Source organism: Roseateles sp. P5_E8 (assembly GCF_054177665.1).
In genome coordinates this window covers 1-54,330 of the sequence record NZ_JBGCUM010000004.1, presented here as the reverse complement: position 1 = coordinate 54,330, position 54,330 = coordinate 1, and the positions used below count along the sequence as shown (strand labels likewise).

Below are 54,330 nucleotides of genomic sequence, written 5' to 3'. Positions count from 1 at the left end.
CCGACGCCCGGGCATCGCCGACCGATTTGTCAAGGCGCGACGTCCAATCGCCGATGGTCACTGATGAATAAGGGGAGTAGGCGGTGAGCTGCGAACTGAAGTTAAACCATGTCAAGGACGGTGCTACGCCACCATCGTCCGCAATTGGTATGACCGTCAACGAAGCCCAATTGACTTTGACGTCTGATGTGATCGAGGGCGCCGCCTGCGCTGGCGACCATCCTGTCATCAATACAGTGGCCAGTGCGACCCCAGCGAAGTTCATGCCCATTGCTTCTCCAGCGCCAGTGCTGCACACGCCTATGCCAGATCTTGCTCCGCTGCGTGTTTCACAGCAACGACCACCACAAGCCAACTTAGGGGTCACGAGTTCTTGGCGAAGTCGATCCCCATCTCCTGCAGGTGATGAACAGCATGAGCAAAACGCGACTTGAAGAGCTGACCGAACGCCTGAAGGCGCAGGGCGTCGTCGATGTGAAGCTCACGTGGAACGAGGCTGCGCTCGCCACCATGGCGCGAAGCGAGGTGAGCGCGTCCGTTGCAGACTTCATCGAAAGCTATCTCGAAGGCCGGGGCAAAGCCCTACCTGCCGCGCAGCCGGCCGGTGCGCAGACGGGGCAGGAGCTGACGGAGGCGGACATCAAGCGCATTCACGACGGCAATGCGTTCCTGCCAGACTTGGCGGGCCTCGTTGATCTTTGGCCCGGCATCTTGGCCTTCGCCCGCGGGGTCGTCGCAGCAAACCGTGCCCGTCCACGCGCCGTGTCGCCGCGCTGACTTTCCCATCCCTGAGAAGGTACGCTTAGATAAGCTTAGAGTCTGCCGCTGAAGAAGCTGTCGCTGAGTCGAATTCAGCGGCGGGAGCGAAGCCCCCAGCAACCAGCGCCGGCAAGCATAAGCAGGGCAACGGCTGGTTCGGGCACCGCCGATAAGGCAACCAAGTTGTCGACCGACGTGTTGCCGGCGGCAGGACCCGAGAAGGTGAAGCTGCCAATGCCGTTGCTCGAGGTGATGTGATAAGTGGTGTAGATACCGGGGTCGCTCTCCCAGCCCGACGTGCTCGAGACCGTCTTATCGAATATCAAGGCGCCATCCTTGTCCGTCGCAGTCAGCGAAGTGGGAAATGCTGTTGCCACATCAATACTGAAGGACACCAGGCTTGCGGCAAAGCCGCTTTCAAATCTCACGGTGACCGATCTGCGCGATCCAGACGTGCTAAAAATCCAAAGACCGTCCGGGTTATTGCCGCGATTCGAACAGCCCAGTTCCCCAGCGCAATTGAAGTTTCGTGCGTCACTCACTGTGCCGAACCAGCTGGTCTCCCAGGCCGGGAAGTCACCCTCAAAGCCTTCGGTGTACGTAGCGGCCTGGCCAGGGATGCAGACAAGCGCTCCGACGATGGCAAGTGCGAGATGGCCGAATCTATGCATTAGAGCTCCCGGATAGTCAGCCGCCGGAGCATGCGATTGCTTGCCAATTTGCGCACCCCCCTAATTCACGTGATGCCACTTGAAGCCGCCCCCCGCCGGTGGCAGGGCGTCATTCTTTCCTCTGCATGTGTCACGCACCTGCGCCGACCATGAGGCCCACCGCCTCGTCTTCTGCGTGCGGGCGCTGCCCGCAATCGTCCTAGCGGTGCTGTTGGCGGCGCGGATGAGGCCTGCGATCCAGCACAGGATGGGTCGAAAGCTACAACACCCCACCGAGGGTAGGGCGGCCCATGTCGTGGGCACGTCTTCGGTGGCGGACGGCAAGGGCCAGCATCATGCTGCCGGGCAGCAGCAGGGCCGAGCTTGGAGGCTCGGGCACGGGATCGGTAACCGAAAAGCCCAGGGAATACGACGCCATGGCGCCGGAGTTGCTCGATCCGATGGTGCTGACGGTCAATGCATAGAGCTCGCCGGAGTTCAGCCGCAGCGTATTGTCCGTGAGGCTTCCCCCTCCGAACGAGTCCGCCAAGAGATCCACCGAAAAGAGCGGCGGGCTTGACGGAGAGGCCGCGCGCAGCAGCAGATGCAACCCTTGTTCGCCGGAGCCGAGGCTCGGGAAGGTCCAGAAAGTGGTCCGGAACTGCCGCAACACATATCCTGCGCTGCCTGGATGGCCAATGTAGAAGTGGATCGTGTCGGACGTGTCGCCCTGCCAGTTGACGTAGCCGACCAAGTTGGTCGTGGGGTCATAGATGCCCGTGGAAACAATGTTGAAGCCTGTTGGCGCATCAGGCGAGTCGTAGTCCCAGAAGGGCTCACCTTCAATCACAGGCCCCCAGGTGGCAAGAGCGGGTGGGGCTGTGAAGATAAAGACCGCCGAGGCGGCTGCTCGGGAGAGGGTGCGACACAGGCTGGACATGAAGATCTCCGGAAAGCAGGCGGCTTCAGTCTGAGCTTTTGGGGCTCTTTGCACGACACCTAACGTGTGGGTGCTTGCATGATCAGAGCTTGATCTCCGCCAACGTGCATCCCTCGGATGTTTGTGCGCTTGTTTGTGCGCCACCAAGGGCGGCTCGGATCGGTTCTAACTACCTGACCTGAGCGGCGCATTGGACGGTGCAAAGAAAAAGCCCCATCCGCTTGCGCGAATGAGGCTTCTGATTTGGCTCCCCGACCTGGGCTCGAACCAGGGACCTACGGATTAACAGTCCGGCGCTCTACCGACTGAGCTATCGAGGAATTGTTCGGTCAACCCGCTTGCGCGGGTTTTTGATTTCAGGCCTGCCGTTCGGTTGCAGTGGGCTCTTTTTCTATGTCTGTTTGGCTCCCCGACCTGGGCTCGAACCAGGGACCTACGGATTAACAGTCCGGCGCTCTACCGACTGAGCTATCGAGGAACAGAGCCCGTGACTATAGCAGTCTTTTCAGGCGCCTCAGAGCCGGACCTCCAGGCTCGCGCGCAAAGTGCGTGGCGCGAGTGGGTAGAGGTAGCTGTGCTCGAACTGCCAGGGCGACTCGCGCCAGGCTCGGCGGTTGGCGAGGTTGTCGACGGCTGCGCGCCAGATCCAGGTCTGGTTGCCCACGCCTTGCGTGTAGCGCAGGCCGGCGTCAGCCACCGTCCAGGCGGGCACGGCGATGCCGTTGTCGGGCGTGGCGAAGCGGCTGCCCTCGTGGCGAAGGCCGAGCTGGGCTTGCAGGCCAGGCAGCAGGTCCTGGCGAAGGTGGGCCTTGATCGTCGTCTGCGGCACGTTGGCCGGGCGCAGGCCGTTGAGGCTGGCGTCGGCGCTGCCTTCGCGGCGTGCCTGCAGGCGCATGGCGCTGGCGAACAGGCCGCCACCGCTCCACTTCAGGTCGGCGCTGGCCTCGATGCCGCGATGGCGGGCGAAACCGTCGGCCACGCGCTCGCAGCTGTCGTTGGCACTGCACTCCGTGAAACCGGGCAGCACGATGTCGCGCCACGCGGGGCGGCGGATGTCGAAGGCGGTCAGCGAACCTTCGACGCGCTGGCTGCCGGTCTTCAGGCCGATCTCGGTTTGGCGGCTCTTCAGCGCGGGCAGGGCCTGGCCGCGGTTCTTGTAGCGCGCGCGGTTGGGGGCGACTTCGCTCTCTATGCCCTGGCCCCAACTGGCGTAGACCAGCCAGTCGCTTGCAATGGCATGGCTGAGGGCGAGCCAGGGTGTGGTGACGCTCTGCGAGTAGTCGGTCGGCCGTGAGCCATCGGTGCGCACGCTCTCGCGGTGCAGGCGGGTGTGGCGCAGGCCCAGCCAGGCGCTGGTGTCGGCGCTCAGCGCCACGCGGTCGCGCAGATAGAGCTCATTGCTGCGCTCATCGCGGTTGGTGTTCTCGTCGGTCAGGTCGGGCTGGGCAGTGGTGACGGCGCTGCCGTCCACGTTGCCGATGCCGGCCCAGTTGTAGGCCTGGCGCTGGAAGCGGCTCTTGAACTGGCTGCTCAGTCCACCGACGGTGACGTCATGGCGCAGGCCGGCCAGCTGCACGGGGCCGCTGGCGGAGACGTCCAGCGCCGTCGTGTCGCGGTGCTCGTTCTCGCTGCGGAAGTCGTAGAGGTCGTAGCTGCCGTCGGCACAGAAGCGCGAATAGTCGTCAACGGCGGAACAACCGAACGCGTAGGCCAGGCGGTCATCGGTGCGTAGCCGCTGGATGCCGAGGGCGGCCTGCACGCGCCAGTCGCCAGTCAGCTTGTGCTGCACGCGCAGCGAGGCGTGCGTGTTGTCGAAGACGACGGGCAGGCTCCAGGGCTGGTTGTTGAGGTTGAGCTTGGGGTCGACGCTGTTGGCGTCGGGCAGGCGGTTGCCCAGCAGGCTGAAGCCTTGCTGGCTGGGCTGGCTCTGGCGGTTGATCTCGACTTCGGCCTCGACGAGGGTGTCGGGGCTGACGCGCCAGTCGGTGGCCAGCGCGACCGTGTGCGACCGGCCCTTGCTGTTGCGCAACTGCGGGTTCAGCTGGGCCGCCGCGAGGTTGACGCGCAGGCCGAACTCGCGGCTGGCACCGAAGCGCTGCGAGTGGTCCAGGCTGGCCTGCACCGAGCCGCCCTGGACGGCTTCCAGCATCAGCGCCGTGGCATCGTCGGCCAGCGGGCGCTTGACGACGAAGTTGACGATGCCGGCCGGCGAGCTGGTGCCCGCCTGCATGCCGGAGCTGCCCTTCAGCACTTCGATGCCGGACTTGTTGACCAGCGGCAGCGCGGTCTCGCCGCTGATGGGCAGGCCGTCGCGGCGCAGGTTGAAGCGGTTGTCGAGGTCGAAGCCGCGAATCTTGAGCTGCGACCAGTAGCCGACGGCGTTGTAGGCGTCCGAGACGGAGGCATCGATCTTGGTGATGCCCGACAGCTGGCTGATGCCGAGGTCGTCCAGCCGTTCGGCGGACAGGCTCAGCGCCTGCATCGGCAGCTTGGCCGGCGGGTCGTTGAAGCCGGACAGGCTGGGCACGGCCTCGGTGGCCTTGCCGGTCACGCGGACCTGCGGCAAGGACTGGGCGGAGGCGATACCGGCGGCCAGCAGGGCGGCGGCGGTGGCGATGAGGGAAAGAGTGTGTCGTGCCATCGGAATGCAAAGCGATGGCAGGTCGGCAAACGACGGAGCCCAGGGGCGAGAGACGAAGATTCGGCCTGGGCTATCAGCGTGCTTCCCTGCGCGAGGATTACCTCAATCAGGTTCAAAGGGACTGTCTCAGTCGCGCACTGCCGTGGCCGGCGCAACACCCCTAGCGAAGACGCGTCACCGAAGCGACGCGCTGAGCCGAATTCTATGCCTGCCGAGCCCCTAACCCGCCAGGCTTGCGCAATGGTGTCGCAGCAAGGCGCAAAGGCGAAGACAGTAGCAACGCTACGGCAAGCCTTTGCAACGCCGCTGCGGCGCCATTTCGCAAGCCCCCTCCCAGTCAGTCGAAGACGGGGGAATCGACGCCTAATACCTTGTGCAGCTTGGGGCTGGTCGTCGTGTATTGCAGATGCACGCGCTTGTCGGGGAAGACATAGGGCGCCGCGCCAAATGCCGCCAGCGCGGTCTCGTGGAAGCCGCTCAAGATGAGCTTCTTCTTGCCCGGATAGGTGTTCACGTCACCCACGGCGAAGATGCCCGGTACGCTGGTCTCGAACTTCTCAGTGTCGACAACGATCTGCTTGCGCTCCAGCGCCAGGCCCCATTCGGCAATCGGGCCGAGCTTGGGGCTGAGCCCGAAGAAGGCCAGCACCTGGTCGCAAGGCACGACGCGCGTGATGCCGTCGTTGCCGGTGATCTTCAGGCCCGTGAGCGCGCCGTCCCGCTCGTCGATGCCGGTGGCCTGGCCGACGATGAACTGCATCTCGTGGGCGTCGCAGAGTTCGTGCATCTTCGCGACGCTGGCTGGCGCCGCTTTGAAGCCGTCCCGGCGGTGCACGAGGATGACGCTCTCGGCCTTGTGCGGGTTGCCGTCGGCATGCGCGGCGCAGAAGTTCAGCGCCCAGTCCAGCGCGGAGTCGCCGCCGCCGATGATGAGCAGGTTCTTGCCGGCGAACTGGGTGGGGCTCATGACGCGGTAGTGGACCTGCTCGCCCTCGTACTTCTCGACGCCCTCGACCTTCAGCGTGCGCGGCTGGAAGCTGCCGACGCCGCCGGCAATGAAGACCGTCTTGGTGACGAGCTGCGTGCCCTTGTTGGTCTCGACGATGAAGCGGCCATCGTCCAACTTCTGCACGACGGTGACTTCTTGCCCGAGGTGGAAGCTCGCGCCGAAGGGCTGGATCTGCCGGAGCAGGTTGTCCGTCAACTCCTTGCCGGTGCACACGGGCACGGCCGGGATGTCGTAGATGGGCTTGTCGGGGTAGAGCTCGATGCACTGGCCGCCGGGGTAGGCCAGGCTGTCGATGACGTGGGCCTTGATCTCCAGCAGGCCCAGTTCGAAGACCTGGAACAGGCCGACCGGGCCGGCGCCGACGATGACGGCGTCCGTCTCGATGGCGTCGTCGTCTTCGATTTCTTCCATAAAGACGTTTACTTCAATCGCCGTAGTTCAGCGGATCAGCTCGGGCAGCTTGCCCGTCTTGTCTTTCCAGTCGTCGGCATCGGGCAGCGGCGGCTTGCGCTTGGTGATGCTGGGCCAGCCCTTGGCCAGGTCGGCGTTGATCTTGATCATGTGGATCTGATCGCCGGGCACATCCTCCTCGGGCAGGATGGCGTTGACCGGGCACTCGGGGATGCAGACGGCGCAGTCGATGCATTCATCCGGGTCGATGGTCAGGAAGTTCGGGCCTTCGCGGAAGCAGTCGACCGGGCAGACGTCGACGCAGTCGGTGTATTTGCAGCGGATGCAGGCTTCGGTGACGACGTGGGTCATGAGGAGCTCTGGGAAGTAAGGGGCGCCTTTTCAGGCGAAACGACGATTTTAAAGGCGGGCGGCTGGCTGGCCTGGACCGGCGCCGCCCCCGTGCCCACGGTGACGACCGTGGGGCTGTTGCCGTGTAGTGGCGCGGCGTGGGCGAGATCGCCAATGCGGTGCTCGCTGGTGATGGCATCCGCGCAGCCCGCGCGGGACACGACCAGGGCCGGCGTGTCGGCCGGCCAGCCGGCGGCGACGAGCTTGGTGCCCAGCGTGGCGAGCTGGCGGCCGGCCATGTAGAAGACCTCGGTGTCGGCGCTGAGCGCGGCTCGCAACTCGCCGGTCTCGGTCATCGCCGTCGTCAGCGACACATTGCGACCGCGGCCACGGCGGGTCAGCGGGCGTTGCGTGTGTGCAGCGGCGGCCAGCGCGGCGGTCACGCCGGGGATGACTTCGCTGGCGATGCCGACCTCGGCCAGCGCCGCGAGCTCTTCTTCCAGGCGGCCGAAGATGCTGGCGTCGCCGCCCTTAAGGCGCACGACGACGGCGTGTTCGTGCGCGGCCTTCAGCAGCAGCGCGTTGATCTCGTTCTGCTTGGCCGAATGCTCGTAGCCGCGCTTGCCGACGAGCAGCCATTGCGCTTGCGGCGCGAGGTCGCGCAGGGCCGGGTCGGCCAGCGCATCGGCCAGCACGATGTCGGCGGTGCCCAGCGCGCGGGCACCGCGCACGGTGATCAGGTCGGCGGCGCCAGGGCCCGCGCTGACGAAGATCACCCTGCCGGCCATTACCAGGCCTCTTCCGTGGCAGCGGGCTGCACGTCCACCAGCAGCGCGCCGCTGGTTCGGTGGCTGGCGGGGTCGACGACGATCAGCGCGCCGCCGACGCGGTTGTCCGCGAAGGGCTCGACGGGCAGCTCGTGCTGCACTTCCATCTGCACGCGACCGATCGTGTTGACGGGTAGCTCATGCGCCTCGTGCGGCGTCAGCGTGTTGATGTCCAGCACCGAATCGATCGCCGAGATGCGCGCCTGCACCCAGCGGTTGCCGTGGCGCACCCAGTACTTGCGGCCGGGCTTGGCGGCTTCGGTGTCCAGCCAGGCCAGCGTCGCGGAGAAGTTCTTGGTGACCGCAGCGCTGCCGGGCGTGACGATCCAGTCGCCGCGGCTGACGTCGAGCTGGCGGTCCAGCACGAGGCCGGCCGAGTCTCCGGCTTCGGCGCTGGGCACGGTCTCGCCGGCCAGTCGCACTTCGGAGACGACGGCCGTCTGCCGGGACGGCAGCACCTCGATGGTGTCGCCAGCCTTCACCGCGCCGTGGGCGATGCGGCCCCACAGCACGCGCGGCTGGAAGCCGGTGCCAGCCGACTGGTAGGCGTCCTTCTGCACGTATTGCACGGGCAGGCTCAGCGGCGCGTCGGCGCGCTCGCTCAGCGTGGGCAGGCGCTCCAGCACTTGCAGCAGGGATTCGCCGTTCCACCAGGGCGCGTCCAGAGGCTGGGTGACGTTGTCGCCGCGCAGCGCGCTGACGGGCACGGTGGCCGCGACGTTCAAGCCGGCGGCAGCGGCGAACTTGTCCAGGGCCGTCTTGACCTTCTCGAAGCCCGCGCCCGCGTCCTCCAGCGCGTCGATCTTGTTGATGGCGAAGACGATGCTGGGCACGCGCAGCAGCTGGGCCAGCAGCGAGTGGCGGCGCGTCTGCGGCAGCAGCGTCACGTCGGCTTCGGTCAGGTCCAGCTTGGTGATGTCCACCAGCACGACGGCGGCATCGCTGCCGGCGGCGGCCGTGACCATGTTGCGCGTGTACTGCTCATGGCCGGGGGCGTCGGCAATGATGAACTTGCGCGTCTTGGTCGCGAAGTAGCGGTAGGCCACGTCGATGGTGATGCCTTGCTCGCGCTCGGCTTCCAGGCCGTCGGTCAGCAGGCTCAGGTCGATGGGGCGGCCGGCGGCGCGGCGCTCCAGCGTGTCGAGCTGGTCGGCCAGGATGGCCTGGCCGTCGAACAGCAGGCGGCCGATCAGCGTGGACTTGCCGTCGTCAACGGAACCCGCAGTTAGGAATCGCAGCGCCTTCATCAGAAATACCCTTCCTTCTTGCGCTTCTCCATCGAAGCTTCACTCGTGCGGTCGTCCATGCGCGTGGCGCCGCGCTCACTCACGGTCACAGTCAGCGTCTCGGCCACGACCTCGCTTGCGTTGGCGGCGGGGCTCTCGACCGGGCAGGTGCAAGTCATGTCGCCGACGGTGCGGAAGCGCACCAAGGCCGTCTCGACGGTCTCGCCTTCTTCCGGCGGCGTCACGTCGGTCAGCGGCACCAGCAGGCCCTTGCGGCGGATGACCTGGCGCTCATGCGCGAAGTACATCTGCGGCAGCGGGATGTTCTCGCGGGCGATGTAGAGCCACACGTCCAGCTCGGTCCAGTTGCTGATGGGGAAGCAGCGGAAATGCTCGCCCGGGCGGATGCGCGTGTTGAACAGCGTCCACAGCTCGGGGCGCTGCTCCTTGGGCTGCCATTGGCCGAAGCTGTCGCGGTGGCTGAAGATGCGCTCCTTGGCGCGCGCCTTCTCCTCGTCGCGGCGGGCGCCGCCGATCAGGCAGTCGAACTTGTGCTCCTCGATGGTCTCCAGCAGCGTCACCGTCTGATGGCCGTTGCGGCTTTCCAGCGGGTGGCTCAGGCGGATGGTGCCGCGGGCCATGGAATCTTCCAGATGGCCCACGATCAGGCGCTCGCCCATGTCCGCCACGCGCTGGTCACGGAAGGTGATGACCTCGGGGAAGTTGTGCCCCGTGTCGATGTGCACCAGCGGGAAGGGCAGGGCGCCCGAGTAGCCACTCGGATGCGCCGCGTTCTTCATCTTGAAGGCCTTCTCCGCCAGGCGCAGCACGACGCAGGAGTCCTTGCCGCCGGAGAACAGCAGGGCGGGGCGCTCGAAGCTCGCGGCCACCTCGCGCAGGATGAAGATGGCTTCCTCTTCCAGCGCATCCAAGTGGGCGTGGTCGACGTCGGCGATGAGTTGTTCGGGTTTCACAGCAGCATTCATGATTTGGCGTGCAGACCGCATTCCTTGGTGGAGTCTTCCCACCACCAGCGGCCGGCGCGGAAGTCCTCGCCGACGGCGATGGCGCGCGTGCAGGGCGCGCAGCCGATCGAGGGCATGAACTGGTCATGCAGCGGGTTGTAGGGGACGTCGTATTTCTCGACATAGGCCCAGACCTCGGCCCAGGTCCAGTCGGCGATGGGGCTGATCTTGCGGCGGCCATTGCCGTCGTCTTCATCAAACGCCACGTCGCCGCGTGCGCCGCTCTGCTCGCGGCGCAGGCCGGTGATCCAGGCGCTGCGGCCCTTGAGCATGCGGCCCAGCGGCTCCATCTTGCGCAGGCCGCAGCAGGCCTTGCGCAGCTCGATGCTTTTGTACATCGGCTCCTCGCCCTCGCGGGTGACGAACTGGATGACGGCTTCGGCCACAGGCTTGAAGGCTTCGACCTCGAACCCGTAGCGCTCGCGGATGCGCGGCAGCAGGGCCAGCGTCTCGGCGTGCAGCTTGCCGGTGTCCAGCGTTGAGATGGCGATGGGCAGCTGGGTGCGGGCGATCAGGTCGGTGATGACCATGTCTTCCACGCCCAGGCTGCTGCTCTGCACCAGGCCGTCGCCGTGTTCGATGCTGGCGTCACGCAGGCGTTGCAGCGCGGCGTCGATCTTGGCGTCCAGCGCCGGCGTCCACTTGGCGTAGAGGCCGATGGCATTGCCAGCCGCAGGCGCGGCGGCCCAGGGCAGGCTGCTGACTTCGCTCACGCGGCACTCCTCATGAACCACGGCCGGGTCTCGCCGACGTCGCCTTGATAGAAGCCGACCGGCGCGAACAGGTCCAGCGCCTTTTGCGCCGCAGCCTGCGACTGGTCGCCGCGCATGACGACCTCGTCGAAGCCGGTGCGGGCCAGCAGCTGCATCATGTCCACGAGCACTTCGCCACGGGCGCGGATGGCGCCGGTGAACTTGTGGCGGCTGCGCAGGATGTGGGCCTGGCTGTAGGCGCGGCCGTCGGTCCACTTCGGGAAGTCGAGCACGATGACGGCAATGCGGGCCAGGTCGGGTGCGAGCTGGTTGATGTCAGCGTCGTTCGGGAACTCGATGGCGACCGGCGTGTTCGCGGGCCAGCGGGTCTTCACGGCATGCCATTGCTCCAGCGACAGCAGGCGGTTGGGCGCCGGATCGGGATCGGGCTTGGGGCCGTCTTCACCGATGGCGTGCTTCCATTGGCAGGTGGTGGCGTTGATGAACTTCATGCTTGCACCTTGGCGGTGGACACACGCACGGCATTGGCGGCGGTCTTGAACGGGTCGAGGCCGACGCGCTTCACGGCGTCGATGAAGTGCTCACCAGCCAGGCGCTCGCGCTTGAAGGTGTCGATGACGGCATCGATGGCGTCGGCGATCTCGTCGGCCGCGAAGCTCGGGCCGATGACCTTGCCGGCCACCGTCGTGCCCGACAGCCTGGTGCCGTCACTGCCGCCCAGCGTCAGCTGGTACCACTCGGTGCCGTCCTTGTCGACGCCGAGGATGCCGATGTGGCCGCTGTGGTGGTGGCCGCAGCTGTTGATGCAGCCGCTGATGTGCAGGTCCAGCTCGCCGAGGTCTTCGAGCTCGTCCTGGTCTTGATAACGCTCGGCGATCTCGGCGGCCAGCGGCAGCGAGCGGGCGTTGGCCAGCGCGCAGAAGTCGCCGCCGGGGCAGGCGATCTGGTCGGTCAGCAGGCGGGCATTGGGCGTCGCGAAGCCGGCAGCGCGGGCGGCCTGGAACAGCTCGGGCAGGTCCGAGGCCTTAACCCAGGGCAGCACGAGGTTCTGGCGGTGCGACACGCGCAGCTCGCCATGGCTGAACTGGTCGGCCAGGGCGGCGGCGGTATCCATCACATCGGCAGTCGTGTCGCCAGGGGCGATGCCGACGCGCTTCAGGCTCAGCGTCACGGCGCGATAGCCGGCAACGCGGTGGCCGTCGACGTTGCGCGCCAGCCAGCGTGCGAACGCCGGGTCGCTGGTGTCGAGCGCGGGCTCGGCCGTCGGCGTGACGCTGGCGGGATCGACGAAGCAGGCCGCGACGCGGTCCAGCTCGGCCTGCGGAATGATGTGCTCGTGGCCGCCGTTGTCGTCGGCCAGGATGCGCTGGTACTCCTCGTTGACCGCGTCGAAGAACTTCTGGCCTTCGGCCTTGACGAGGATCTTGATGCGGGCCTTGTAGAGGTTGTCGCGCCGGCCGGCGAGGTTGTAGACGCGCACGATGGCCTCGATGTAGACGAGGATCTGCTGCCAGGGCACGAAGCGGTTGATCTCCACGCCCGGGATCGGCGTGCGGCCCATGCCGCCGCCGACGAAGACCTGGAAGCCGACCTCGCCGGCCGCGTTCTTCTTCAGTTGCAGGCCGATGTCATGCCAGCCGATGGCCGCGCGGTCCTCGGCGGCGCCGCTGACGGCGATCTTGAACTTGCGCGGCAGGTGGGCGAACTCGGGGTGCAGCGTGCTCCACTGGCGCAGCACTTCGCAGTAGGGGCGCGCATCGACGATCTCGGCCGGCGCGATGCCGACGAAGGCGTCGCTGGTGATGTTGCGGATGCAGTTGCCGCTGGTCTGGATGCCGTGCATGTCGACCTCGGCCAGCAGGTCCATCACCGTGGCGCTGTCCACCAGCGGGATCCAGTTGTATTGCAGGTTCTGGCGCGTCGTGAAGTGGCCGTAGCCGCCCTGGCCGGCGAAGGGGCCGTCGGGCTGGCGGTCGTACTCACGGGCGATCTTCGCGAGCTGGCGCAGCTGGCGTGAGGACAGCTCGCCATAGGGCACGGCCACCCGCAGCATGGGCGCGTGGCGCTGGATATACCAGCCGTTTTGCAGGCGCAGTGCGCGGAACTCGTCGGTGCCCAGCGTGCCCGCGAGGTGGCGTTCGAGCTGGTCGCGGTATTGCGCGGCTCGGGCGTGGACGAAGCGGCGGTCGAAGTCGGTGTACTGATACATCGAAGAGGTCTTTTCTAGTGGATCACTTTCCAGCCGGCCATCAGCAGCGACGCGCACAGCAGGCTGCGCACGACGCCGTCAGGCAGGCGGCGGGTCAATTGGGCGCCCAGCCAAATGCCGGGCAGGGAACCGATGAGCAAGGACATCAGCAACAGCCAGTTCACGTTGCCCAGCGTGGCGTGGCCCAGGCCGGCCACCAGCGTCAGCGGCACGGCGTGGGCGATGTCGGTGCCGACGATGTCGCGCGCCTTCATGCGGGGGTAGATGAGCAGGATCAGCGTGGCGCCGACGGCCCCGGCGCCGATGGACGACAGAGACACCAGCACGCCCAGCAGCAGGCCGGAGGCGACGGTCAGCGCCGGCTTGCGGCCTTCGGGAATCCAGCGCTCCAGCTTCAGCCCCAGCGCCTGCCAGCTTTGTTTGAAGGCGACGACGACGGCCGTCAGCAGCAGGGCGATGCCGAGAGAAAAGGTCAGCGCAGCCGCCCAGCCCTTGGTGATGCCGGTCAGGTGCATCAGCGCGATGGTGGCGATGGAGGCCGGGATGGAGCCGGCCAGCAGGCGGCGCACGATGGCCCAGTTGACGTGACCGTGGCGGGCATGGGCGATGGAGCCGCTCATCTTGGTCAGGCAGGCGAACCAGAGGTCGGTGCCGATGGCGACCGCCGGGTTCAGCTTGAAGACGGTCAGCAGCAGCGGCGTCATCAGCGAGCCGCCGCCCACGCCGGTGATCCCGACGATGAGGCCGACACCCAGTCCACTCGCAATCGCAATCCCGTCCAGCACGCAAGAAACTCCAGCGGTGACCCCATGCCACCTGAGGGCGCGACTCTAGGGAATGTTGCAGCGCCGCAGAACTACTTAATTCTTGGGGYCATATGCCCAAGCTGAATAAGCAACTTCAGTTTGTGGCGAGAAGCTTCAGCACGGCGACCTGTTCGGCGATGCGCGTCGGCACCGGTTCGGACCCGGCCAGCATGGCGCGGATCAGTCCGGCATTGTCCTGCGGCTCGCAGGCGGGGGACAGCGGCCAGTCCAGGTCGGTGGTGTCGGCCGGATGCAGCGGCGCCGTGGCGCCGTCCTGGAAGCCGATCAGATGGGCTTTGCGGCGCAGGTGGGCGTAGGCCTCGCCCTCGCTGGCGCGCATCAGCAGTGCACGGCCGCCGCCTGCCGTCAGCACCGGCAAGGCCTCGGACATGCTGTCCAGGTACTCCGGGTGCGTCACCGCGACGACGCGCACGCCGCGGCCGGCGGGGAAGGGGTCCAGCAGCTTGGCCAAGCTGTGCGAGCTGTTGCGCAGGCCCAGGCGTGGGCGCAAGGCCATCAGATTGTTCAAGCCAGGGTTGAGTTTTTGCAAAGGCAGGACGGTGAGCTTGTCGTTCGCCAACCTCTCTTCTGCGTCGGCCGGCGTGTCGCTGGCGTGCAGGCCCAGCGCGTCCAGCAGCTCGAAGGGGCTGTGGCGGCTGTCGAAGTCATGGCGGCCGAAGATCAGCACCGGCACGCCGTCGCGGGCCAGCAGCTGGGCGACGAGCGGCATCAGGTTGGCCTGCTTGCGGGCACCGTTGAAGCTGGGCAGCAGCACGGTGCGTGGGCCTGCCGGGGCTGCCAGCGAGGCGGTGCGGGCCTGCATCGCCGCCAGGAAGCCGGCCACCTCGTCGGCGCTTTCGCCCTTGATGCGCATGGCGATGAGCAGGGCGCCCAGCTCCATGTCGGGCACCGTGCCGTCCAGCATCTCGCCGAACAGCTCTTCGGCCTGCAAGCGGGTGAGGTCGCGGGCACCGCGGGCGCCGCGGCCCACTTCCTTGATCAACGGGGCGTAGTTCATGCCCGGAGTGTAGAAACGACAAGGGCCGCTCATGGCGGCCCTCGGTCAGCATCAGGCAGATCAGAACGAGAAGGTCGCGCCCAGCGAAATCAGGCGGAGGCTGCCCTTCTCACCGGCGTACTCGGCTTCCGTCGAATCGGCGCCAAGTTCGATCTTTAACGTCTTGCTGACGGCGTAGCTCAGGCCGGCGCCCACATAGACCTTGACCTTGCTTTCAGAATCGTTACCGCTCACTGAGCCGGCCACGGCGGTGACCTTGGTCTTTACCTGGGCGGCGCCGAGGCGCAGGTTCAGGCCCCAGTCGCTGCTGAGCGGCAGCGCGTAGGCGCCGCCCATCAGGAAGGCCGTGGGCTTGACCGACAGCCCCAGGGCGCCGTCGGCTGCGCGGAACTTGCCGAAGGCGATGTAGGCCAGCTCCAGGCTCAGGCCGTTGCCGAACTGGTAGCCGCCGACCAGCTTGGCCCCCACGTCGCTGGCGTCGCACGAAGTTGCTCCCGTGCAGTCCAGGTTCAGGTGCGACGCGCCAGCTGCGGTGGTCATGTAGATCGGCGCCGGAGTTTGCGTCTGGGCCTGGGCGCAGGCCGCGGCGATCAGCGCGGCCAGGGCGAATGCATGCTTCTTCATCTTGAGAACTTTCCCTTGTCTTCTCGTTCGTTGGGCCATGGCGAAGGCGGTGGCCCGCAAGCCTTTTTCAAGGAGGCGCGCATCGTATGCAGCCCCGCCCTTGGCCTCCTCGATGCCTGTCGCAGTCGCGCGACAAATCGGTGCATCACTGAACGTGAGGATTCACGCTGAATCGCCGCCGGCGTCGGGCCTGTGCATGCGGACCCACAGGCGCAACGCTGATACTGGTTTCATGCCTCACATCAAGCCCAAGACGCTGTACATCACCCTGAGCGCGTTGATGGTCGGCCTGGTGGCCATGGTCTACGGCGTGCTGCTGCTTCACGAGGCCTCGCGCAGCGATGCGCTGATGCTGCAGCAGGCCGGTGCGGCGGCCAGGCGCATCGGCCGTGAGGCGGCCGCCACGGTGGAGACCGAGCTGCGGCCGGCGCGGGTCAGCGTGGCCTTGCTGGCCTCGGGCGCCCTGGGCCATGCCACCAGCGAGGCCCAGCGGCTGGCGGCCCTGCCGCAGCTGGTGGCGGCCTTGCGCGGCAATGCCTCGGTGTCGGCGGTCTACGTGGGCACCGCAAGCGGCTCCTTCCTGCTGCTGCGCCGCCTGGAGGACACCGCCGCGCGCAGCCGCATGGGCGCGCCGGCCAACGCGGCCTTCGGGCTGCAGAGCGTGGACCGCGATGGCGGCCAGGTGCGCGGCAGCTACCGCTTTCTGGACGCCGGGCTGCGCGAGGTGCAGCAGCTGGAGCGGCCCGACTACGTCTTCGACCCCCGCGTGCGGCCCTGGTACGAGCTGGCCCGGCGAGCCGGCGACGGCCGGGCCGTGCAGTCCGAGCCCTATCTCTTCTTCACCACCGGCGAGCCCGGCGTGACGCTGGCCGAGGCGCGTGGCGCCGTCGTCATCGGCGCCGACGTCAGCCTGCACGCCTTGAGCGACATGCTGACCAAGCCGCAGATCAGCCGCTCGGCCGAGCTGCTGATCGCCACCGCCGGCGGCGAGCTGCTGGCCGAGGCCCGCCGAGATCGCCCGCCGCAGGCCAGCGGCGGCAAGACGCTGCGCCAGGTCGCCGAGGCGGCCACGCCGCTGATGCGCGCGCTGTGGGCGCGGCGCGATGCCAGTGGCGGGCTCGTGCCGGTGCAGGCCATTGATGGCCGCGAATGGGTGGCCCATGCGCTGCCGCTGGTGGGCAACCAGGGCGACGGTGAAGGCGTCGTGGCGGGCGCGTCGCTGACGCTGCTGATGGCCGCGCCGCGCGACGAGCTGCAGGCCTTCCAGATCGAGAGCCGGCGCCACAGCTTCTACATCTCACTGGGCCTGATGCTGTTGCTGTTGCCGTTGGTGCATCTGCTGGCCGACCGCGTCTCCAGGCCGCTGCGCGAGCTGGCGCGCCAGGCCGAGGCCATCCGCCAATTCGAGTTCGATGGCCCCGACCCCAGGCGCAGCCTGATCCGCGAGGTCGACCGGCTGGCCGTTGCGATGACGGCCATGAAGCATTCGCTGCGCCGCTTCCTCGACATCAGCGCCGCCCTCAGCGCCGAGCGCGATTTCGACACCCTGCTGGACCTCATCCTGCGCGAGAMCATCGCTGTGGCCGAGGCCAACGGCGGCGCCGTGCACCTGCTGTCCGCCGACGGCAGCCAACTGCTGCCGGCCGCCTCGCACCTGCATGGCGAGACGGCGAAGCGCGCCGGCCTGACCTGGGATGTCAGCGCGCCCGACAGCGTTGCGGCGCCGGTGCAGGCCCTGCGGGCCGACGGGCCGGTGGAGGTGGACCTGAGCTGGGACAACCCGGGTCATCTCAAGGCCTACGAGCCGTTGTTTGCGGGCTTGAGCGCGGCGCGGGTGAGGCTGCTGTCCCTGCCGCTGAAGAACCGCCAGAACGAGACCCTGGGCACGCTGACGCTGTCCTTCACCATGCCGGCCGAGGGCCAGGCTGAGCCGCTGGGCGAGGCCCGCGTGGCCTTCGTGCGCGCGCTGTCGGGCACGGCGGCGCTGGCCATGGACAACCAGCTGCTGCAGCGCGCGCGCAAGGAGTTGCTGGAGAGCTTCATCCAGCTTGTTGCCGGCGCCATCGATGCCAAGAGCCCCTACACCGCCGGCCACTGCCAGCGCGTGCCGGAGCTGACCAAGATGCTGGCCCAGGCCGCCTGCGACGCGACCGAGGGGCCGTATGCCGGCTTCACGATGACGGCCGACGAGTGGGAGGCGCTGCACATCGCCGCCTGGCTGCACGACTGCGGCAAGGTGACGACGCCGGAGTACGTCGTCGACAAGGCCACCAAGCTGGAGACGCTCAACAACCGCATCCATGAGATCCGCACCCGCTTCGAGGTGCTCAAGCGCGACGTGCTGATCGAGCGCCTGGAGGCCCGGCTGGGCGCCGACGGCACGGCCGCCGCGCGTGCGGAGGCGGCCCCCGCGCAGGCCGCGCTGGACGAGGGCTTCGCCTTCGTCGCGGCCTGCAACCAGGGCGGGGAGTTCCTCGGCCCCGAGCGGCTGGCCCGGCTGCGCGAAATCGGCGCGCGGCGCTGGTGGCGCACGCTGGATGATGGCCTGGGCCTGTCGGCCGACGAGGCGCGGCGCCTGCCGAGCCCCAGGCCACCGCTGCCCGCGCCGGAGGCCTTGCTGGCCGACCGGCCCGAGCATGTGCTGGCGCGCGCGCCGGCCGAGACGCTGGCCGAGGGCAACCGCTGGGGCTTCCGCATGAGCCAGCCCGAGCACCTCTACCACCGTGGCGAGCTGCACAACCTGGCCGTGTCGCGTGGCACGCTGACGGACGAGGAGCGCTACAAGATCAACGACCACATCGTGCAGACCATCAAGATGCTGCACGAGCTGCCGTTCCCGCGGCACCTGCGCGAGGTGCCCGAGATTGCCGGCGGGCATCACGAGCGCATGGATGGCAAGGGCTATCCGCGCGGCCTGACGCGCGAGCAGATGAGCCCGCAGGCCCGCATGATGGCCATCGCCGACGTCTTTGAGGCCCTGACCGCCGACGACCGGCCCTACAAGCCCGGCAAGCCGCTGTCGGAGGCGCTGGCCATCCTGGCCCGCATGGTGCGGGAGCAGCACCTGGACGCCGAACTCTTCGAGCTCTTCCTGCGCTCCGGCGCGTGCATGGCCTATGCGCGGCGCTTCATGGCGGCCGGTCTCATCGACGTGGAGGACGTGGGCGCCTACCTGTCGTGACGATTGACGCTGAGCTTCAGCGGCGCGCCCTTGAGCAGCAGGTTGCCGTCGCCGTCGTTCAGCGTGACAGCGACTTCGTAGTCGCCCAGTGGCAGGTCGACGATGGCCTCGCTGCGGCCGTCTGTGAGGTCCTGGCGCCGCACCGTGTTGCCCTTCTGATTGATGCTTAACCGGAAGTGGCCGGTGTCCTTGATGCTGGTGCCGGCCGGCGCCACGCCCTGGCCGGCACCGAGCACGCCCAGTGACAGCGTGAAGGGGCTGGACACGGTCTCGTCGTCGCGCAGGTTCTTCACATAGACCGCGCGCTCGGCCGAGGCGCGCGGCGCGGCGCGCTGGTCCTGGTACCAGGCCTCGCAGCTGTCGGCGTCACCCGAGATGACCCTGGGCGCGGGGTCGCTGCGCTTGCCCGTGACCTCGATGGCGATCTCGTTGCTGAAGACGAAGTAGGGCTTGTGGGCGTGGTCGGCGAACAGCAGGCGCAGCGTGTGCCGGCCCGGCGGCAGGTCCAGCTCGGTGCCGGTCTGCCCCTTGCCGAAATGCCTGTGCGTGGCCGAGAAGGGGATGGGTGCCGTGTGGTCGCGCGGCAGCGGCGTGTCGATGAGGATGTGGTGGTGGCCGGCCTTGTCGTTGGGATTGCCGGCCGGGATGACGCCCATGCCGCGCACGCCAAACTCGACCCAGAAGGGCGTGCGCACGCGGTAGCCGCTTTTCACATTGCTGAAGTGCACGGAGATGGGTTCCCGCAGGTCCACCGCCGCGCGCTGGGCCGTGTGGGCCAGCCAGCACTGGCGCTCCAGCGGGTCGGTGGGCAGCGGCTCGGCCACCACAGCGAGTGGCGCGGTCAAGCCGAGCAGCAAGAGCAGCCTACGGCTGCGGACCGGATGCACTTTCGAGCCCATGCCAACCCCCTGTCGCGTTGCTGTCGATTCTGGTGGCGGGTGCTCCGACGTGGTGTGGGTATTAGTGGCGCGGCAACAAAAAGAGGGGCCGCACATGGCGGCCCCGGACTGATGCGCGGCGTCGTCAGAACGACATGCGCGCGCCCAGCGACACCAGGCGCACATTGCTGCGCTCGCCCTGGTACTGAGCGCGCGTCGCGTCCACGCCAAGCTCGACGCGGGTGGACGGCGTCAGCGCATAGTTCACGGCCAGGCCGGCAATGGGCTGGGTCTTGCTTTCACGGTCGGAGCCGCTGAGCACGCCGACGTCGGCGCCAACCTTGGTGCGCACGCGCGCCACGCCCAGGCGGCCGGTGAGGCCCCAGTCCGGCGTCAGCGCGGCGGTGTACGCGCCGCCCAGCGACAGCGCCTCGGGCCGGGCGTTCAGGCCGACGGCACCCTGCGATGCATGGAAGCGGCCGAAGGTCGTGTAGCCGCCTTCCAGCGCGAAGCCGTTGCCGAAGGAATAGCCGAGCATGGCCTTGCCGCCAGTGGCGTTGCGGTCACAGGCCTGCACGCCGCTGCAGTCGGCGTTCAGGTGGCCCTGACCGGCCGACAGCAGGCCGTAGGCGCTGGGCTTGTTGGTGGGTTGGGCCTGGGCGGCGCTGGCGGCCAGCGCGAGGGCGGCGAGGGTGAGTGCGGTCTTGGTCATCACGGTTTCTTCCTGCTTCGTTCATCGGAAAAGCGACTGGGATGTCGCTGAACGAATCCTCGGCACCGTGATGGGGCCCTCATGTAGGACTGGTGCACCCGGCTCCGCCGGACTGCCGCCCAGGCCTGTGAGCCCAGGTAAGCGACGCAAGCCTGGCCGCAAGACCTCAGGCTGCCTGCAACTGGCCGCCGAGTTGCAACTGACCGAACAGGTCCTTGGGATCGGCCATCTGCGGGATCAGATCCAGCGCCGAACCGATGCCGAGCTGGGTGCTGACGTCGCGCAGCAGGCGCAGCGCGGAGAAGTCTTCCAGCGCGAAGCCCACCGAGTCGAACACGGTGATCTGGCTGGCCGATTCGCGGCCCGGCGCGTCACCGGCCAGCACGCGCCAGAACTCGGTGACGGGGAAGTCAGCGGGCATCTGCTGCATGTCGCCTTCGATGCGCGACTGCGGCTCGAACTCGCAGATGACGCGCGCCATCTCCAGCACGCCGCGATGCAGCTCGGTCTTGCCGGGRCARTCGCCGCCGACSSCGTTGATGTGCATGCCGGGYTCGATCATGTCCGGCGTCAGGATGGTGGCGGCGGCCTTGTCGGCGGTGACGGTGGTGACGATGTCGGCGCCGCGCACCGCCTCGGCGACTGAAGCGCAGACGGTCAGCGTCAGGCCCGGCGTTCGCTCAAGGTGCCGCACCAGCTTGGCGGTGGCGGCCGGGTCGATGTCGAACAGGCGCAGCTCACGGATGCCCAGCAGGTGGTGGAAGGCCAGCGCCTGGAACTCGCTCTGGCAACCGTTGCCGATCAGCGCCATCACGCGGCTGTCCGGCCGGGCCAGGCGCTTGGCGACCATCACCGACGTGGCGGCCGTGCGCATCGCGGTGGTCAGCGTCAGCTCGGACAGCAGCGCCGGTGCGCCGGTGGCCACGTCGGCGAGCACGCCAAACGCCATCACGGTCGGCAGGCCGACGCGGTGGTTTTTGGGGTGACCGTTGACGTACTTAAAGCTGTAGAGGCTGGCGTCGGCGATGGGCATCAGTTCGATGACGCCGTCGGCGGAGTGGGCGGCCACGCGCGGCGTCTTGTCGAACTCGGCCCAGCGGCCGTAGTCGGCTTCCAGGTAGGCGACGAGGCGGCGCGTTAAATCGGGAAGTCCCACGCGCTGCACGAGGCGGGCGACGTCCTGGGTGGTCAGAAGGGTGGTCATGCGGGTCTCCGAAAGGCTGCTTCGATTCTTCCGGGGCTGGTTGCCAGGCAGAAGCGCAACTCTTGCTCTGTTATGCATGCCAATTTGCCAAAATGGCAGCATCGATTGACGGAATGCACAAGATGGACGCTCTGGACCAACAACTCCTCGCCCTGCTGCGCACCGATGCCCGCGCCAGCGTCGCCACGCTGGCGGCCAAGCTCAAGGTGTCGCGCGGCACGGTCACCAACCGCATCGCCCGGCTGGAGGACGGCGGCGTCATCACCGGCTACACGGTGCGCCTGCGGCCCGACGCCGTGCCCGACCAGATCACCGCCTGGATGAGCATCACGGTGGAAGGCAACCGCACGCGCGAGGTGGTGGCCATGCTGCTGGGCGAGCCCGGCATTACCGGCCTGTTCGACACCAACGGCCGCTGGGACCTGCTGGCCGAGATCAGCAGCTCCAGCCTRCAGGAGCTGGCCGATGTGCTGGAGCGGGTGCGGTTGATCAAGGGCATCGCCGGAACGGAAACCTCGATCCACCTTCAGAGCTACAAGCTGGGCTGAGATGATGCGCGCCATGTTTCGCCGCCTCGCTTCCCTCGCCCTCGTGCTGGCCTTGTCGGCCTGCGCCTTCGGTCCCACTCAGACGCCTGCGCCGGTCATCGTGCCGGTGCCGACGCCCGATCCCATCCCCGTCGTCAAGCCGCCGCCCAAGCCGCCGCGCCTGGGTCTGGCCCTTGGGGGCGGCGCAGCGCGCGGCTTTGCGCACATCGGCGTCATCCAGGTGCTGGAGGAGAACGGCATCAAGGTCGACCTCGTCGCCGGCACGTCGGCCGGCAGCCTGGTGGCCGCGCTCTATGCCTCGGGCAAGGGCGGCAAGGAGATGCAGACGCTGGCCGAGGGCATGGACGAGGGCGCCATCACCGACTGGTCCTTCCCGCTGCGCGGCCTGATCCGCGGCGAGGCACTGGCGCGCTTCATCCGCGACAAGACCGGCGGCAAGGGCATCGAGCAGATGGTGGTGCCGCTGGGCATCGTCGCCACCGACCTGTCGGACGGCTCGGCCATCCTGTTCCGCAGCGGCGACACCGGCACCGCCGTGCGTGCGTCCAGCGCCGTGCCGGCCGTGTTCCAGCCGGTCAAGATCGGCCAGCGCGAGTATGTCGATGGCGGCCTCGTGTCGCCCGTGCCGGTGCGCTTTGCGCGCGAGATGGGCGCCCAGCTCATCGTCGCGGTGGACATCACCTCGCCGCCCGAGAAGGACCCGCCCGGCGACGCCTTCCGCATGCTGATGCAGACCTTCGCCATCATGGGCCGCAGCATCAACAGCTTCGAGTTGCGCGACGCCGACGTGCTGGTGCGCCCGCGGCTGGACGGCGTGGCCAGCGGTGACTTCACGGCCCGCCGCCGCGCCATCCAGGCCGGTCGTGACGCGGCCCTGGCTGTACTGCCATTGATACGCCAGCGCATCGCAGAGAAAACTCGCTGAGCTGTGGACACCGAGGTCCCGCTTTTCCCCCTTGGCACGGTGCTCTTCCCCGGCGGCCACCTGCCGCTGCGCCTGTTCGAGCCGCGCTACCTCGACATGGTGCAGCGCTGCCATGCCCAGGGCCAGGCCTTCGGTGTCGTCACGCTGACCGAAGGCCATGAGGTGCGGCAGCGCGACGGTGAGGGCTTCCGGCGCGAGGCTTTCCACGACATCGGCACGCTGGCGCGCATCGAATACTTCGAGCACGACCAGCCCGGCCTCATCCACATCCGCACGCGCGGCACGCAGCGCTTTCGGTTGCTGGAATCGCGTTGCCTGAGCCACGGTCTCTGGGTGGGCCAGATCGAGCTGCTGCCCGATGACACCGCCGTGCCCGTGCCCGACGACCTGTGCCCGGCCGCACGGCAGCTGCAGGACTTGCTGGCCGGCTGGCGCGAGCGCGCCGCGCCCGAGGAATTGCCGGTGCAGCCGCCCTACGCCTGGGACGACGCCGGCTGGCTGGCCAACCGCTGGGCCGAGCTGCTGCCCATGCCGCTGCCCGAACGTCAGCGGCTGATGGCGATGGACAACCCGCTGCTGCGGCTGGAGCTGGTGGTGGACCGGCTGGACGCGATCAGCGGTTCAACCAGTCGGTAAGCACCGTCAGCACCTCGGCCTTCTCCGGCTCGTTGAAGATCTCGTGGAAGAGCTCGGGCCAGGGCTGCGTCGCCACGACATTGGCCGGCACGGCAGATGCAAAGGCCTCGCTGCCGCGCGGCGCCACGCAGCGGTCCGCACCGGCCCACATCAGCAGCGTCGGCACGGCCCAGCGCGGTGCGTCGGCGATGACGCGGGCGCCGGCGTCGACGATGAAGCGTGTCATGCGCGCCGTGATGCGGTCGTGCACCAGCGGGTCGTTCGCATAGGCCTGCACGACGGCCGGGTCGCGACTGATCCACGCGGGCTTGAGGCCGTTGCCCACGGCCAGGCCCGGCGTCAGCTTCTCGGCAATGGCCAGTGCCAGCTTCTGTGCGCCTGACAGGCCTGGGTCCAGCGCCGGCGAGGACAGCACCAGGCCGTCCAGCGGCCGGCTCCACGCGGCGGGGCTGGCGGACAGCGCCTCGGCCGCAAAGCGCGCGGCGATGACGCCGCCCAGGCTGTGGCCCAGCAGCACGAAGCGCCGGCCGGGCTGGCGGACCGCGTCGATGACCCGGGCCGTGTCACGCAATAGAGCCTCGGCGTCCGGGATATCGCCGCGCGGCCCCTGGCTGAGGCCGTGGCCGCGATGGTCCCAGCCGTGCACGTCCCAGCCGGCGGCGTTCAGCGCGGCGGCCACGTGGGCGTAGCGCTCGATGTGCTCGCCCAGGCCATGCACGATGAGGAGCTGGCCGCGCGGGGCAGCGGTGGCGGGCCAGTGCCGCGTGTGAAGCGTGAGGCCGTCGTCGGTGGTGGTCATCGCGTCGCCGGTTGAGGAAGTGGCGGGAGTCTAGAAGCCTCCTCCCGCCTCGACCCGAGCACGCGTGCATAGGCCCAGGTGAACTCCGCGCCGATCAGCAGGATCTGCGCCGAGAAATAGACCCACACCAGCAGCGCCACCACCGACGCCGCCGCGCCGAAACCCGACACCACGCCGGTGCTGCGCAGATACAGGCCGATGACCGTGCGGCCCAGCTCGAACAGGCCCGCCGTGACGAGGGCACCGAGCAGCACATCGCGCCAGGCGACGCGGGCGCGCGGCATCCACTTGAAGATCAGCGCGAACACCGCGACGACCAGCCCCTGGCTGATGACGGCATTGGCCACGCCGGCGACGTAGAGCCACTCGCCGAACCATGGCTTCCACCAGGTCTGGGCCACGGCCAGCAGCGCGCCCAGCAGCAGCGAGGTCAGCAGCAGGAAGGACAGGCCCAGGATCAATCCGAAGCTCAGCAGCCGCGCGCGCAGCCAGGCCCACCAGCCCTGCACGGGCCGGGCCGGCACATGCCAGATGGTGTCGAGCGCGTCCTGCAACTCCGCGAACACCGTCGTGGCGCCCACCACCATCAGGCCCAGGCCCACCAGCGTGTTGAGCCAGCCGCCCACCGGCCAGGCCACGCTCTTGAGCATGCCCTCGATGGTGGCCGCGCCGGCCTCGCCGAGCAGGCCTTGGAGCTGGCCGACCAGTTCGCCGCGCACCGCTTCGCCGCCCCACACCAGGCCGGCGACGGACACGACGATCAGCAGCAGCGGCGCCAGCGAGAAGAGCGTGTAGTAGGCGATGGCGGCGCCCATGCGTGGGCCGCGATTGGCGAGGAAGCCGTCGAAGGTCAGCCGCAGCACGTGGCCTAGCGGGGCCACCGTTTGTCTCAGGTCGAACCAGCGCATGCGGCGAGTCTGGCTGCGGGCGTGGGCTTGGCTTGTAGGACGGCGCCTTGCAGCCGCTGCGGCGCGCGGATTTCCAACTGCGGGCCTGGTGACAGCTGGATCAGCTCCACGTTAAGGCGACGCTGCTGGCGGTTCATAGTGAAAGCGGACGAAGTAGAGCTTGTGGCCGCTGCCGTGCCGGGCGGTCTGCAGCAGGTCGGGCAGGTTGCGAAAGCCTGATTCGCGGGCCAGCGAATCCGAGATGTCGTCCCAGCTGATCTCGCGGATGGACGTGACGACGATGTGGCCGCCCTCCAGCGGGTAGCGGCCGCCGGCCTTCACGCGCGGCGACTGCCAGACGCGGATGCTGGTGGTGATGTCGCCGCACTTTACGCCCTCGCGCAGCTTTTTCGTGAACTGCATGGGCCGGTCAGCCGAGGCGGGTCGTCACGTTCCACACGTGATGCGCCGGGTCGATGATGCGACCGACGCGGTCGCCCCAGAACTGGTCTGCCGCCGGCATCAGCACGCGGGCCCCGGCGGCCACGGCCTTGGCAATGGTCGTGTCGACATCGTCGCAATACAGGTAGGTAACGACCGGCGAGCTGCCGTCGGGCGTCGGTGGCCGGCTGCCCAGGTGGGGCGAGTCGTTGTGCACCATGAACAGGGACTCGTGGATGGACAGCGTCGCGTGGACGACGCGGCCGTCGGCACTGGCGCGGCGCGACAGCTCGACTGCGTCGAACGCGGCCTTGCAGAACTCGATCTGGCGCGCGGCGTCAGCACAGATKAGCATGGGGATGATCATTCTTGGTTTCATGTCGCGGGCTCAGATGGACGTGCGCAGCCGCTCGTAGCCGCTGCGGCTGACGGGGATGCGCTTGCCGTTCTTCATGCGGGCCACAAACGCGTCGCTGTCGGTCTTCTCCAGGCCTTGCAGCGCGGCCAGGTTGATGATGAAGGAGCGGTGCACGCGCACGAAGCGGGCGGGGTCGAGCTGGGCTTCCAGCTCGGAGATGCGCTGCGTCTTGAGGTGCTCGCGGCCGTGGGCGTGGAAGGCGACCTGGTCGGCCTGGGACTCGATGTAGGCGATGTCGTCGACCAGCAGCACCTGCATCCCTTCGCCGTCTTTCACCAGCACCCGCGTGAGCCTTGGCCCCGGCGCCACCAGCCGCTCCAGCTCCGGCGCGGCCTGGCCCAGCAGGCGGCGGGCGCGCTCCAGCGCGGCGTCGAAGCGGGCCTGGGCGAAGGGCTTGAGCAGGTAGTCCACCGCGTGCAGCTCGAAGGCGCGCATGGCGTGCTGGTCGTAGGCGGTCGTGAAGATGACGCCGTCTCGCCGGCCAGTCAGCTCCAGCACCTCCAGGCCGGTGAGCTTGGGCATCTGGATGTCGAGGAAGACGAGGTCGGGCTTGAGCTCGGTGATGGCGCGGGCTGCGTCCAGGCCGTTCTCGGCCTCGGCGACGAGCGTGATGTCGGCGTGCGGGCGCAGGTATTCGGCGAGCAGGCGGCGGGCGAGTTTTTCGTCGTCGGCAATGAGGGCGGTTAGCGTCATGGCGTCGTCTCGAAGGGGATGGAGATCTCGACCGCGAAGCCCTCGGGCGTGGCGCCCCAGTGCACACGGGCGCGGCCGGCGTAATGTGCCGTCAAGCGCTCGCGGAGGTTGCGCAGGCCCAGGCCCAGGCCGGTCTCGTTGGAGGGCACCTCGGGCACAGGATTGCGCACAGCCAGGTGCAGCCAGCCGTCGCGCACCAGGGCCTGCACGCTTAGTCGCCCGCCGTCGTCGCGCGGGCGCAGGCCGTGCTTGAGGGCGTTCTCCACCAGCGGCTGCAGCGTCAGCGGCGGCAGCAGTGCGGCCAGCGTGTCGGGCGGGGCGTCGATGGCCGTGACCAGCTTGTCGCCCAGGCGCTGCTTCTCGATGGCGAGGTAGTGCGACACCAGGCCCAGCTCGTCCTCCAGCCGGATGCGCTCACGGCCGGCCAGGTCCAGCGTCTGGCGGAAGAACTGCGCCAGGTCGATGGCCATGGCGCGTGCGGCGGCCGGGTCCAGGTGGGTGAGGGCGCTGATGGAGTTGAGGCTGTTGAACAGGAAGTGCGGGTCGATCTGCAGGCGCAGCAGCTGCAGCTCCATGTCGCGCGCCAGCAGCCGCGCCTGGGCCTCGCGCGCGGCGGCGGCCCGGGTGCCCTGGAAGGCGATCAGCAGATCGTGGGTCAGCACGGACAGCGTCAGCACACCCAATAGAGTCGCACCGAGCATCGCCATGCCGCTGGGCGTCAGGCCCACCCAGCCCTGCGGGTGTCCGAACAGGCTGCCGGCCGCGTCCCAGCCGGCGGCCTGGGCCAGCATCACGGCGGCCAGCGTGGCGATGAGACCGGCGCGGTAGCCGACGGCGACCGACCAGCTCACGGTGCCAAAAGGCCGGCTGCGGCAGGGGTAGTAGGTGGCCAGCACCAGGAAGGCAAAGATGCAGCACAGCGGCACGGTCCATGGCAGGGCGCGGCCCAGGGGCGCGAGGCCGAGCGCGTGCAGCAGCGCGGCCAGCGCCGGCCCGGCCAGCGCCCAGGCCAGCAGGTAGGCGGACAGCCCGCGCCAATGGGTCAACAGGGGGTGCAAGGCGGCGCGCCTACAGGGCTAATTTTTGATGTCGATGCCGGCGAACATCAGCTCGCCGCGCAGCACCAAGCGCGGGCCAGGCGTCATGGGCGGCACGGTCTTGTCTTCCACGCCGCCGAAGAGCGGGTTGATCTCCACCACCACCAGCCAGTCGCGCGGGACGCGCAGGTCGATGCCGCTGAAGCGGGCCGAGATGTCCAGCCGGGCCTCGTCGCCGGCCATGACGGCCTGGGTCAGGTCCAGCTCGATGCCGCCGAAGGTGCTGCTGATGCGGCCGCCCTTGAAGCTCTGTGAGTCGATGCGCTGGTTGATGCCGCTGAAGCTGGTGTCGAGGTCGATGAGATCGCCATGCGTCAGCGTTGCGGCCTCGAAGCCGGCCGCACCGGCGATGTCCTGGCGCGGGAAGAAGCCGCGCATCAGGATGGACAGGCCGACGACGATGATGATCACCGGCCACCAGTCGCGCCAGTGGAAATGCATGTAGCCGAGGTTCTGCGCCGTCAGCACCAGGCCCACGCCGATCACGACCAGGCCGACCATTGCGCCGCCCGACTGCCTCGGCCAGGCCAGCCGGCCCAGGCCCCACAGCACCAGGCCCAGCGGCCAGAAGGTGCGCAGCAGCGCGATGTCGAAGAAGTGCAGGTTGTCCAGCAGGGCCAGCACGCCGACGCCGATGACGGCCAGGCCGAACAGGATGCGGTGGCCGGCGTGCTGGGGCGGGCAGGGGCGGCGGGCGCGGGTCGGCTTCATGGGCGGGTCTGTCTTTTGGAACGAGCCGCAAGTAGACCCCGGCTGCGTGCTCGCCTGGCGGCCGTTCCGGTGAATCGCCGCCTTTTGCCGATGAATCAACGGCCCGGGTTGTCTGTGGCCGCCGTCCGGGGCAGGGCGCCGCGCAGCACCATGGACAGGCCGGCCAGCATGACGAGGGCCGGCCACCAGTCGCGCAGCGAGAAGCCGTTGTAGCCGAGGTTGTGCGCCGTCATGAGGCTGCCGACGACGATGAGCGCCGCGGCCCCCAGCCCGCCGCCGGCATGGCGCGGCCAGCCCAGGCGGGCCAGGCCCAGCAACACCAGCGCCAGAGGCCAGAAGGTGTGCAACAGCGGTAACTCGAAGACCTTCTGCCGGTCCAGCAAGGCCATGGCGCCGATGGCGATAACGGCCAGGCCGACGGGGATGCGATGGCTGGGGTGGTCGGTCAGGGGGTCATGAAGGTCTCCGGTGGGTCAATGACGCCAGTTGACGCTGGAGAAGGCTTCGCCGCGACGGGGCTGCGGCGTATCAACAGGCGCCGCGATGAATCGACATCGGGCGTCGCCAAAATGAAAAAAGCCCGGTGTCGAAACACCGGGCTTTCGGGAGGCGTGAGCCTCAGTGCTTAGGCAGCGCGCTTGGCCGGGCGGGCCGCAGTCTGCGTGGCCTTGACGGCTTGCGTCGTGGCGGCCTGGAAGTTGGCCTCGGCCACGTCAACGGCTTGCTTGGTGGCCTTCTGGACCGACTCGAAAGCGTTGTTGGCGGCGGCGACGGCGGACTTCACCAGGGCGACGGCGTTCTCGGTGCCGGCCGGCGCGTTCTTGGCGGCGGTGTCGACGAGGGTCGAGAACTTGGCTTGCGCTTCGGCGAATTGACCTTCGGCGACCTTGGCAACTTCAGCACCGGTGCTGGAGGCGATGTCGTAGACGTGGCGGCTGTAGGAAGCGGCCTTCTCGGCAGTCGGTTGCAGCAGCGCGGCTTGCAGCGACAGCAGCTCTTGCGCGTCCTTGACCGACAGGGCGGCGGTGGTCGTGTCGGCGGCTTCGCTCAGTGCGGTCTTGGCGACTTGCAGGTTGAGTTCGACGAGCTTCTCGACGCCTTCGAAAGCCTTGTTCGTCAGGCCGAAGAGGGTTTCGATGTTGGCCTTGTGAGCGGCAATGACTTGTTCAGCGGTCAGCATGGTGTTTCTCCAGTAGGTCAGGTGGTTGAACCGTTTGCTGTGCTGCTTTTGCTGCACTGCAACATGGACTGAATGATAGAGGTCATCTCGGAGATTGCAAGAACTATTTGCTGCACCGCAGCAAATTAGGGGTGACAGCGTGTGACAAAGCGCTGACGGTAAGGTTCGGAGCCATGTTCGCCTTCCATTCAGACGCCCACAGCCTGGCCCTGCCGCCCGGGCATCGCTTTCCGCAGTCCAAGTACCGGCTGCTGCGCGAGCACTTCGAGCGCGAGCCGGGCCTGCTGCGCATGCAGGCGGCGCCTGCGGCCAGCGAAGGCGAACTGGCCCTGGCGCACACGCCGGACTATGTCGACGCGGTGCTGCTGGGCCACTTGAGCGCGGCCGCGCAGCGCGAGATCGGCTTCCCGTGGTCGCCTTCGATGGCGCTGCGTTCGCGGCATTCGGTCGGCGCCAGCATTGCCGCCGCGCGGGCGGCGCTGCAGGAAGGCGTGGCCGCCAACATGGCCGGCGGCACCCACCATGCCTATGCGGACAAGGGTTCGGGCTATTGCGTCTTCAACGACGCGGCCGTGGCCGCGCGGCTGATGCAGGCGGAGTGGAGCCGCGGCCATCGCAGCACGCTCAAGGTGCTGGTCATCGACCTCGATGTCCATCAGGGCAACGGTACGGCGGCCATCTTCCGCGACGACGACACGGTGTTCACCTTCTCCATGCATGGCGCGCGCAACTTCCCATTCCGCAAGGAGGCCAGCGACCTGGACGTGGACCTGCCCGATGGCTGCGGCGATGCGGACTATCTGGCGGCGCTGGACCTTGCCATGGATGAGGTATGGCGGCGCTTTAACCCGGGCCTCGCCTTCTACCTGGCCGGCGCCGACCCGCATGAAGGTGACCGCCTGGGCCGGCTGAAGCTGACCTACGAGGGTCTCGCCGAGCGCGACCGCCGCGTGCTGGCGGCGCTGCGCGAGCGCCGCATCCCGGTCGCGCTGAGCATGGCCGGCGGCTACGGGCGCGACCTGGCGACGACGGTGGCGGTGCAGGTCAACACCTTGAACCTGGCGGCCCAGTCGTGGGCCGCTTGGGTCAGCGAACCCGGAACTGGCTGACCACCTGCGCCAGCCGCTGCGCCTGCTCGCGCAGCGACTCCGCCGCTGCGGCGCTTTCCTCGACGAGGGCGGCGTTCTGCTGCGTCATGTCGTCCACCTGGGTGACGGCCTGGGTGACGTCGGCGATGCCCTGGCTCTGGGCCGAGGCGCTGGTGCTGATCTCGCCCATGATGTCGGTCACGCGCTGCACGGCGCCGACGATCTCGCCCATGGTGGAGCCGGCGTCCTGCACATGGCGGGCGCCGGACTCGACGCGCTCCACGCTGACGCCGATCAGCGTCTTGATCTCCTTGGCCGCCGCCGCGCTGCGGCCCGCCAGGCTGCGCACCTCGCCCGCCACCACGGCAAAGCCGCGACCTTGCTCGCCGGCCCGGGCGGCTTCGACCGCAGCATTGAGCGCCAGGATGTTGGTCTGGAAGGCGATGTCATCGATGACGCCAATGATGTCGGCGATGCGCTTGGCTGAAGACGCGATGTCGTTCATCGTCTCCACCACCTGCTGCACCACGCTGCCGCCGCGGTGGGCCACGCTGGCGGCCGAGGTGGCGAGCTGGTTGGCGGTCTGGGCATGGTCGGCGCTCTGGCGCACGGTGCCGGTGAGCTGGGCCATGGACGAGCTGGTGATCTCCAGGCTGGAGGCCGTCTGCTCGGTGCGCTGGCTCAGGTCCTGGTTGCCCGAGGCGATCTCGGCGGACGCGGTGCGGATGGAGTCGGCCACCATCATGACCTCGCCGACCGTGCTGCCGAGCTGCTCGCACATCTGGTTCAGCGCCCGCATCAGGCCGGCGAGTTCGTCCTCGCCCAGCGGCGTGGCGCGCTGCGTCAGGTCGCCCGCCGCGACGGACTCGGCCAGTGACAGCGAGGCATTCACATCCGCCACGATCTTGCGCTGGTTGACCAGCAGCATGCCCATGCCAGCGGCCGCAGCCAGCAGCGAGACGAGGGCGAAGATCCAGGCACGGCGGCGCGCGTTGTCCTGCTGCGCGTCGGAGGCAGTCTGCTGGTCGGCACTCATGCTCTGCACGATCTTGCCAATCAGCGCGGCCACTTCCTTGTAGCGGGCTTCGGCGTCCTGCATGGCGGCGACGCCGGTGTTGGGGTCGACCGAGGCCAGGTCGATGGCGCCATCGGCCTTGGCGAGATAGGCCTTGAGCAGAGGCAGCGCCGCGTTGATGTGGGCATCGGTCTCGGGAGGTGTGGCCTCCGTCTCGGCCAGCGTGGTGAGCGTGCGCGTCACGCCATCTACCTGGTTCTTCAGCTGGACGCGCAGTTCCTTGACCTTGGCGTCATCCAGCGAGCCGATCAGCGCGATCGTGCGGTAGACGCCACCGTGCAGCTCGCCGACCTGGGTCTGCACCGCCACCGTGGTCATGAAGACCTCGTTGCGCTGCTGGCCGGCCTCGTTGGCGGTGACGACCTCGCGCAGCGACAGCATGCTGTTGCCCAGGCCTATCGCCAGCACGACGGCCAATGCCGCCATGGGCGGCAACAGCATCTTTGCGGCCAGCTTCATGGGCTACTTGTAGATGCCACCGCAGACGATGGTTTCATCCAGGCGCTCGCAGTACATCTGCTTGGGCTCGATCTTCTTGGTCGTCGGGTTGGTGAACTTGTAGTCCTGCCAGAAGCCATTGGGCTTGGAGCGGCCGAGCTCGGTGCGCTCGCGCACGAAGGGCTTGCCGTCGATGTCCTTGAGGTCGATGAGGTCGCGGCCGACCTGCTTCTCGTTGGCGCCGTGGGCCAGGCATTTGCCGTCCAGGCCGTAGACGACGAGGTAGAGGTCGTGCTTGATGAACTGCGGGCTCTTGGCGGTGATCTCGGCATAGGACTTGTCCTTGCCGTTGGCCTTGATGTAGGCCACACCCTTCTTGACCATGGCCACGGCGTCGTCCTTGGTGGCGTTCTGCGCCAGGGCAGGCAGGGCGAGGAGGGCTGCGAGGGCAAGACCTGCAACGCGTGCAAGACCTGCGGTACCTGCGGGACCTGTCAATGGGAATCGATTCATGCGAGTGCTCCTTCCGAGCCGTGTTGAATCCGTTTTCACCCTGCGTCGCCGCGAGGCGGCCGTGATCGAGCCGAAAGGCTCCGGGGCAGTGTCGCTCCGGCAAATCTCGCCACGCAAGTGCATATGCCGCAATCCTTTGCAAACCGTGCGGCACCGGTCGCATGGAAGAATGCCTCGCATGATGCGACCGCAGCCCGACGCCCGCAACGCCTATCCACGCTTCGTGCCGCTGACGACACGGTGGATGGACAACGATGTCTACGGCCACCTGAACAACGTCGTCTACTACAGCCTCTTCGACACGGCGGTGAACCGTCTGCTCATCGAGGCCGGCGCGCTGGACATCCATGGCGGCGACGTCATCGGCCTGGTCGTCGAGACGCACTGCAACTTCTTCGAGTCGCTGGCCTTCCCGCAGTCCATCGAGGCCGGCGTGCGCGTGGCCCAGCAAGGCCGCTCCAGCGTGCGCTACGAGATCGGCCTGTTCGCCGAAGGCAGCGACCTGTGCGCGGCGCGGGGTCACTTCGTGCATGTCTACGTCGACAGCGACRGCCGCCGCCCGGTGGCCGAGTTGCCTGCCGCCTATCTCTCCGCCTTGAAGGCACTGACCCCATGAGCCGTTTCGCCCAGCCCACACCCGAGCAGACCGCCGCCGTCGACGCTGCCATCAAGACCCGGCACTCGCTGCGCGCCTTTTTGCCGACGCCGGTGCCACGCCAGACGGTCGAAGACATTCTCGAAGTCGCGTCCTGGGCGCCGTCCGGCACCAACACCCAGCCCTGGCAAGTCCATGTGCTGACGGGCGAAGCGCTCAAGCGCATTGGTGGCCGCATCCAGGCCGCCTACCTCGACCCCGCGCAGAACGCGGCGAGCAAGGAGGAATACGCCTACTACCCCACCGAGTGGCGCAGCCCCTACATCGACCGACGCCGCAAGGTGGGCTGGGACCTCTACGGGCTGCTGGGTATCGCCAAGACCGACAAGGCGCGCATGCAGCACCAGCATGGCCGCAACTTCGTCTTCTTCGACGCGCCGGTGGGCCTGTTCTTCACCATCGATCGCGTCATGCAGCAGGGCTCGTGGCTGGACTACGGCATGTTCCTGCAGAGCGTCATGGTGGCCGCCCGCGCGCGCGGCCTACACACCTGCCCGCAGGCGGCGTTCACGCAGTTCCACCGCGTCATTGCGGAGGAGCTGCAGCTGGGTGATGAGCAGATGCTGGTCTGCGGCATGTCGCTTGGCTTTGCCGACCCGGCCGCAGTCGAGAACAGCCTGGTCACCGAGCGTGCGCCGGTGGCCGATTTCACGCGTTTCCTGGAAGACTGAGGGGGCTGGACATGACTGCACTGAAGCCCAAGGTTCTGATTGCCCGCCGCGCACCGGCGGCGGTGGTCGAGCAGCTCTCGGCCCATTTCGAGGTGGACTTCCATGACGGCGAGGCACCGCTGCCTGCCGACGAACTGCGCGCCCGGCTGCAAGGCAAGGCCGGCGCCTACATCACCGGCACCGAGCGCATCACTGCCGAGCTGCTGGCCGCCTGCCCGGACCTGCGCGCCGTCAGCACCATGAGCGTGGGCTACAACCACATCGACCTGGCCGCCTGCACCGCGCGCCGCGTGCTCGTCACCAACACGCCCGACGTGCTGACCGAGACCACGGCCGACCTCGGCTTCGCGCTGCTGATGGCCACGGCCCGGCGCATGTCCGAGGGCGAGCGCCTGCTGCGCGACGGCCTGTGGAAGAGCTGGTCCTGGGACTTCCTGGCCGGCGCCGACGTGCACGGCACGACGCTGGGCATCCTGGGCATGGGCCGCATCGGTCAGGCGTTGGCGCGGCGTGGGCGCTTCGGCTTCAACATGCAGGTGGCGTATCACAACCGCTCGCGTCTGCCGGCCGACACCGAGGCCGAACTCGGTGCGCGCTACGTGAGCAAGGATGAGCTGCTGCGCCAGGCCGACCACCTCATCCTCGTGCTCCCTTACTCGGCCGCGTCCCACCACTGCATCGCCGCCGCCGAGCTGGCGCTGATGAAGCCGACGGCCACGCTGGTCAACATCGCCCGCGGCGGCATCGTCGACGAGGACGCGCTGGCCGCCGCTCTGCGCGAGCACCGCATCGCCGCAGCGGGCCTGGACGTTTTTGAAGGCGAGCCGCGCGTGAACCCGGCGCTCTTGAGCCTGCCCAACATCGTCCTCACGCCGCACATCGGCAGCGCCACCATGCCCACCCGCCTCGCGATGGCCGGGCTGGCCGCCGACAATCTCGTTGCCGCGCTGACCGGCGCCCCGCCGCCCACGCCGCTGAATCCCGAGATCCTGCCCCTCTGATGAAACCCTTTCTGTTCGCTCTCGTTCCCCTGCTTGTTCTCGCGCCCGCCCTGGCCTTGGCCCAAAGCCGGCTCAAGCCTCCGGCCGCGCCCGCAGCCGCGCCGGTCGTCGAAGACAAGACACCGCGCGACCCCAACAAGTACGCCGCCCTGTCCCTGCTGGGCGACAGCGTGCAGCTCATCAGCCTGACCCCGGCTCGCGGCGACACCGTGCAGAGCGGCGAGTGGACGGCCACGCCCGCCGGCAAGCTCGACGACGCCGTGCTGCAGACGCTCAACGAAGCCGTCAAAGCCGTCAGCGACAAGCTCGAAGCCAAGCTCTACACCTCCACCACGCGCAGCCTGTTCGGCGACCCGGCCAACCTCTTCGTCGACGGCAAGCTCACGCTGCCCGGCAACCTGGTTGCTGCGGTGCGCCAGAGCGGCGCGGCCCAGCTGCTGCTGGTGACGCGCAGCCGCCAGGAGCCCGGCCTGGCCGCAGCCCTGCCGGCGCGCATCCTCACGACGCTGGAAGGCCCGGGCTTCGTGCTCGACCAGCGCCCCAGTGCCAACATCGGCTTCGACGGCCAGCCCGGCCTGCCGGTGTTCGTGCCCTATGTGTCCATCCGCGTCGCCTTGATCGACCTGGTGGACATGCGGCTGAGGCGCGAGCGGTCCATCGCCATCGCCGCCCGCTTGCCGGTGGCGCGCGAGGCCGCTGCCAACCCCTGGGCCGCGGCGACGTCCGAGCAGCGCGTGAAGGCGCTGGTGGACTTGATCGAGGCCGAGCTGCCGCGTGCGGTCAAAGGGCTGATCGCGCCCTGAGCGGCGTTCGTCGCAGCGGGGCTTCATTCGTCACGCGGGTGCGGCGGCGGCGGGGCCAGACCGGGATGCTGCGTGCCGGCGCGTCGCGATGGGCGACCGTGATGCTGGAGAAATGACTGTGCAGTACGCATGCGCCAGTTCTCGTCCACGCTGGGCCGCGAGTTCGAGCTGACGGACGCCTACCTGCAGATCGCGCGGCTGCGCATGGGCGGGCGGCTGGCCGTGGACGTGGACCTGCCGGCCGCGCTCGCGGCGGTCGAGTTCCCGCCTCTGGTAGTGCAGACGCTGGTGGAGAACGCGATCAAGCATGGTGTGGAGCCCAAGCCCGGGCCGGTGCGCATCTGCGTCTTCGCGCGGCAGGCCGGCGGCGAGTTGCATGTCGGCGTGCAGGACAACGGCGTGGGCCTCAGCGGCGTGACGGCGCCAGATGGCGGCACCGGCTTGCAGAACATCCGCGAGCGCCTGCGCGGYATCCACGGCGAGCGCGCGCGGCTGTCCGTCGCCGGGCTGGGGAATGGCGGGGTGCTGGCCAGCGTGACCGTGCCGCTGGAGAAACCATGACCGACGATCTCGCGCCCACCGCCATCCTGGCCGACGATGAGCCCTTCATGCGCGCGGCTCTTCGCGAGCGCCTGAATCAGCTGTGGCCGGAACTGCGCCTAGTGCAGGAATGCGCGGACGGCATTGAGGCCTTGCGGGCCATCCAGCGGCTGCGCCCGCAGTTGGCCTTCCTCGATATCCGCATGCCTGGCCTGACCGGCCTGCAGGTGGCTGATGCGCTGCAGGGCGCCGCTACGCGCGTCGTCTTCGTCACGTCCTACGACGCCCATGCGGTCGAGGCGTTCGAGGCTCAAGCCGTCGATTACGTGCTCAAGCCGGTAGAGCTGCCGCGGCTGGCCAAGACGGTGGCGCGCCTGCGTGAGGCGCTGGCCCCGTCACCAACGCGTTCGGGTGACGACTGGCTGCAGGTGGCGGTGGGCAGCCAGGTGCGGCTACTGCATGTGGACGACGTGCAGTACTTCGAGTCCGACAGCAAGTACACGCGCGTCGTTGCGCCGGACTGCGACGGGCTGATCCGGCTGTCATTGAAGGAGCTGCTGGAGCGGCTGGACCCCGCGCGCTTCATGCAGGTCCACCGCAGCGTGGTCGTCAACCGCCGCCATGTGCACGGCGTGCACCGCGCCGGCGACGCGCTAGAGCTGGAGATCAAGGGCCGGCCCGAGCGGCTCAAGGTGTCGACGCAGCATCACCATCTGTTCAAGGCGCTATAGGCCTAGACCCGGGAGCGCGGCAGCGACAATGCCGCACATGAGCCTGTTTGACCTGTTGCTGCTGGGCCTGCTGGCCTTGATCCTGTTGTTGCTTGCGCTGATCTGGGCCCGCCAGAAGCCCCAGTCGGCGGTCTCGCCGGAGCTGCTGCAGCAGGGCAACGAAAGACTGGAGCGCGAGTTGCGCGACGAGCTGGGTCGCAGCGCCAGCGGCACGCGGCAGGAGCTGGTGCAAGGCCTGGCGCAGTTCCAGCAGGTGCTCAGCCAGGGCCTGCAGCACAGCAATCAGTCGCTGTCGCAACAGGCGCTCGCCGCCCGCGAGGCGCAGGATGCCGCAGCGCTGCGCAGCGCGCGGGCACAGGCCGAATCGATGCAGCGCCTGGCCGACGGCATGCGCGAGCAATTGCAGGCCATGTCGCTGCTCAACGAACAGCGCATGGCCGAGTTGCGCCACACGGTGGAGTTGCGCCTCACCGCCATCCAGCAGGACAACGAGAAGAAGCTGGAGCAGATGCGCGCGACGGTCGACGAGAAGCTGCACGCCACGCTGGAGCAACGCCTGGGCGAGAGCTTCAAGCAGGTGGCCGAGCGGCTGGAGCAGGTGCACAAGGGCCTGGGCGAGATGCAGAACCTGGCACGCGACGTGGGCTCGCTGAACCGCGTGCTGACCAACGTCAAGACGCGCGGCGTGTTCGGCGAGGTGCAGCTGGCCGGCCTGCTGGACCAGGTCTTCACGGCCGAGCAGTACGCGGCCAACGTGGCGGTGCTGCCGGGCTCCAGCGCGCGGGTCGAGTTTGCGATCAAGCTGCCGGGCCAGCGCGACGATGGCCAGCCGCTGTGGCTGCCCATCGACGCCAAGTTCCCGCGCGAGGACTACGAGCGCCTGCTGGACGCCCAGGAGCGCGCCGATGCGCCGGCCGCCGACGCGGCGGGCAAGGCCATCGAGAGTCGGCTGCGATTGGAGGCCAAGACCATCCGCGAGAAGTACATCGGCCCGCCGCATACCACCGACTTCGGCATCCTGTTCGTGCCCACCGAAGGCTTGTACGCCGAGGCGCTGCGCCGACCCGGCCTGATGGAGAGCCTGCAGCGCGAGCACAAGGTCATGCTGTGCGGCCCCACCACACTGCTGGCGACGCTGACCAGCCTGCAGATGGGCTTTCGCACGCTGGCGCTGGAGAAGCGCTCGGCCGAGGTCTGGGAGGTGCTGGGTGCCGTCAAGACCGAGTTCGGCAAGTTCGGCGACGTGCTGACCAAGGTGAAGAACAAGCTCGATGAGGCCGGCAAGACGCTGGACGCCGCCGAGGTGCGCACCCGCGCCATGACGCGCAAGCTCAAGGGTGTGGAGGCACTGCCGGACGATGCGGCCGCGCAGTTGTTGCAGCTTGCTGCGGCTGCCGACGACGATTCAGCTTGACGCGATGCGGCACCGAGTTCTCTGGTGCTTCTGTTGCGTCGCAATGTTTTGCGCCGCCGCTGTTTCAAGAGCCGAGACCGCGAGGCCGGCTTTTGTCGGGGACGGCAGTGCAGAGCTTTGGGAAGGCATCCTGCGGGCACCCATCGATGAGCCCGGGCTGGCCGAGGGCGCCAGGCGGCAGCTGGCAATGCTGCGCCTCATCCAAAGCGCGCGCGACATCAATCTCTGCGACAAGCAAGCCGTCATTCGGCATTTCGGGCCTTGGCTCGGCGAGATGCTCGAACTCGTCAAACTGGAGGGCCGCAGCGCAGAACAGAGGCAGCGCCTGAATGACTTGTATGAGGATTCGTTGGGCTTCCTGCCCGATTGGTCCGACCAGGTGCGCAATCCGGAAGTGCGCTGCGGCCTCTGGTTGAACTTCGGGTCTGCCGCGCAGCGCGAACCCAGGTTGCGGGAGTTCAAGCCGTTCGATCTGAGTCTGGCGAGCCATGTGTTCACGCTGTGCGCCACGTCCGCACGCCGGCTCCCTCACGGACAGACGGTGGCGAGCTTTGTCCAATGTCGAGCGGACCCCAGTGGGATCCAAATCTATGTTGGCTTGTTCAACGGGCGAGTGCAAAGCATCTCGATCATCTTGGCCAAAGCTGTGAAGCAACCTGGCTAGCGACCGGCACGGCCTGTCATTGAGCGACGAAAAGCACAGAGGCCCGCATATACGGGCCTCTGTGCAACTCTCAACTCGGGGCATCGCTGACGACAGCAGCGATGCCGCCCGTGGTGCTTACTGCTTGCGGCGACGCGAAACGCCCAGCGCGGCCAGCGTCAGGCCGGTGAGCAGCAGCGTGCCCGGCTCGGGCAGGCGGCCGGTGGGCAGGCCGCCCACGTCGTCGTCGGACAGTTCGCCGTCGTACAGGCGGATCAGCGCGACGCTGCCACTGGCGAATTCACCTTGGCCGCCGYCCTGCACGTTGTCGGCGAAGAAGGTCAGCAGGTTGTCGGGATTGGCGATGCCGTAGGTGCTGAAGTCCATCACCGTGGTCAGCAGGTCGAACTGGAAGGCGCCGTCGAAGTAGGTCGTGACGTGGCCGGCACCGTTGTTGGTCAGCGAGATGCGGTGGTAGTCGCCGAAGGTGAAGGTGTCCGGGCCGTCGCCGATGGGGTAGACCTGCAGCTTGTTGCCCGGCTCCACGTAGAAGGCGTTGTCGCTGCTGCGGTTGGACGTGTTCAGGATGCTCTTCCAGGTGCCGTTGTCGGCGTTGAACTTGAAGACGATGTCGACCGTGTAGGCATTGGGCACGGTCAGCAGGCCGGTCGTGCTGACCGACAGGCCGGCCTGCTCGTTGACCGGCGTGCGGTTGCCGTTGAACTGGTAGACGGTCTGGCTGACGCCGAACACCGTGTCGGTCACAAAGGCATTGGTGCCCAGCGGGTCGATCGCCGTCAGCGCCGGGGCGCCGGCTTCGCTGGCGGTCAGCGTGCCGTTGAAGTTCCAGGTCGCCACGGCGGTGGGCAGGGCCAGGGCTGCGGTGGAGGCCAGCAGCGCAGCGGCGGCCAGCGACAGGACGGCGAGGGTGTTCTTGGTTTTCATGAGGGTTTCCAGACGGCTCGGGACAGATAGCATGGGAAGTAGCGAATTTCATGCCGGCGAGAAATCACCAGCTCTGACAGTCGTTTGGGGCGAATGCGGTGATTTCTGATTGCTCATCTGTAAAAAGGGTCGACAGGTTGCATGAGGCCCCCGGGGATACTGGGACGCTTTCGCAGGCACCGCCTGCGGCGCCCTCCTGATGCCCGCCGACTCCCCACCGCGCCACCTGCGCCACGCCTTCGTGTGGCTGATCGCCACCATGATCTGCGTGCATGCCTGCATGGCCACCACGCGCGTCACGGCCAGCCTGTGGGTGCTGAACCAGGGCTATGGCGAGGCCTCGGTCGGCCTGCTGCTCAGCCTCTTTGCCGTGGCGCCCATCGCGCTGTCGCTGTGGGCCGGCCGGCTGGCGGACCGCCACGGTTTTCACCGCCCGGTCGGGGTCGGCGTGCTGCTGGCAGGCGCGGGCGCGCTGCTGGCGCTGGGCGTGCAGCAGCTCTGGGCCATCGCCACCGGCTGCCTGCTCTGCGGTGGCGCCGTGGCCGTGGCGGCGGTGGCCATGCAGCGCGAGGCCGGGCTGATGGCCGAGCAGCCGGGCGACCTCAAGCGCATCTTCAGCTGGATGGCGCTCGGGCCGGCCATGTCCAACGCCCTCTCGCCCATCATTGCGGGCCTGCTCATCGACCACATCGGAATGACGGCGGCCTTCGGCTTTGCAGCGTTGCTGCCCGTGCTGGCCTGGGTGCTGGCGCGCAAGGTGCCGCGCAACCCGCCCAAGGTCTTCACCAAGAGCTTTCGCGAGCCGGCGGCCTGGGACCTGTTCCGCCTGCCGGCCTACCGCCGCCTGCTGCTCGTCAACCTGGCGCTGTCGGCCGGCTGGGACGCGCACAGCTTCGTCGTGCCCGTGGTGGGCCATGCGCGCGGCTTGTCGGCGTCCAGCATCGGTCTGGTGCTGGGCAGCTTCGCGGTGGCGGCCACGCTGGTGCGCCTGGCCATCGTGCGCTTTGCCGATGACATCGACGAGGCCAAGGCCTTGCGCGGTGCCATGGTGGTGGCGATGCTGACCTTCGTCGCCTACGCCTGGCTGCCCGGCACCGCCGGCCTGGTCTGCGGCTCGGCGCTGCTGGGCATGGCGCTCGGTTCGGTGCAACCCATGATCCTGTCGATGCTGCACCGCGCCACGCCGCCCGAGCGCCACGGCCAGGCCCTGGGCCTGCGCATGCTGACGGTGAACGGCGCCACGGTGGCCATGCCCGCCGGATTCGGCCTGCTGGCCGCCGCCACGGCACTGACCGCGCCGATGTGGCTGATGGCCTCGGTGCTGTTGCTGGCGCAGTTGCCGGCCCGCAAGCTATAGGGACTGGAGGCGCCCATGCGCAAGCTGATGTGGCTGATGGCCGGACTGCTCGCGGCAACGACCGCTCTGGCCCAGGTCGACGAGGAGGACGCGGGCGATTCGCCCACCGCGTTGATGCCGGCTGCCGAGGCGCAGGCGCTGCTGGCTGAAGCGTTGCCCGTCGAGCCGGCGGCGCGGCTGGACTTGCTGCAGCAGCAGGTCAGGGCGGCGCAGTCCCTGGAGCAGCGCGGGCGCTGGGTGGAGCTGCTGGCCGAACTGGCCCAGCTCAGCCGCGGCCAGCCGGGCGGCGAGCTGTGGGTGCGCCAGTACCTGAGCGCCGAGTTCGTCTGGGGCAGTTCGGGCAAGGCCCTGACGACTGCCGATGCCTATGCCAGCGATACGACGCTGAGCCTGCCGCTGCGCGCGAGCGCGGCGCTGCGCCAGGTCTATGCGCTGTCCCAGGCCAAGGACCGCGCCATGCTCGACCGCGCCTGGTCACGCGCCCAGAGCCTCAGCAAACAGGCGCTGGAATCCATGGGCGACAGCGACCCCGCCGCAGCGCTGCGGCTGCAGGTGGACCGGTTGCAGGTGCGCTCCGAGATTGAGCGCTGGAGCGGCCGGCTGGCCGAGGCCACCGCCACGCTGCGCGAGGCCGTGCGCCTGTCGCAGAAGGGCGTGGAGGATGCGCGTCGTGCGTCCAAGGACATGAACAAAAGCGCGCGCGACCCCGCAGTGCAGGACGCCTACGGCTGGTACGACGGCTCCCAGGGCATGCTGACTTACGCCCTCGTGCGCCAGGGCCGCGCGCCCGAGGCCGTGCAGATCGGCCAGGCCAACCTGGCGCTGTGGCGGTCCGGTCAGATCACGGAAGCTTTGGGCGCACGCTGGAGCTACCGCCTGGCGCAGGCCCAGGTCGCGTCGCGCCAGTACGCCGCCGCGCTGGAGAACGCCCAGCGCTCCGACGACATGCTGCAGCGGGCCGGCGCCGGCGCCGCCAGCCATGCGCGCTGGCTGGCGCGCCAGGAGCAGGTGCGCTCGCTGATCGGCCTGCGCCGCTGGCCCGAGGCCGATGCCTTCTACCGCGAGTTCCTGGCCAGCCTGCCCGCCGACAGCCTGGCCCGCGACCGCGCCAGCGACTGGCGGCTGCGCGCGCTGCTGGCCGCCAAGAACGGCCGCTTCGACGAGGCGCTGGAGATCGTCGAGCGCATCCACCGCCTGCGCCTGCGGCTCTATGGCGACGCCCATCCGCAGACGCAGGAGGCGGCCGGCGTGCGGGCGCTGGTGCGCGTGCTCAAGGGCGACATGGCGGGCGCCTGGGGCGACTACCAGCCGCTGTTCGCAGCGCTGCTGGACACGCCCGGCGGCTGGCTGGATCTGGATTTGTCAGGCGCGCGCGGCTTCGTGCTGGGCCTGGCCTTCGACGAGTTCCTGCGCGAGATTGCCGCGCGCGCCCAGCGTGGCGACAAGCTGGAGCCCGCCTGGATCGATCGCGCCATGCAGGTGGCCGACCGCATGCAGGCCGGCGCCACCCACCGCGCGCTGGTGGACGCCAGCGCCCGCGTGCTGGCCGCCACGCCCGCGCTGCGCGGGCTGCTCGAAGAGGAGCAGACCTTGCGCGCCGCCGCTTCAGCCAGACACAGCACGCTGAACGCCTCGCTGGGCGAGGAGGACCGCATCCGCCGCCGCAACAGCAGCGACGAGACCAAGGCCCAGCTCAAGGCCTTGCCCGATGCCGAGCGCAAGAAGCAGCAGAAGGCCAATGCCGACGAACTCGCCGCCGTGCGCGAGCAGGTGCGCCAGCAGCGCGAGGCCGCCCAGGCCGCGCGCGAGGCGCTGACGGTCCAGCGCGATCGCGTCGCCAAGGCCTACCCGGCCTATGCCGACCTCGTCACGCCCACGCTGCCCGCGCCGGCCGCGTTGCAGAAGCTGATGTCGCCCGGCGAGGCCTTGCTCGTCGTGCAGCCGCTGGAGGGCGCCACGCTGACCTGGCTGATCGTGCCGGGCGAAGCGACGCGCTTCTCGGCCTCCAAGATAGGCGCGGCCGGCTGGGCCGAGCGGGTGGCGCAGATCCGCACCGCGCTGGACCTCAGCACCGGCCGCCCGTCGAAGCTGCCGGTGCAGGCGCTGCACGAGATCTGGCAGGAACTGATCGCACCGCTGCAACCCGGCGCCGGCGTCAAGAGCCTGCTCGTCGCCGCCGACGGCGCGCTGGCCGGCATGCCGTTTGCTGCCGCGCTGACTGCCGACCAGCCGACGGCCTTCGTCGCGCGCCAGATGGCCGTCACGCAGCTGCCGTCGGCCGGGGCCCTCTACGCACTGCGCCGTGCGGCCTCGCCGGCACCCGCGGCCAAGGCCTTGTTCGGCGTGGGCGACCCTCTGTTCAAGTCCACCGCCAAGGCCGGTCGTGCGGCCCTTGGCCAGAGTGCCACCAAGTACGACGCCGCCTGGGGCTTCAGCTATGGCGACATCCCGCCCCTGCCCGAGACCCGCACCGAGCTGACCGCGCTGGCCAAGGCCGTGGGTGCCAACCCGCAGACCGACCTGCTGCTGGGCGCCGCCGCCACGCGCGAGGCCGTGCTGGCCGCCAGGCTGGACGACCGCCGCCTCGTCGCCTTCGCCACCCACGGGCTGATGCCCGGCGAGCTGCCGGGCGTCTCCAAGCCCGCGCTGGCGTTGGCGCCAGGCAAGGACGCCAGCGTGTCACCGCTGCTGGAGCTGGACGATGTGCTGACGCTGCGCCTGAACGCCCAGGCCGTGCTGCTGTCGGCCTGCAACACAGCGGCGGGAGAGCAGGGCGGGGCGGCCATGTCGGGCCTGGTGCGCGGCTTCTTCTTCGCCGGCAGCCGCTCGGTGCTGGCCACGCACTGGTCGGTCGAGACGACCTCGGCCGCCGCGCTGACGTCTGCCACCTTCGCCGCCAAGGCCCCCCGCGCCGAGGCACTGCGCCTCGCTCAAGTGGGGATGATCGAGGGAACTCTCGGTGGCGGGCGCTGGGCGCATCCGTTCTACTGGGCCGGATACGCCCTCTTCGGCGATCCATCTCGATAGGAGTCTTGAAATGCGCGCGCTGTTGTTGAGCCTTTCCCTGCTGAGTTCAGCGGCCTTTGCCCAGCAGGCCTGCGAGGTCATGGCCGTCAGCGGCGACGCCCAGCGGGTCGACGGCGGGGCCCTGGCCGTGGGCGACAAGCTCGCCGTGGGCACCGCGCTGCGCACCGGCACGGCCGGCCGCGTGCGGCTGAAGTTCATCGACGGATCGGTGCTCGTGCTGGCCGACCGGAGCCAACTGCGCATCGAGGCCTTCAGCGCCGGTGGCACCCAGCCGCGGCATGCCGAGTTGCTGCTTGAGCTGGGCCTGATCGGCCAGCGCGTGAATCCCTCGGCCGGTGGCAGCTGGAAAGTGCGCACGTCCACCGCCGTGACCGCCGTGCGCGGCACCGAGTTCAGCGTCGAGGTGGGCGACGACCGGGCGACCGCCGTGCTCGTGAAAACCGGCGCGGTCGACGTCGAACCCGTCGGCCCGCAGACCCGCGGCATCAAGCCGCGCTACCCGGTGCGCCTGGCCAAAACCAACAGCGGCACGCGCTGCGACGCCCGGGACTGCACCGACGTCGCGACCTGGACGGCGGACAAGGTGCAACGTGTCGAACAGCGCCTGGGGTCGCTGGATTGAGGCGCGCGACTGCCGGCCTGGCTTATGCGCTGATCGCCCTTGCCGCCGCACTGCTCGGCATTGCCGTGTGGGCGCTGCGGACCGAGGTGACCGCTTTCGAGCGGCTGGACCATTGGGCCCTGGACGCCCAGACCTCCTGGCGCAGCTACCTTGCACCCGGCACCGAGCTGCCGCTGCTGCTGGTGCGTGTGGACGACGCCGCGCTGGAGGCGCTGGGCGGCCGCGTGCCCGACCGCAGCGAGATCGCCCGCGCCGTGCAGGCGCTGCAGGACGGCGGCGCCCGCGCCATCGCGCTGGACATCCTGCTGCTGCCCGGCGGCGGCACGCCCGAGGCCAACGCGGCGCTGGCCAGCGCGATGAAGGCCGGCGGGCGCACGCTGATCCCGTTCGCGCTGCCCGACGACGGCGCGGCCGACGCATCGGCGGCGCCTGCGCCCATCCTCGCCCAGGCCCTGCTGGGCTACAACAACGAGGCGGCGCTGGCCCGCAGCGAGGCCGACTTCTACAAGCCTCGCCGCCTGCTCGCGCCCGAGCCCAGTCTGGCCGCTGCGGCCGCCGGCCTGGGCCACGTCATCGTGCGCCGCGAGAGCGACGGCAGCCTGCGCCACGACCTGCCGCTGCTGCGCCTGAACGGCGAGGTCTACCCCTCGCTCGCGCTGCGCCTGGCCGCCTTTGCGCGCGGCGTGGAATGGGGCCAGGTGCGCGCCAGCTTCGGCCAGGAACTGCAGATCGGCAGCGGCCTGCGCGCGCCGCTGGACGAGCTGTCTCGCCTGGGCGTCAACTTCTACGGCCCCAGCGCCACCTTCCCGTCCGTCGGCTTTGGCGAACTGCTTGCGGGCAAGGTCGACCCGGCCCGGCTGCGCGGCCGCGTGGCCGTCGTCGGCGTGGCCGCGCTTGCGGCGGGCGACCACTTTCCGACGCCCTTCGATGACAGCATGCCCGGCATGGAGCGCGTGGCCACCGTCACCGACAACCTGCTGACCGGCCGCAGCCTGGTGCGCCCGTACTGGGGCGGCGCGGTCGAGCTGGCGGTGATCATCCTGCTGCCCCTTGGCGCCGTTTGGCTGCTGGCGCGCCTGTCCCTGGGCCGCGGCCTCGCCTTGATCGGGCTGGCCACCCTGGCCCTGCTGGCGCTGGCGCAATGGGGCTTCGAGAGCCGCCACCTCGTGCTGTCGCTGGCGCCGCCGCTGCTGGCACTTGCCCTGGCGACGCTGGGCGCCAGCGTGCTGCGCGCCGGTGCCGAGCAGGGCCAGCGCCGTGTCGCGTCCCGCCGCCTGGCCGCCAGCGAACAGCGCTACGCGCTGGCCGCCCAGGGCGCCAACGACGGTCTGTGGGACTGGGACCTGAACAGCGGCGACGTCTATTACTCGCCGCGCTGGCTGGGGCTGATGGGCTTGTCGGCCGCCGAGGCCGGTCAGGCCATCACGGCCTGGACGCTGCCGCTGGAGTCCCCGGCCAAGGCGGCCTTCAACGCTGAGCTGCAGGCCCATCTAGACGGCCAGAGCCTGCAGTTCCACCACATGCTGCACTTCAACCAGGGCGGCCAGGAGCGCTGGCTGCTGGCACGCGGCCTGGCGGTGCGCGAGGACGGCAAACCTGTGCGTATGGCCGGCTCGCTGACCGACATTTCCGAGGGCCAGCGTCTGCAGCGTCAGATCAGCTACGACGCGCTGCACGACCGCCTCACCGGCCTGGCCAACCGCGTGCTCTTCCGCGAGCAGCTGACGCAGCTGTTGAGCGGCATGTCCGCCCCCGAGACCGGCTTGCTGCTGCTGGGCCTGGATGGCTTTCGCGCGCTGAACGAAACCCACGGCCCCGTGGTGGGCGACTCGGTGCTGACCGAGCTGGCCGGGCGCCTCAAGGCGGACTTCGGCGCCCGCCATCTCGTCGCCCGGCTGGGGCCTGATCAATTCGCGCTGCTGCTGGCCGGTGGCGATGTGGCCACCGATCTGTCGCGCAGCGTGCAGGATGTGCTGGCGCCACCGTTCGGTGAGCATGGCCTGGCCATCACCGCCGGCATCGCCTGGGCCCAGCGCCGCCACGGGCCTGGCAGCGCCGACGAGCTGATGGCCGCCGCCGAAGGTGCGCTGGCCCGCGCCAAGTCCGCCGGCCCAGGGCAGACGCATGAGTTCGACCCCGCCGAGCAACTGGTCGAGCAATCGCGCCGCTGGCTGCGCGACGCCATCGACGTGGCGCTGGCCGCAGGCGACCAGTTCGAGCTGCACTACCAGCCCTTCGTGCGCCTGTCGGACCGCAGCCTGCTCGGCTTCGAGGCGCTGATCCGCTGGCGCCACCCGACCCGGGGCCTGATCATGCCGGGCGATTTCATCCCGGTGGCCGAGGCCAGCGGCCAGATCACGGCCATAGGCCGCTGGGGCCTGCTCGAAGCCGCCGCCCAACTGCGCCGCTGGCAGCCGCTGGGCTTCACCGGTGAAGTGGCCGTCAACCTGTCTGGCGTGCAGCTGGAGCGCGATGTCGAGCTGCTGGCCGACGCCCGCGCCACGCTGGCGGCGCTGGGCGACGTGCCCACGCACCGCTTGAAGCTCGAAGTCACCGAGAGCATGGCCATGGCCAACCCGCAGCGCAGCGCCGAGGTGCTGCAGGAGCTGGCGCGCATGGGCTTCAAGCTCAGCATCGACGACTTCGGCACCGGCTACTCGTCGCTGGCCTATCTGCACCGCTTCCCCTTCGACACGCTCAAGGTCGACCGCAGCTTCGTCATCCGCCTGGCCGCCGGCCGCGAGGCGCAGGAGATCGTCCGCACCATCGTCGGCCTCGCGCTGGCCCTGGGCAAGCAGACGCTGGCCGAGGGCGTCGAGGATGAGCAGCAGGCGGCGTTRCTCGAGCAACTGGGCGTGCAGGTGGGGCAGGGCTGGCTGTTCGCCAAGGCGCTGCCGGAGGCTGAAGCGGCCAAGGCCATCGTGAGCGCACCCTGGCGGCGCTGAGGGGCAGGCGAAGTAGCCGTGCTTGCAGCGCGGCGTGTTGTCCGACAGATAAGGCCGCGTCCCAAGACTACTATCGGCTGCGCTCGATGCCACCCCGGCACGCAGATAACGACGGCCCCTACCGTTCATCCAAGGAACCCATGAAGAACAACAGTGCGGCCTTTGAAACGCTGCTGTCGCAGCATCGCGCCCAGGTCCTTGCCGAATGGCAGGCCGAGCTGGCTGCCGGTGGCGGTGGCCGCAGCCTGAGCACCGAAGTGCAGGGGACCGAGCAGTTGCTGGATGCCCTGCAGTCCGGCCTGCAAGCCAAAGGCAGCATCGACAACTTCGACGACCGGGCCTGGGAGAAGAGCCGCGAATTCCTGGCCGCGCTGTCACGCTCACGCGCCGCGCAGGGCTCGACGGCGGCGGACACCAGCCGCTTCGTGCTGGCGTTGAAGAAGCCGGTCTTTTCGGGCCTTCAGCGGGTGCTCGCCAGCGAACCCGCCGCGCTGCTGGAAGTCGTGTGGCAGGTGTCCACGCTGATCGACAACCTCGCCCAGTTCACGGTGACGACCTACCAGCGCAGCCGCGAGGAGCTCATCAACCGCCAGCAGCAGGAGCTGCTGGAGCTGTCCACGCCGGTCATCAAGCTCTGGGACGGCGTGCTGGCCGTGCCGATGATCGGCACGCTGGACAGCGGCCGCACGCAGATCGTCATGGAGGCGCTGCTGCAGCGCATCGTCGACACCGGCTCCACCATTGCCATCATCGATATCACCGGCGTGCCCACCGTCGACACGCTGGTCGCCCAGCATTTGCTGAAGACCGTCACCGCCATCCGCCTGATGGGCGCTGAATGCATCATCAGTGGCATCCGCCCGCAGATCGCGCAGACCATCGTGCACCTGGGCATTGACCTTCAGGGCATCATCACCAAGGCCACGCTGGCCGACGCGCTGCAGGTGGCGATGAAGCGCGCCGGCTTCGTCATCAGTCGCGGCAAGCCCGCAGCAACCGGTGCGCCGGCGGCGCCAACGGCCGCGGCGGACTGAAGTGCAACGCATCCCCATCCTCCAGCTGGGCCGCACCCTGCTGGTCACCATCCAGGTCGACCTGATGGACCAGACCGCGCTGGCCCTGCAGGACGACCTGGCCGCCAGGATCGAACGCACCGGCGCCACCGGCGTGCTGATCGACATCTCGGCGCTGGAGATCGTCGACTCCTTCATCGGCCGCATGCTGGCCAGCATCTCCAGCATCGCCCATGTGCTCGGCGCGAACTCGGTGGTCGTGGGCATGCAGCCTGCGGTGGCCATCACGCTGGTGGAACTCGGCCTCTCGCTGACCGGCGTGCGCACGGCATTGAACGTCGATCGCGGCATGGAAATGCTCCGCCAGGCAACCGAGGAGCAACCTGATGACGGCGAATCCGACGGCGACTGAAGGCAGCGTGCCGATCCGCAGCGAGAACGATGTCGTCACCAGCCGGCAATTCGTGCGCAAGCTGGCGCAGCAGCTCGGCTTCTCCCTCGTCGACCAGACCAAGATGGTCACCGCAGCCAGCGAACTGTCGCGCAACGCGCTGGTCTACGGCGGCGGTGGCGACATGGAATGGCGGCTGCGCCAGGAGGGCCTTCGCGCCGGCCTGACGCTCTCCTTCGTCGACCAGGGCCCGGGCATCCCGGACCTGGATCTGGCGATGAAGGACGGCTGGACGACGGGTGGCAGCCTGGGCAAGGGCCTGCCAGGCAGCAAGCGGCTGGTCAACGAATTCGAGCTGGAATCAACCGTTGGCCAGGGTACCCGCGTGACCATCACGCGCTGGAAGTAGCGGCGGATGCGACCCTATCAACGGTTTGCCATCGACGATGCCAGCCAGGTCGGTGAGGCGCGGCGCGCGGCGCATGTGCTGGCCGCTGAACTCGGCTTCGACGACGCTGCTGCCGGCCGCCTGGCGCTCGGTGTGACCGAGCTTGGCACCAATCTGTTCCGTCATGCGGGCGGCGGCGCGCTGCTGCTGGGCCTGGACGGCGATGCGGTGGAGCTGCTATCGCTTGACACCGGCCCCGGCATGGATGTGGGCCGCTGCCTGCAGGACGGCTTCTCTACCGGCGGCACGGCGGGCACTGGGCTGGGCGCCGTCAAACGCCTCGCCAACCGCTTCTCGGCCTTCTCGCTGCCGCAACGCGGTGCCGTCATCTCGGCGCGTTTCGAGGCCGGCACGGCCCGCACGCCGACCCGACCTGGCTTCACGGTAGCAGGCATCGGCCTGCCGGCACCTGGAGAGCAGGTGTCCGGCGACGGCTGGGGCATGCGCGTGAAAGATGGGCGCACGCTGCTGATGATGGCCGACGGCCTGGGCCACGGCCCGGATGCCGCGGAAGCATCGGACACGGCGCTGGACCTGTTCCAGCGCACGAAGGCCAACGAACCCGCTGCGATGCTGGAGGACGCCCACCCGACGATGCGCAGCACGCGCGGCGCGGCCGTCGCCATCGTCGCCATCGAGCCCTCGCTGGACAAGCTGGTGTTTGCCGGCGCCGGCAATGTCTCCGGCCGGCTGATCTCGGGCGTCAGCGACCGCGGCCTGATGTCACAGCCCGGCACGCTGGGCGTGCAGATCCGCCGCCTGCAGGACACCACCTTCGATTGGCCGGATCATGCGATCCTCGTGCTGTTTTCCGACGGCATCGTGTCGCGCTGGAATCTGGGCGACGCGACGGGCCTGCTGCAGTGCGAGCCCATGGTGGTGGCCGGCTGGCTCATCCGCGACCATTGCCGTGGCCGCGACGACGCGACGGTCGTCGTGCTGCGGCGTCATTGAACTTCGAGAGTCTTGATGCAGGAACTGCCCGTCCTCGAAGTCAACGCGCTGCAAGCGGCGCTGGAGGCGTCGCGCCAGCAGGTCGCGTCGCTGCAGCAGGAGCTGGAAGAGACCAACGGTGGCGTGCTGGCGCTGTACGCCGAGCTGGACACGCAAGCCCAGCAGCTGCGCCAGGCCACCGAGCTGAAGAGCCGCTTCCTGGCCTACATGAGCCACGAGTTCCGCACGCCGATCGCCTCCATCCGCAGCCTGACGCGCCTGCTGCTGGACCGCGTCGACGGCCCGCTGACCGCAGAGCAGGAAAAGCAGATCAACTTCATCCGCACGACATCGGAGGAGTTCGCTGAAATGGTCAACGACCTGCTGGACCTGGCCAAGGTCGAGGCGGGGCGCATCGACGTGTCGCCGGCCTGGTTCGAGCTGGTGGACATGTTCTCGGCGCTGCGCGGCATGTTCAAGCCGGTGCTGGTGAATCCCGACGTGCAGTTGATCTTCGAGGAGCCGCAGGGCACCAGGCAGCTCTTCACCGACAACGCCAAGCTGTCGCAGATCCTGCGCAACTTCATCGCCAATGCACTCAAGTTCACCACCCAGGGTGAGGTGCGTGTGTCGGCCGTGCAGCAGGGCGAGTTCATCGTCTTCTCGGTGGCCGACACCGGCATCGGCATCGCGCCCGAGTTCCATTCGGCCATCTTCCAGGACTTCTCGCAGCTCGACTCCCCCATCCAGAAGCGCATGCGCGGCACGGGCCTGGGCTTGTCGCTGAGCAAACGCCTGGCCGAGCTGCTCGGCGGCAGCATCGCGCTGCAAAGCGAAGCCGGCGAGGGCTCGACTTTCACCGTCACCCTGCCATTGCGGCTGGCCAAGGCGCCGCTGGAGGCTACTCAGCCATGACCGAGCCGCAAGCGTCTGTCGCGTCGGGCGGGCGCAGCCTGGACCGCTCGCGGCACAGTCTGCTGGTGGTCAACGACGACCCGGTCGGCCGCTACGCCACCGTGCGCCTGCTGCAGTCGGCGGGCTTTCCGGTTGTCGAGGCGTCGACTGGCGCCGGCGCGCTGGCGCTGGCCGACGAGAGCCTCTCGGCCATCGTGCTGGACATCCATCTGCCCGACATCGACGGCCTGGAGGTCTGCCGCCGCCTGCGCCGCCAGCCCACCACCTTCAAGCTGCCGGTCATCCACCTGACGGCGGCCTACCTGACCGACGAGGACAAGGTGCGCGGCCTGGACTCGGGCGCCGACGCCTACCTGACCCATCCCGTTGAGCCGGCGGTGCTGGTCTCGACCATCCAGTCGCTGGTGCGCACGCGCGCGGCCGAGGACGCGATGCGCCACAGCGAGGCCAAGTTCCGCGCCGCCTTCGAACGGGCGCCGGGCGGCATCGCCCTGGTGGACCTCGTCGACGGCAGGCTGCTGGACGTCAACCCCGCCCTGCTGGCCTTGCTGGGGCGCACGCAGGCCGAGGTGAATGGCCGCTCGCTGCGCGATTTCGTGGCGCCTGCCGACGGCCCGGTGGCCGAGGCCTTCGTGCGCCAGTTGTCCGCCGACAGTGCGCACGCCGAGTTCCAGCTCATCCGCCCCGACGGCCGGCTCGTGCCCGTCGCGTGGGCGGGGGCCAGCTACATCGAGCCCGGCATCGCCATGCTCGTGGCGACCGACGTCTCGCAGCGCCTGCTGGTGGAGCAGCAGCGCCAGGAGTTGCTGGAGCGCGAGCGCAGTGCGCGCGGCACGGCCGAGCGCCACATCCGGCTCAAGGACGACCTCATCGCCGTGCTGTCGCACGAGTTGCGCACGCCGCTGAACGTCATCCTGAACTGGGCCCACATGCTGCGCAAGCGCAGCAGCCCCGAGCTGCTGGAGCGCGGTCTTGCCGCCATCGAGCGCAATGCCGACATGCAGGCGCGCCTGATCTCCGACATCCTCGACATGTCGCGGCTCAACCTCGGCAAACTGCCGCTGAACAGGGAATGGGTTGACGTCGGCAGCCTCATCGCGGCCGCTGCCGCCGCCGTGCAGCCGCTGCTGGAGCGCAATGGCCACCGCCTGCTGCTGGACCTGGAGCGGGAAGACTTCAAGATCTACGCCGACGCTTCGCGCATCCAGCAGGTGCTGTGGAACCTGCTGGGCAATGCGCTCAAGTTTTCGCCCGCGGGCAGCGAGATCACGCTGAAGCTGCGCGCCGAAGACGGCGGCGTGGCCGTCACGGTAGGCGACCAGGGCCAGGGCATCGCGGCGGATTTCCTGCCCTTCGTCTTTGACCGCTTCGCCCAGAGCGACGCCAGCAGCAACCGCCAGCATGGCGGCCTGGGCCTGGGCCTGGCCATCGTCAAGAACCTCGTCGAATCGCATGGGGGCCACGTCAGTGTGGCGAGCGGGGGGCGGGGGTTGGGCGCGCAGTTCAGCTTCTGGCTGCCTGGCGCGCCAGCCATGGCGACGCCTTCGGAGCCGGGGGCGGCCAGCGGCTTTGCCCCGCTGGGCGATGCCACCTCGACGGTGCTCGTCGGGCTGCAGGTGCTACTGGTCGAGGACGACGTGGAGGCCAGCGCCATGCTGACCATGATCCTCGGCGACCAGGGCATGCAGGTCCGCCATGCCGCGTCGGTGGACGAAGCGCTCGACGGCCTGGACACCCGCCGCTTCGACCTGCTGATCAGCGACATCGGCATGCCCGGCCGCGATGGCTACGAGCTGATTCGCGAGCTGAGGCTCAGGGAGAACGGTGGGCGTCGCCTGCCGGCGATTGCCCTGACCGCCTTCTCGCGGGAGACCGACCGCGCCCATGCGCTGGACGCCGGTTTCGACGCCCATCTCGGCAAGCCCCTGCGGCCGCAGCAGCTGATGACCCAGATCCTGCAACTCGTTGGTTCGATTTGATGGGGCCGGGCGGCCGCGCCGGACCGGCGTGGGTGTGACCAAAACCACGGCTTCGGCGACCTGATCGGCGGCTTTCGAGGGAAGGCCGCGGAAGCGGTGTTTTTCGGCGCGGGCATGTGGGGCCTCGGTTCTATCTTTGCGGCCATGAACTCCCGCCACCGCCGGCCGCTCCCGCTGCCCAGCCTCGCGCCGCGTCGCATCACCTTCAAGGACGGTGCCGCTCGACTGGTTGTCGACGACCTCGTGCCCAGCCATGAACGACCCGTCCAGGCCGAGCTGCGCCAGTTGGAACGCTTCTCGGCGCTGATGGCGGCCCAGGGCTGGCCGGCGCATGTGTCGCGCATGGCCTATGACCGCCTCTATGCCGGCGAGCGCTTCGGCTTCGCCAAGCGGGTGGGCCGGGGCGAGCTGCCAGGGGTGGCGCGGCAACTGCTTGACTGCTGGCGCGTCAATCGCAGCCAGGCGGCATAGGAGGCTGTCGGGCTTTGGGATGGGTGCGCGTTGGCCCGCCATGGGGCCGCAGGCAAGGCGCAAAGCGGAGTCGGGTTGCACACCCGGCGAGCATTTGCAACGCCGCATGCGACCCCAAGACGGGCCAACCCGAAGGGCCGGGGCGATTTGCCACGCCATCCGGCGTTGCACCCACCTTGTGGGGTGAGGCCCCACGGCGGCGGTTGCGCCTTGT

55 protein-coding genes, 2 tRNA genes and 1 riboswitch (1 of these 58 only partly in view) are annotated in these 54,330 nt (G+C 68.8%); of the genes, 25 read left to right on the top strand and 32 right to left on the bottom strand.

The annotated features are described in order from the left end of the window. Positions 1–271, bottom strand: the beginning of a protein-coding gene (locus tag ACXRVZ_RS03630) for a hypothetical protein (RefSeq protein ID WP_457419615.1). The gene continues 512 nt to the left of window position 1, outside the view; 271 of the gene's 783 nt are visible here — the first part of the coding sequence; it begins with the start codon at positions 269–271; the stop codon falls past the left edge of the window. Positions 272–405: 134 nt separating this feature from the next. Here ACXRVZ_RS03630 and ACXRVZ_RS03625 point away from each other — a divergent pair, with 134 nt between their 5' ends. Then, positions 406–777, top strand: coding sequence for a hypothetical protein (locus ACXRVZ_RS03625; protein WP_457419613.1), 372 nt, complete (start codon positions 406–408; stop codon positions 775–777). 74 nt (positions 778–851) lie between these two features. On the opposite strand, the gene ACXRVZ_RS03620 is transcribed toward ACXRVZ_RS03625, so the two are convergent. The 16 genes from ACXRVZ_RS03620 to ACXRVZ_RS03545 all read right to left on the bottom strand — a co-directional run bounded on the left by ACXRVZ_RS03620 (position 852) and on the right by ACXRVZ_RS03545 (position 15,188). Further along, entirely contained in the window at positions 852–1,430 is a 579-nt protein-coding gene (locus tag ACXRVZ_RS03620) for a PEP-CTERM sorting domain-containing protein (protein ID WP_457419611.1), read from the bottom strand. 259 nt (positions 1,431–1,689) lie between these two features. Then, on the bottom strand, positions 1,690–2,349 hold the full coding sequence (locus ACXRVZ_RS03615) for a hypothetical protein (protein ID WP_457419609.1): 660 nt from the start codon (positions 2,347–2,349) through the stop codon (positions 1,690–1,692). Positions 2,350–2,593: 244 nt separating this feature from the next. Beyond that, positions 2,594–2,669: transfer RNA gene (locus tag ACXRVZ_RS03610), tRNA-Asn, on the bottom strand. Between the two features lie 82 nt (positions 2,670–2,751). Continuing rightward, positions 2,752–2,827 (bottom strand) — tRNA-Asn (locus tag ACXRVZ_RS03605). A gap of 36 nt (positions 2,828–2,863) precedes the next feature. Then, entirely contained in the window at positions 2,864–4,990 is a 2,127-nt protein-coding gene (locus ACXRVZ_RS03600) for a TonB-dependent siderophore receptor (RefSeq protein WP_457419607.1), read from the bottom strand. A gap of 66 nt (positions 4,991–5,056) precedes the next feature. Then, positions 5,057–5,162: riboswitch (TPP riboswitch) on the bottom strand. A gap of 165 nt (positions 5,163–5,327) precedes the next feature. Beyond that, complete coding sequence (locus ACXRVZ_RS03595; RefSeq protein ID WP_457419605.1) at positions 5,328–6,410, bottom strand: NAD(P)/FAD-dependent oxidoreductase; 1,083 nt, start codon at positions 6,408–6,410, stop codon at positions 5,328–5,330. A gap of 27 nt (positions 6,411–6,437) precedes the next feature. Next, positions 6,438–6,761: a ferredoxin FdxA gene (gene fdxA / locus ACXRVZ_RS03590; RefSeq protein ID WP_457419603.1), complete on the bottom strand. Its 324-nt coding sequence runs from the start codon at positions 6,759–6,761 to the stop codon at positions 6,438–6,440. After that, positions 6,758–7,528: a uroporphyrinogen-III C-methyltransferase gene (cobA, locus tag ACXRVZ_RS03585; protein ID WP_457419601.1), complete on the bottom strand. Its 771-nt coding sequence runs from the start codon at positions 7,526–7,528 to the stop codon at positions 6,758–6,760. The genes fdxA and cobA overlap by 4 nt, the downstream gene beginning before the upstream one ends. After that, a complete protein-coding gene (locus tag ACXRVZ_RS03580) occupies positions 7,528–8,814 on the bottom strand; it encodes a sulfate adenylyltransferase subunit 1 (protein ID WP_457419599.1) in 1,287 nt (428 codons plus the stop codon). The genes cobA and ACXRVZ_RS03580 overlap by 1 nt, the downstream gene beginning before the upstream one ends. Further along, positions 8,814–9,779, bottom strand: a complete 966-nt coding sequence (gene cysD, locus ACXRVZ_RS03575; RefSeq protein ID WP_457419598.1) for a sulfate adenylyltransferase subunit CysD — start codon at positions 9,777–9,779, stop codon at positions 8,814–8,816. The genes ACXRVZ_RS03580 and cysD overlap by 1 nt, the downstream gene beginning before the upstream one ends. Continuing rightward, positions 9,776–10,531, bottom strand: coding sequence for a phosphoadenylyl-sulfate reductase (locus ACXRVZ_RS03570; RefSeq protein WP_457419596.1), 756 nt, complete (start codon positions 10,529–10,531; stop codon positions 9,776–9,778). The genes cysD and ACXRVZ_RS03570 overlap by 4 nt, the downstream gene beginning before the upstream one ends. After that, a complete protein-coding gene (locus ACXRVZ_RS03565) occupies positions 10,528–11,022 on the bottom strand; it encodes a DUF934 domain-containing protein (protein ID WP_457419594.1) in 495 nt (164 codons plus the stop codon). Before ACXRVZ_RS03565 ends, ACXRVZ_RS03570 begins: the two co-directional genes overlap by 4 nt. Next, on the bottom strand, positions 11,019–12,740 hold the full coding sequence (locus ACXRVZ_RS03560) for a nitrite/sulfite reductase (RefSeq protein WP_457419592.1): 1,722 nt from the start codon (positions 12,738–12,740) through the stop codon (positions 11,019–11,021). Before ACXRVZ_RS03560 ends, ACXRVZ_RS03565 begins: the two co-directional genes overlap by 4 nt. A gap of 14 nt (positions 12,741–12,754) precedes the next feature. Next, complete coding sequence (locus ACXRVZ_RS03555) at positions 12,755–13,522, bottom strand: sulfite exporter TauE/SafE family protein (RefSeq protein ID WP_457419855.1); 768 nt, start codon at positions 13,520–13,522, stop codon at positions 12,755–12,757. A 118-nt stretch (positions 13,523–13,640) separates the two neighbouring features. Beyond that, positions 13,641–14,564: a DNA-binding protein YbiB gene (gene ybiB / locus ACXRVZ_RS03550; protein ID WP_457419590.1), complete on the bottom strand. Its 924-nt coding sequence runs from the start codon at positions 14,562–14,564 to the stop codon at positions 13,641–13,643. 60 nt (positions 14,565–14,624) lie between these two features. Then, positions 14,625–15,188 (bottom strand): outer membrane beta-barrel protein, encoded by a 564-nt coding sequence (locus ACXRVZ_RS03545; protein ID WP_457419588.1) that lies wholly within the window; start codon positions 15,186–15,188, stop codon positions 14,625–14,627. A gap of 232 nt (positions 15,189–15,420) precedes the next feature. Here ACXRVZ_RS03545 and ACXRVZ_RS03540 point away from each other — a divergent pair, with 232 nt between their 5' ends. Then, positions 15,421–18,369 carry an HD domain-containing phosphohydrolase gene (locus ACXRVZ_RS03540; protein ID WP_458232187.1) on the top strand — a complete coding sequence of 983 codons (2,949 nt, stop codon included), beginning with the start codon at positions 15,421–15,423 and terminating at the stop codon, positions 18,367–18,369. Here ACXRVZ_RS03540 and ACXRVZ_RS03535 read toward each other — a convergent pair. The 3 genes from ACXRVZ_RS03535 to ACXRVZ_RS03525 all read right to left on the bottom strand — a co-directional run bounded on the left by ACXRVZ_RS03535 (position 18,357) and on the right by ACXRVZ_RS03525 (position 21,163). After that, complete coding sequence (locus ACXRVZ_RS03535; RefSeq protein WP_457419584.1) at positions 18,357–19,214, bottom strand: DUF4399 domain-containing protein; 858 nt, start codon at positions 19,212–19,214, stop codon at positions 18,357–18,359. The genes ACXRVZ_RS03540 and ACXRVZ_RS03535 overlap by 13 nt on opposite strands. 178 nt (positions 19,215–19,392) lie before the next feature. After that, the gene (locus tag ACXRVZ_RS03530) at positions 19,393–19,959 is read right to left on the bottom strand and encodes an outer membrane beta-barrel protein (RefSeq protein ID WP_457419582.1); all 567 of its coding nucleotides are present in this window, start codon (positions 19,957–19,959) and stop codon (positions 19,393–19,395) included. A gap of 166 nt (positions 19,960–20,125) precedes the next feature. Continuing rightward, positions 20,126–21,163, bottom strand: a complete 1,038-nt coding sequence (locus ACXRVZ_RS03525; protein WP_458232186.1) for an ornithine cyclodeaminase — start codon at positions 21,161–21,163, stop codon at positions 20,126–20,128. A 122-nt stretch (positions 21,164–21,285) separates the two neighbouring features. On the opposite strand from ACXRVZ_RS03525, the gene ACXRVZ_RS03520 reads away from it, so the two are divergent. The 3 genes from ACXRVZ_RS03520 to ACXRVZ_RS03510 are packed head-to-tail and all read left to right on the top strand — an operon-like array spanning position 21,286 to position 23,272. Continuing rightward, the gene (locus ACXRVZ_RS03520; protein ID WP_457419578.1) at positions 21,286–21,711 is read left to right on the top strand and encodes an Lrp/AsnC family transcriptional regulator; all 426 of its coding nucleotides are present in this window, start codon (positions 21,286–21,288) and stop codon (positions 21,709–21,711) included. Between the two features lie 13 nt (positions 21,712–21,724). Next, the gene (locus ACXRVZ_RS03515) at positions 21,725–22,636 is read left to right on the top strand and encodes a patatin-like phospholipase family protein (RefSeq protein ID WP_457419576.1); all 912 of its coding nucleotides are present in this window, start codon (positions 21,725–21,727) and stop codon (positions 22,634–22,636) included. Between the two features lie 3 nt (positions 22,637–22,639). Next, positions 22,640–23,272 (top strand): LON peptidase substrate-binding domain-containing protein, encoded by a 633-nt coding sequence (locus ACXRVZ_RS03510; protein WP_457419574.1) that lies wholly within the window; start codon positions 22,640–22,642, stop codon positions 23,270–23,272. On the opposite strand, the gene ACXRVZ_RS03505 is transcribed toward ACXRVZ_RS03510, so the two are convergent. The 9 genes from ACXRVZ_RS03505 to ACXRVZ_RS03465 form a co-directional block, all read right to left on the bottom strand. Then, complete coding sequence (locus ACXRVZ_RS03505; RefSeq protein ID WP_457419572.1) at positions 23,250–24,071, bottom strand: alpha/beta hydrolase; 822 nt, start codon at positions 24,069–24,071, stop codon at positions 23,250–23,252. The genes ACXRVZ_RS03510 and ACXRVZ_RS03505 overlap by 23 nt on opposite strands. Beyond that, on the bottom strand, positions 24,068–24,979 hold the full coding sequence (locus ACXRVZ_RS03500; RefSeq protein WP_457419570.1) for a YihY/virulence factor BrkB family protein: 912 nt from the start codon (positions 24,977–24,979) through the stop codon (positions 24,068–24,070). Before ACXRVZ_RS03500 ends, ACXRVZ_RS03505 begins: the two co-directional genes overlap by 4 nt. A gap of 111 nt (positions 24,980–25,090) precedes the next feature. Continuing rightward, positions 25,091–25,381, bottom strand: a complete 291-nt coding sequence (locus ACXRVZ_RS03495; RefSeq protein WP_457419568.1) for a hypothetical protein — start codon at positions 25,379–25,381, stop codon at positions 25,091–25,093. Positions 25,382–25,388: 7 nt separating this feature from the next. Beyond that, entirely contained in the window at positions 25,389–25,754 is a 366-nt protein-coding gene (locus tag ACXRVZ_RS03490; protein WP_457419566.1) for a VOC family protein, read from the bottom strand. Positions 25,755–25,787: 33 nt separating this feature from the next. Beyond that, a complete protein-coding gene (locus ACXRVZ_RS03485; protein ID WP_457419564.1) occupies positions 25,788–26,510 on the bottom strand; it encodes a LytR/AlgR family response regulator transcription factor in 723 nt (240 codons plus the stop codon). Then, positions 26,507–27,568: a sensor histidine kinase gene (locus tag ACXRVZ_RS03480; RefSeq protein WP_457419562.1), complete on the bottom strand. Its 1,062-nt coding sequence runs from the start codon at positions 27,566–27,568 to the stop codon at positions 26,507–26,509. Before ACXRVZ_RS03480 ends, ACXRVZ_RS03485 begins: the two co-directional genes overlap by 4 nt. Positions 27,569–27,586: 18 nt before the next feature. Then, positions 27,587–28,318 (bottom strand): LiaI-LiaF-like domain-containing protein, encoded by a 732-nt coding sequence (locus ACXRVZ_RS03475; RefSeq protein WP_457419560.1) that lies wholly within the window; start codon positions 28,316–28,318, stop codon positions 27,587–27,589. A gap of 95 nt (positions 28,319–28,413) precedes the next feature. Continuing rightward, complete coding sequence (locus ACXRVZ_RS03470) at positions 28,414–28,731, bottom strand: LiaI-LiaF-like domain-containing protein (protein WP_457419853.1); 318 nt, start codon at positions 28,729–28,731, stop codon at positions 28,414–28,416. Between the two features lie 212 nt (positions 28,732–28,943). Next, positions 28,944–29,498, bottom strand: a complete 555-nt coding sequence (locus ACXRVZ_RS03465) for a phasin family protein (protein WP_457419558.1) — start codon at positions 29,496–29,498, stop codon at positions 28,944–28,946. Positions 29,499–29,671: 173 nt separating this feature from the next. Between ACXRVZ_RS03465 and ACXRVZ_RS03460 the strand changes: the two genes are divergently transcribed. Next, positions 29,672–30,607, top strand: coding sequence for a histone deacetylase family protein (locus tag ACXRVZ_RS03460; protein ID WP_457419556.1), 936 nt, complete (start codon positions 29,672–29,674; stop codon positions 30,605–30,607). On the opposite strand, the gene ACXRVZ_RS03455 is transcribed toward ACXRVZ_RS03460, so the two are convergent. Further along, positions 30,585–32,120: a methyl-accepting chemotaxis protein gene (locus ACXRVZ_RS03455; RefSeq protein WP_457419554.1), complete on the bottom strand. Its 1,536-nt coding sequence runs from the start codon at positions 32,118–32,120 to the stop codon at positions 30,585–30,587. The genes ACXRVZ_RS03460 and ACXRVZ_RS03455 overlap by 23 nt on opposite strands. A 3-nt stretch (positions 32,121–32,123) precedes the next feature. Further along, positions 32,124–32,612, bottom strand: coding sequence for a cache domain-containing protein (locus ACXRVZ_RS03450; protein ID WP_457419552.1), 489 nt, complete (start codon positions 32,610–32,612; stop codon positions 32,124–32,126). 181 nt (positions 32,613–32,793) lie between these two features. On the opposite strand from ACXRVZ_RS03450, the gene ACXRVZ_RS03445 reads away from it, so the two are divergent. From ACXRVZ_RS03445 to ACXRVZ_RS03410, 8 genes are all read left to right on the top strand, one after another. Continuing rightward, entirely contained in the window at positions 32,794–33,228 is a 435-nt protein-coding gene (locus ACXRVZ_RS03445) for an acyl-CoA thioesterase (protein ID WP_458232200.1), read from the top strand. After that, entirely contained in the window at positions 33,225–33,938 is a 714-nt protein-coding gene (locus ACXRVZ_RS03440) for a nitroreductase (protein WP_457419550.1), read from the top strand. Before ACXRVZ_RS03445 ends, ACXRVZ_RS03440 begins: the two co-directional genes overlap by 4 nt. Before the next feature lie 11 nt (positions 33,939–33,949). After that, complete coding sequence (locus ACXRVZ_RS03435; protein ID WP_457419548.1) at positions 33,950–34,939, top strand: 2-hydroxyacid dehydrogenase; 990 nt, start codon at positions 33,950–33,952, stop codon at positions 34,937–34,939. After that, the gene (locus tag ACXRVZ_RS03430) at positions 34,939–35,742 is read left to right on the top strand and encodes a hypothetical protein (RefSeq protein ID WP_457419546.1); all 804 of its coding nucleotides are present in this window, start codon (positions 34,939–34,941) and stop codon (positions 35,740–35,742) included. Before ACXRVZ_RS03435 ends, ACXRVZ_RS03430 begins: the two co-directional genes overlap by 1 nt. Before the next feature lie 129 nt (positions 35,743–35,871). Then, positions 35,872–36,303 (top strand): sensor histidine kinase, encoded by a 432-nt coding sequence (locus ACXRVZ_RS03425; RefSeq protein WP_457419545.1) that lies wholly within the window; start codon positions 35,872–35,874, stop codon positions 36,301–36,303. Then, the gene (locus ACXRVZ_RS03420) at positions 36,300–37,013 is read left to right on the top strand and encodes a LytR/AlgR family response regulator transcription factor (protein WP_457419543.1); all 714 of its coding nucleotides are present in this window, start codon (positions 36,300–36,302) and stop codon (positions 37,011–37,013) included. Before ACXRVZ_RS03425 ends, ACXRVZ_RS03420 begins: the two co-directional genes overlap by 4 nt. Positions 37,014–37,050: 37 nt before the next feature. Further along, positions 37,051–38,427, top strand: a complete 1,377-nt coding sequence (locus ACXRVZ_RS03415) for a DNA recombination protein RmuC (protein WP_457419541.1) — start codon at positions 37,051–37,053, stop codon at positions 38,425–38,427. Beyond that, on the top strand, positions 38,396–39,091 hold the full coding sequence (locus ACXRVZ_RS03410; RefSeq protein WP_458232185.1) for a hypothetical protein: 696 nt from the start codon (positions 38,396–38,398) through the stop codon (positions 39,089–39,091). Before ACXRVZ_RS03415 ends, ACXRVZ_RS03410 begins: the two co-directional genes overlap by 32 nt. A gap of 117 nt (positions 39,092–39,208) precedes the next feature. Here the strand turns inward: ACXRVZ_RS03410 and ACXRVZ_RS03405 are convergent, their stop codons facing one another. After that, positions 39,209–40,015, bottom strand: coding sequence for a PEP-CTERM sorting domain-containing protein (locus tag ACXRVZ_RS03405; RefSeq protein WP_458232184.1), 807 nt, complete (start codon positions 40,013–40,015; stop codon positions 39,209–39,211). Between the two features lie 199 nt (positions 40,016–40,214). On the opposite strand from ACXRVZ_RS03405, the gene ACXRVZ_RS03400 reads away from it, so the two are divergent. The 11 genes from ACXRVZ_RS03400 (at position 40,215) to ACXRVZ_RS03350 (ending at position 54,116) form a co-directional block, all read left to right on the top strand. Then, the gene (locus ACXRVZ_RS03400; RefSeq protein ID WP_457426919.1) at positions 40,215–41,372 is read left to right on the top strand and encodes an MFS transporter; all 1,158 of its coding nucleotides are present in this window, start codon (positions 40,215–40,217) and stop codon (positions 41,370–41,372) included. A 15-nt stretch (positions 41,373–41,387) separates the two neighbouring features. After that, on the top strand, positions 41,388–44,399 hold the full coding sequence (locus ACXRVZ_RS03395; protein ID WP_457426917.1) for a CHAT domain-containing protein: 3,012 nt from the start codon (positions 41,388–41,390) through the stop codon (positions 44,397–44,399). Positions 44,400–44,409: 10 nt separating this feature from the next. Next, on the top strand, positions 44,410–45,021 hold the full coding sequence (locus ACXRVZ_RS03390) for a FecR family protein (RefSeq protein WP_457426916.1): 612 nt from the start codon (positions 44,410–44,412) through the stop codon (positions 45,019–45,021). Further along, on the top strand, positions 45,018–47,966 hold the full coding sequence (locus ACXRVZ_RS03385; RefSeq protein ID WP_457426914.1) for an EAL domain-containing protein: 2,949 nt from the start codon (positions 45,018–45,020) through the stop codon (positions 47,964–47,966). The genes ACXRVZ_RS03390 and ACXRVZ_RS03385 overlap by 4 nt, the downstream gene beginning before the upstream one ends. Positions 47,967–48,106: 140 nt before the next feature. Further along, positions 48,107–49,000, top strand: coding sequence for an STAS domain-containing protein (locus ACXRVZ_RS03380; RefSeq protein WP_457426912.1), 894 nt, complete (start codon positions 48,107–48,109; stop codon positions 48,998–49,000). Between the two features lies 1 nt (position 49,001). Next, positions 49,002–49,391 carry an STAS domain-containing protein gene (locus ACXRVZ_RS03375; protein WP_457426910.1) on the top strand — a complete coding sequence of 130 codons (390 nt, stop codon included), beginning with the start codon at positions 49,002–49,004 and terminating at the stop codon, positions 49,389–49,391. Further along, positions 49,366–49,779 carry an anti-sigma regulatory factor gene (locus ACXRVZ_RS03370; protein ID WP_457426908.1) on the top strand — a complete coding sequence of 138 codons (414 nt, stop codon included), beginning with the start codon at positions 49,366–49,368 and terminating at the stop codon, positions 49,777–49,779. The genes ACXRVZ_RS03375 and ACXRVZ_RS03370 overlap by 26 nt, the downstream gene beginning before the upstream one ends. Before the next feature lie 6 nt (positions 49,780–49,785). Beyond that, positions 49,786–50,772, top strand: coding sequence for a SpoIIE family protein phosphatase (locus tag ACXRVZ_RS03365; RefSeq protein ID WP_457426906.1), 987 nt, complete (start codon positions 49,786–49,788; stop codon positions 50,770–50,772). Positions 50,773–50,787: 15 nt separating this feature from the next. Next, a complete protein-coding gene (locus ACXRVZ_RS03360; protein WP_457426904.1) occupies positions 50,788–51,666 on the top strand; it encodes a sensor histidine kinase in 879 nt (292 codons plus the stop codon). Continuing rightward, complete coding sequence (locus ACXRVZ_RS03355; protein ID WP_457426902.1) at positions 51,663–53,645, top strand: response regulator; 1,983 nt, start codon at positions 51,663–51,665, stop codon at positions 53,643–53,645. Before ACXRVZ_RS03360 ends, ACXRVZ_RS03355 begins: the two co-directional genes overlap by 4 nt. A gap of 144 nt (positions 53,646–53,789) precedes the next feature. Then, a complete protein-coding gene (locus ACXRVZ_RS03350; RefSeq protein ID WP_457426900.1) occupies positions 53,790–54,116 on the top strand; it encodes a hypothetical protein in 327 nt (108 codons plus the stop codon). Positions 54,117–54,330: the final 214 nt, after the last annotated feature.

What these genes read in the sequence shown, in the direction of transcription:
- ACXRVZ_RS03455 (WP_457419554.1), bottom strand. Translation starts at nt 32,120, where the DNA reads ATGAAGCTGGCCGCAAAGATGCTGTTGCCGCCCATGGCGGCATTGGCC.
- ACXRVZ_RS03485 (WP_457419564.1), bottom strand. Translation starts at nt 26,510, where the DNA reads ATGACGCTAACCGCCCTCATTGCCGACGACGAAAAACTCGCCCGCCGC.
- ACXRVZ_RS03380 (WP_457426912.1), top strand. Translation starts at nt 48,107, where the DNA reads ATGAAGAACAACAGTGCGGCCTTTGAAACGCTGCTGTCGCAGCATCGC.
- ACXRVZ_RS03495 (WP_457419568.1), bottom strand. Translation starts at nt 25,381, where the DNA reads ATGCAGTTCACGAAAAAGCTGCGCGAGGGCGTAAAGTGCGGCGACATC.
- ACXRVZ_RS03620 (WP_457419611.1), bottom strand. Translation starts at nt 1,430, where the DNA reads ATGCATAGATTCGGCCATCTCGCACTTGCCATCGTCGGAGCGCTTGTC.
- ACXRVZ_RS03465 (WP_457419558.1), bottom strand. Translation starts at nt 29,498, where the DNA reads ATGCTGACCGCTGAACAAGTCATTGCCGCTCACAAGGCCAACATCGAA.
- ACXRVZ_RS03580 (WP_457419599.1), bottom strand. Translation starts at nt 8,814, where the DNA reads ATGAAGGCGCTGCGATTCCTAACTGCGGGTTCCGTTGACGACGGCAAG.
- ACXRVZ_RS03530 (WP_457419582.1), bottom strand. Translation starts at nt 19,959, where the DNA reads ATGACCAAGACCGCACTCACCCTCGCCGCCCTCGCGCTGGCCGCCAGC.
- ACXRVZ_RS03565 (WP_457419594.1), bottom strand. Translation starts at nt 11,022, where the DNA reads ATGAAGTTCATCAACGCCACCACCTGCCAATGGAAGCACGCCATCGGT.
- ACXRVZ_RS03460 (WP_457419556.1), top strand. Translation starts at nt 29,672, where the DNA reads ATGTTCGCCTTCCATTCAGACGCCCACAGCCTGGCCCTGCCGCCCGGG.
- ACXRVZ_RS03440 (WP_457419550.1), top strand. Translation starts at nt 33,225, where the DNA reads ATGAGCCGTTTCGCCCAGCCCACACCCGAGCAGACCGCCGCCGTCGAC.
- ACXRVZ_RS03395 (WP_457426917.1), top strand. Translation starts at nt 41,388, where the DNA reads ATGCGCAAGCTGATGTGGCTGATGGCCGGACTGCTCGCGGCAACGACC.
- fdxA (WP_457419603.1), bottom strand. Translation starts at nt 6,761, where the DNA reads ATGACCCACGTCGTCACCGAAGCCTGCATCCGCTGCAAATACACCGAC.
- ACXRVZ_RS03500 (WP_457419570.1), bottom strand. Translation starts at nt 24,979, where the DNA reads ATGCGCTGGTTCGACCTGAGACAAACGGTGGCCCCGCTAGGCCACGTG.
- ACXRVZ_RS03435 (WP_457419548.1), top strand. Translation starts at nt 33,950, where the DNA reads ATGACTGCACTGAAGCCCAAGGTTCTGATTGCCCGCCGCGCACCGGCG.
- ACXRVZ_RS03430 (WP_457419546.1), top strand. Translation starts at nt 34,939, where the DNA reads ATGAAACCCTTTCTGTTCGCTCTCGTTCCCCTGCTTGTTCTCGCGCCC.
- cysD (WP_457419598.1), bottom strand. Translation starts at nt 9,779, where the DNA reads ATGAATGCTGCTGTGAAACCCGAACAACTCATCGCCGACGTCGACCAC.
- ACXRVZ_RS03365 (WP_457426906.1), top strand. Translation starts at nt 49,786, where the DNA reads ATGCGACCCTATCAACGGTTTGCCATCGACGATGCCAGCCAGGTCGGT.
- ACXRVZ_RS03420 (WP_457419543.1), top strand. Translation starts at nt 36,300, where the DNA reads ATGACCGACGATCTCGCGCCCACCGCCATCCTGGCCGACGATGAGCCC.
- cobA (WP_457419601.1), bottom strand. Translation starts at nt 7,528, where the DNA reads ATGGCCGGCAGGGTGATCTTCGTCAGCGCGGGCCCTGGCGCCGCCGAC.
- ACXRVZ_RS03360 (WP_457426904.1), top strand. Translation starts at nt 50,788, where the DNA reads ATGCAGGAACTGCCCGTCCTCGAAGTCAACGCGCTGCAAGCGGCGCTG.
- ACXRVZ_RS03600 (WP_457419607.1), bottom strand. Translation starts at nt 4,990, where the DNA reads ATGGCACGACACACTCTTTCCCTCATCGCCACCGCCGCCGCCCTGCTG.
- ACXRVZ_RS03400 (WP_457426919.1), top strand. Translation starts at nt 40,215, where the DNA reads ATGCCCGCCGACTCCCCACCGCGCCACCTGCGCCACGCCTTCGTGTGG.
- ACXRVZ_RS03505 (WP_457419572.1), bottom strand. Translation starts at nt 24,071, where the DNA reads ATGACCACCACCGACGACGGCCTCACGCTTCACACGCGGCACTGGCCC.
- ACXRVZ_RS03625 (WP_457419613.1), top strand. Translation starts at nt 406, where the DNA reads ATGAACAGCATGAGCAAAACGCGACTTGAAGAGCTGACCGAACGCCTG.
- ACXRVZ_RS03390 (WP_457426916.1), top strand. Translation starts at nt 44,410, where the DNA reads ATGCGCGCGCTGTTGTTGAGCCTTTCCCTGCTGAGTTCAGCGGCCTTT.
- ACXRVZ_RS03615 (WP_457419609.1), bottom strand. Translation starts at nt 2,349, where the DNA reads ATGTCCAGCCTGTGTCGCACCCTCTCCCGAGCAGCCGCCTCGGCGGTC.
- ACXRVZ_RS03415 (WP_457419541.1), top strand. Translation starts at nt 37,051, where the DNA reads ATGAGCCTGTTTGACCTGTTGCTGCTGGGCCTGCTGGCCTTGATCCTG.
- ACXRVZ_RS03515 (WP_457419576.1), top strand. Translation starts at nt 21,725, where the DNA reads ATGTTTCGCCGCCTCGCTTCCCTCGCCCTCGTGCTGGCCTTGTCGGCC.
- ACXRVZ_RS03350 (WP_457426900.1), top strand. Translation starts at nt 53,790, where the DNA reads ATGAACTCCCGCCACCGCCGGCCGCTCCCGCTGCCCAGCCTCGCGCCG.
- ybiB (WP_457419590.1), bottom strand. Translation starts at nt 14,564, where the DNA reads ATGAACTACGCCCCGTTGATCAAGGAAGTGGGCCGCGGCGCCCGCGGT.
- ACXRVZ_RS03560 (WP_457419592.1), bottom strand. Translation starts at nt 12,740, where the DNA reads ATGTATCAGTACACCGACTTCGACCGCCGCTTCGTCCACGCCCGAGCC.
- ACXRVZ_RS03355 (WP_457426902.1), top strand. Translation starts at nt 51,663, where the DNA reads ATGACCGAGCCGCAAGCGTCTGTCGCGTCGGGCGGGCGCAGCCTGGAC.
- ACXRVZ_RS03370 (WP_457426908.1), top strand. Translation starts at nt 49,366, where the DNA reads ATGACGGCGAATCCGACGGCGACTGAAGGCAGCGTGCCGATCCGCAGC.
- ACXRVZ_RS03450 (WP_457419552.1), bottom strand. Translation starts at nt 32,612, where the DNA reads ATGAATCGATTCCCATTGACAGGTCCCGCAGGTACCGCAGGTCTTGCA.
- ACXRVZ_RS03475 (WP_457419560.1), bottom strand. Translation starts at nt 28,318, where the DNA reads ATGAAGCCGACCCGCGCCCGCCGCCCCTGCCCGCCCCAGCACGCCGGC.
- ACXRVZ_RS03545 (WP_457419588.1), bottom strand. Translation starts at nt 15,188, where the DNA reads ATGAAGAAGCATGCATTCGCCCTGGCCGCGCTGATCGCCGCGGCCTGC.
- ACXRVZ_RS03595 (WP_457419605.1), bottom strand. Translation starts at nt 6,410, where the DNA reads ATGGAAGAAATCGAAGACGACGACGCCATCGAGACGGACGCCGTCATC.